This window comes from Streptomyces kunmingensis (assembly GCF_039533535.1).
GTDB lineage: Bacteria > Actinomycetota > Actinomycetes > Streptomycetales > Streptomycetaceae > Streptomyces > Streptomyces kunmingensis.
The window spans coordinates 1-57,671 of the sequence record NZ_BAAATS010000009.1 but is presented as its reverse complement, the minus strand read 5'-3'; the positions used below and the strand labels follow the sequence as shown (position 1 = coordinate 57,671).

46 protein-coding genes and 1 pseudogene (1 of these 47 running past the window's edge) are annotated in these 57,671 nt (G+C 70.7%); 23 read left to right on the top strand and 24 right to left on the bottom strand.

The window, feature by feature from the left end; translation table 11 throughout:
• Nucleotides 1-83: the 3' end of a winged helix DNA-binding domain-containing protein gene (locus tag ABD366_RS13550; protein WP_324774422.1), read on the top strand. Its footprint begins 1,081 nt before the window's first position; the window shows 83 of its 1,164 coding nt (coding positions 1,082-1,164); its start codon lies beyond the left edge, outside the window; it ends in the stop codon at nucleotides 81-83.
• Between the two features lie 125 nt (nucleotides 84-208).
• Here the strand turns inward: ABD366_RS13550 and ABD366_RS13545 are convergent, their stop codons facing one another.
• The 3 genes from ABD366_RS13545 to afsR all read right to left on the bottom strand — a co-directional run bounded on the left by ABD366_RS13545 (nucleotide 209) and on the right by afsR (nucleotide 4,668).
• Nucleotides 209-865 carry a DUF4232 domain-containing protein gene (locus ABD366_RS13545; protein WP_324774424.1) on the bottom strand — a complete coding sequence of 219 codons (657 nt, stop codon included), beginning with the start codon at nucleotides 863-865 and terminating at the stop codon, nucleotides 209-211.
• A 414-nt stretch (nucleotides 866-1,279) separates the two neighbouring features.
• Entirely contained in the window at nucleotides 1,280-1,456 is a 177-nt protein-coding gene (afsS, locus tag ABD366_RS13540) for a regulatory protein AfsS (protein WP_324774426.1), read from the bottom strand.
• 218 nt (nucleotides 1,457-1,674) lie between these two features.
• Nucleotides 1,675-4,668 carry an SARP-family global regulator AfsR gene (gene afsR / locus ABD366_RS13535; protein WP_324774429.1) on the bottom strand — a complete coding sequence of 998 codons (2,994 nt, stop codon included), beginning with the start codon at nucleotides 4,666-4,668 and terminating at the stop codon, nucleotides 1,675-1,677.
• Nucleotides 4,669-4,886: 218 nt separating this feature from the next.
• Between afsR and ABD366_RS13530 the strand changes: the two genes are divergently transcribed.
• The 6 genes from ABD366_RS13530 to ABD366_RS13505 all read left to right on the top strand — a co-directional run bounded on the left by ABD366_RS13530 (nucleotide 4,887) and on the right by ABD366_RS13505 (nucleotide 12,710).
• The gene (locus ABD366_RS13530; protein WP_324774431.1) at nucleotides 4,887-6,149 is read left to right on the top strand and encodes an amidohydrolase family protein; all 1,263 of its coding nucleotides are present in this window, start codon (nucleotides 4,887-4,889) and stop codon (nucleotides 6,147-6,149) included.
• Nucleotides 6,150-6,250: 101 nt separating this feature from the next.
• Nucleotides 6,251-7,177: an LLM class F420-dependent oxidoreductase gene (locus tag ABD366_RS13525; protein ID WP_324774433.1), complete on the top strand. Its 927-nt coding sequence runs from the start codon at nucleotides 6,251-6,253 to the stop codon at nucleotides 7,175-7,177.
• A gap of 52 nt (nucleotides 7,178-7,229) precedes the next feature.
• Complete coding sequence (locus ABD366_RS13520; RefSeq protein WP_324774435.1) at nucleotides 7,230-8,015, top strand: SDR family NAD(P)-dependent oxidoreductase; 786 nt, start codon at nucleotides 7,230-7,232, stop codon at nucleotides 8,013-8,015.
• 122 nt (nucleotides 8,016-8,137) lie between these two features.
• The gene (locus ABD366_RS13515) at nucleotides 8,138-9,259 is read left to right on the top strand and encodes an LLM class flavin-dependent oxidoreductase (RefSeq protein WP_324774437.1); all 1,122 of its coding nucleotides are present in this window, start codon (nucleotides 8,138-8,140) and stop codon (nucleotides 9,257-9,259) included.
• 254 nt (nucleotides 9,260-9,513) lie between these two features.
• Nucleotides 9,514-11,253, top strand: coding sequence for an N-acyl-D-amino-acid deacylase family protein (locus ABD366_RS13510; RefSeq protein WP_324774439.1), 1,740 nt, complete (start codon nucleotides 9,514-9,516; stop codon nucleotides 11,251-11,253).
• Nucleotides 11,250-12,710: an aldehyde dehydrogenase family protein gene (locus tag ABD366_RS13505; RefSeq protein ID WP_324774441.1), complete on the top strand. Its 1,461-nt coding sequence runs from the start codon at nucleotides 11,250-11,252 to the stop codon at nucleotides 12,708-12,710. The genes ABD366_RS13510 and ABD366_RS13505 overlap by 4 nt, the downstream gene beginning before the upstream one ends.
• 3 nt (nucleotides 12,711-12,713) lie before the next feature.
• Here ABD366_RS13505 and ABD366_RS13500 read toward each other — a convergent pair whose 3' ends face one another.
• Nucleotides 12,714-13,088 (bottom strand): DUF397 domain-containing protein, encoded by a 375-nt coding sequence (locus tag ABD366_RS13500; RefSeq protein WP_324774443.1) that lies wholly within the window; start codon nucleotides 13,086-13,088, stop codon nucleotides 12,714-12,716.
• Between the two features lie 10 nt (nucleotides 13,089-13,098).
• Complete coding sequence (locus tag ABD366_RS13495) at nucleotides 13,099-13,944, bottom strand: helix-turn-helix domain-containing protein (protein WP_324774445.1); 846 nt, start codon at nucleotides 13,942-13,944, stop codon at nucleotides 13,099-13,101.
• Between the two features lie 192 nt (nucleotides 13,945-14,136).
• Here ABD366_RS13495 and ABD366_RS13490 point away from each other — a divergent pair, with 192 nt between their 5' ends.
• On the top strand, nucleotides 14,137-14,583 hold the full coding sequence (locus ABD366_RS13490) for an ATP-binding protein (RefSeq protein WP_324774447.1): 447 nt from the start codon (nucleotides 14,137-14,139) through the stop codon (nucleotides 14,581-14,583).
• Nucleotides 14,584-14,618: 35 nt separating this feature from the next.
• Nucleotides 14,619-14,873: a hypothetical protein gene (locus tag ABD366_RS13485; RefSeq protein WP_324774449.1), complete on the top strand. Its 255-nt coding sequence runs from the start codon at nucleotides 14,619-14,621 to the stop codon at nucleotides 14,871-14,873.
• 93 nt (nucleotides 14,874-14,966) lie between these two features.
• Here the strand turns inward: ABD366_RS13485 and ABD366_RS13480 are convergent, their stop codons facing one another.
• On the bottom strand, nucleotides 14,967-16,541 hold the full coding sequence (locus ABD366_RS13480; protein WP_324774451.1) for a CehA/McbA family metallohydrolase: 1,575 nt from the start codon (nucleotides 16,539-16,541) through the stop codon (nucleotides 14,967-14,969).
• Between the two features lie 197 nt (nucleotides 16,542-16,738).
• Between ABD366_RS13480 and ABD366_RS13475 the strand changes: the two genes are divergently transcribed.
• The 4 genes from ABD366_RS13475 to ABD366_RS13460 all read left to right on the top strand — a co-directional run bounded on the left by ABD366_RS13475 (nucleotide 16,739) and on the right by ABD366_RS13460 (nucleotide 23,886).
• Nucleotides 16,739-17,608: an LLM class F420-dependent oxidoreductase gene (locus ABD366_RS13475; RefSeq protein ID WP_324774453.1), complete on the top strand. Its 870-nt coding sequence runs from the start codon at nucleotides 16,739-16,741 to the stop codon at nucleotides 17,606-17,608.
• A 119-nt stretch (nucleotides 17,609-17,727) separates the two neighbouring features.
• Nucleotides 17,728-20,337 (top strand): bifunctional FO biosynthesis protein CofGH, encoded by a 2,610-nt coding sequence (locus ABD366_RS13470; protein WP_324774455.1) that lies wholly within the window; start codon nucleotides 17,728-17,730, stop codon nucleotides 20,335-20,337.
• Nucleotides 20,338-20,453: 116 nt separating this feature from the next.
• Nucleotides 20,454-22,556 carry a LamG domain-containing protein gene (locus ABD366_RS13465; RefSeq protein WP_324774457.1) on the top strand — a complete coding sequence of 701 codons (2,103 nt, stop codon included), beginning with the start codon at nucleotides 20,454-20,456 and terminating at the stop codon, nucleotides 22,554-22,556.
• A gap of 208 nt (nucleotides 22,557-22,764) precedes the next feature.
• On the top strand, nucleotides 22,765-23,886 hold the full coding sequence (locus ABD366_RS13460) for an ADP-ribosylglycohydrolase family protein (protein ID WP_324774459.1): 1,122 nt from the start codon (nucleotides 22,765-22,767) through the stop codon (nucleotides 23,884-23,886).
• A gap of 537 nt (nucleotides 23,887-24,423) precedes the next feature.
• On the opposite strand, the gene ABD366_RS13455 is transcribed toward ABD366_RS13460, so the two are convergent.
• Nucleotides 24,424-25,995, bottom strand: coding sequence for a sodium:solute symporter family protein (locus tag ABD366_RS13455; RefSeq protein ID WP_324776952.1), 1,572 nt, complete (start codon nucleotides 25,993-25,995; stop codon nucleotides 24,424-24,426).
• Between the two features lie 410 nt (nucleotides 25,996-26,405).
• A complete protein-coding gene (locus tag ABD366_RS13450; RefSeq protein ID WP_324776950.1) occupies nucleotides 26,406-27,200 on the bottom strand; it encodes an SDR family oxidoreductase in 795 nt (264 codons plus the stop codon).
• Between the two features lie 93 nt (nucleotides 27,201-27,293).
• Here ABD366_RS13450 and ABD366_RS13445 point away from each other — a divergent pair, with 93 nt between their 5' ends.
• Nucleotides 27,294-28,145 (top strand): hypothetical protein, encoded by an 852-nt coding sequence (locus tag ABD366_RS13445; protein ID WP_324776948.1) that lies wholly within the window; start codon nucleotides 27,294-27,296, stop codon nucleotides 28,143-28,145.
• A 205-nt stretch (nucleotides 28,146-28,350) separates the two neighbouring features.
• Here ABD366_RS13445 and ABD366_RS13440 read toward each other — a convergent pair whose 3' ends face one another.
• From ABD366_RS13440 to ABD366_RS13430, 3 genes are all read right to left on the bottom strand, one after another.
• On the bottom strand, nucleotides 28,351-28,551 hold the full coding sequence (locus ABD366_RS13440) for a DUF397 domain-containing protein (protein WP_324776946.1): 201 nt from the start codon (nucleotides 28,549-28,551) through the stop codon (nucleotides 28,351-28,353).
• A gap of 308 nt (nucleotides 28,552-28,859) precedes the next feature.
• Nucleotides 28,860-29,717 carry a helix-turn-helix domain-containing protein gene (locus ABD366_RS13435; protein WP_324776943.1) on the bottom strand — a complete coding sequence of 286 codons (858 nt, stop codon included), beginning with the start codon at nucleotides 29,715-29,717 and terminating at the stop codon, nucleotides 28,860-28,862.
• 410 nt (nucleotides 29,718-30,127) lie between these two features.
• Nucleotides 30,128-30,865, bottom strand: coding sequence for a GOLPH3/VPS74 family protein (locus ABD366_RS13430; protein WP_324776941.1), 738 nt, complete (start codon nucleotides 30,863-30,865; stop codon nucleotides 30,128-30,130).
• Nucleotides 30,866-31,192: 327 nt separating this feature from the next.
• Between ABD366_RS13430 and ABD366_RS13425 the strand changes: the two genes are divergently transcribed.
• Both ABD366_RS13425 and ABD366_RS13420 read left to right on the top strand, forming a co-directional pair.
• Nucleotides 31,193-33,757: a D-alanyl-D-alanine carboxypeptidase gene (locus tag ABD366_RS13425; RefSeq protein WP_324776939.1), complete on the top strand. Its 2,565-nt coding sequence runs from the start codon at nucleotides 31,193-31,195 to the stop codon at nucleotides 33,755-33,757.
• Nucleotides 33,758-34,061: 304 nt separating this feature from the next.
• A complete protein-coding gene (locus tag ABD366_RS13420) occupies nucleotides 34,062-35,789 on the top strand; it encodes a glycosyltransferase family 87 protein (RefSeq protein WP_411293909.1) in 1,728 nt (575 codons plus the stop codon).
• A gap of 122 nt (nucleotides 35,790-35,911) precedes the next feature.
• Here ABD366_RS13420 and ABD366_RS13415 read toward each other — a convergent pair whose 3' ends face one another.
• The 7 genes from ABD366_RS13415 to ABD366_RS13385 form a co-directional block, all read right to left on the bottom strand.
• Nucleotides 35,912-37,261 (bottom strand): extracellular solute-binding protein, encoded by a 1,350-nt coding sequence (locus tag ABD366_RS13415; RefSeq protein WP_324776935.1) that lies wholly within the window; start codon nucleotides 37,259-37,261, stop codon nucleotides 35,912-35,914.
• Nucleotides 37,258-38,478 (bottom strand): hypothetical protein, encoded by a 1,221-nt coding sequence (locus ABD366_RS13410; RefSeq protein WP_324776933.1) that lies wholly within the window; start codon nucleotides 38,476-38,478, stop codon nucleotides 37,258-37,260. The genes ABD366_RS13415 and ABD366_RS13410 overlap by 4 nt, the downstream gene beginning before the upstream one ends.
• Complete coding sequence (locus tag ABD366_RS13405) at nucleotides 38,475-40,712, bottom strand: tetratricopeptide repeat protein (RefSeq protein ID WP_324776931.1); 2,238 nt, start codon at nucleotides 40,710-40,712, stop codon at nucleotides 38,475-38,477. Before ABD366_RS13405 ends, ABD366_RS13410 begins: the two co-directional genes overlap by 4 nt.
• A gap of 182 nt (nucleotides 40,713-40,894) precedes the next feature.
• A complete protein-coding gene (gene dgoD / locus ABD366_RS13400) occupies nucleotides 40,895-42,046 on the bottom strand; it encodes a galactonate dehydratase (protein ID WP_324776929.1) in 1,152 nt (383 codons plus the stop codon).
• Between the two features lie 86 nt (nucleotides 42,047-42,132).
• Entirely contained in the window at nucleotides 42,133-42,849 is a 717-nt protein-coding gene (locus ABD366_RS13395; protein ID WP_324776927.1) for a bifunctional 4-hydroxy-2-oxoglutarate aldolase/2-dehydro-3-deoxy-phosphogluconate aldolase, read from the bottom strand.
• Complete coding sequence (locus ABD366_RS13390; RefSeq protein ID WP_324776925.1) at nucleotides 42,837-43,583, bottom strand: IclR family transcriptional regulator; 747 nt, start codon at nucleotides 43,581-43,583, stop codon at nucleotides 42,837-42,839. Before ABD366_RS13390 ends, ABD366_RS13395 begins: the two co-directional genes overlap by 13 nt.
• A gap of 4 nt (nucleotides 43,584-43,587) precedes the next feature.
• The gene (locus ABD366_RS13385) at nucleotides 43,588-44,520 is read right to left on the bottom strand and encodes a sugar kinase (RefSeq protein ID WP_324776923.1); all 933 of its coding nucleotides are present in this window, start codon (nucleotides 44,518-44,520) and stop codon (nucleotides 43,588-43,590) included.
• Between the two features lie 308 nt (nucleotides 44,521-44,828).
• On the opposite strand from ABD366_RS13385, the gene ABD366_RS13380 reads away from it, so the two are divergent.
• The 4 genes from ABD366_RS13380 to ABD366_RS13365 all read left to right on the top strand — a co-directional run bounded on the left by ABD366_RS13380 (nucleotide 44,829) and on the right by ABD366_RS13365 (nucleotide 48,369).
• A complete protein-coding gene (locus ABD366_RS13380; protein WP_324776921.1) occupies nucleotides 44,829-45,515 on the top strand; it encodes a GNAT family N-acetyltransferase in 687 nt (228 codons plus the stop codon).
• A gap of 94 nt (nucleotides 45,516-45,609) precedes the next feature.
• Entirely contained in the window at nucleotides 45,610-46,698 is a 1,089-nt protein-coding gene (locus ABD366_RS13375) for a GNAT family N-acetyltransferase (protein WP_324776919.1), read from the top strand.
• Nucleotides 46,699-46,860: 162 nt separating this feature from the next.
• Complete coding sequence (locus tag ABD366_RS13370) at nucleotides 46,861-47,289, top strand: hypothetical protein (RefSeq protein ID WP_324776917.1); 429 nt, start codon at nucleotides 46,861-46,863, stop codon at nucleotides 47,287-47,289.
• A gap of 210 nt (nucleotides 47,290-47,499) precedes the next feature.
• The gene (locus ABD366_RS13365; protein ID WP_324776914.1) at nucleotides 47,500-48,369 is read left to right on the top strand and encodes an ATP-grasp domain-containing protein; all 870 of its coding nucleotides are present in this window, start codon (nucleotides 47,500-47,502) and stop codon (nucleotides 48,367-48,369) included.
• 74 nt (nucleotides 48,370-48,443) lie between these two features.
• Here ABD366_RS13365 and ABD366_RS13360 read toward each other — a convergent pair whose 3' ends face one another.
• The 4 genes from ABD366_RS13360 to ABD366_RS13345 form a co-directional block, all read right to left on the bottom strand.
• Entirely contained in the window at nucleotides 48,444-49,082 is a 639-nt protein-coding gene (locus tag ABD366_RS13360; protein ID WP_324776912.1) for a hypothetical protein, read from the bottom strand.
• A 72-nt stretch (nucleotides 49,083-49,154) separates the two neighbouring features.
• Nucleotides 49,155-49,583 carry a VOC family protein gene (locus ABD366_RS13355; RefSeq protein WP_324776910.1) on the bottom strand — a complete coding sequence of 143 codons (429 nt, stop codon included), beginning with the start codon at nucleotides 49,581-49,583 and terminating at the stop codon, nucleotides 49,155-49,157.
• Nucleotides 49,584-49,620: 37 nt separating this feature from the next.
• Nucleotides 49,621-54,303 carry a caspase, EACC1-associated type gene (locus ABD366_RS13350; RefSeq protein ID WP_324776908.1) on the bottom strand — a complete coding sequence of 1,561 codons (4,683 nt, stop codon included), beginning with the start codon at nucleotides 54,301-54,303 and terminating at the stop codon, nucleotides 49,621-49,623.
• Nucleotides 54,304-54,464: 161 nt separating this feature from the next.
• Nucleotides 54,465-54,920 (bottom strand): effector-associated constant component EACC1, encoded by a 456-nt coding sequence (locus ABD366_RS13345; RefSeq protein WP_324776906.1) that lies wholly within the window; start codon nucleotides 54,918-54,920, stop codon nucleotides 54,465-54,467.
• A 149-nt stretch (nucleotides 54,921-55,069) separates the two neighbouring features.
• Between ABD366_RS13345 and ABD366_RS13340 the strand changes: the two genes are divergently transcribed.
• Nucleotides 55,070-55,447 (top strand): DUF6193 family natural product biosynthesis protein, encoded by a 378-nt coding sequence (locus ABD366_RS13340; protein ID WP_324776904.1) that lies wholly within the window; start codon nucleotides 55,070-55,072, stop codon nucleotides 55,445-55,447.
• Between the two features lie 231 nt (nucleotides 55,448-55,678).
• The gene (locus ABD366_RS13335) at nucleotides 55,679-55,882 is read left to right on the top strand and encodes a hypothetical protein (RefSeq protein ID WP_324776903.1); all 204 of its coding nucleotides are present in this window, start codon (nucleotides 55,679-55,681) and stop codon (nucleotides 55,880-55,882) included.
• 831 nt (nucleotides 55,883-56,713) lie between these two features.
• On the opposite strand, the gene ABD366_RS13330 is transcribed toward ABD366_RS13335, so the two are convergent.
• Nucleotides 56,714-56,878: a hypothetical protein gene (locus ABD366_RS13330; RefSeq protein ID WP_324776901.1), complete on the bottom strand. Its 165-nt coding sequence runs from the start codon at nucleotides 56,876-56,878 to the stop codon at nucleotides 56,714-56,716.
• 191 nt (nucleotides 56,879-57,069) lie between these two features.
• On the opposite strand from ABD366_RS13330, the gene ABD366_RS13325 reads away from it, so the two are divergent.
• On the top strand, nucleotides 57,070-57,402 hold the full coding sequence (locus ABD366_RS13325) for a hypothetical protein (protein WP_324776899.1): 333 nt from the start codon (nucleotides 57,070-57,072) through the stop codon (nucleotides 57,400-57,402).
• Nucleotides 57,403-57,542: 140 nt separating this feature from the next.
• Here the strand turns inward: ABD366_RS13325 and ABD366_RS13320 are convergent.
• A pseudogene (locus ABD366_RS13320) lies at nucleotides 57,543-57,671 on the bottom strand (IS630 family transposase); the annotation flags it as partial.

Below are 57,671 nucleotides of genomic sequence, written 5' to 3'. Positions count from 1 at the left end.
GGCGGGATGCGGCGGCGTACCGGCGTTATGACCACTGGTGGGTGAAGGGGCTGCCGGTGGTGGAGACGCGGGTGTTCGGCTAGCGGTTGCTGGTGCTGTTGCTGTTGCTGTTGCTGGTGCTGGTGCTGGTGCTGGTGGGTATGAGTCTTGGGCTGCGGGGCCCGGCCGGCTGTGCGGCCGGGCGTGTCCGCGGCGTACCGGCTGTCGGTTACTGCTTGCCCGTGCCGACCGGGTCCACCGTGACGCCCGCGTCGGAGGGGCTGTCGGAGGCGGGGAGGTTGATCGCGACCGTCAGGGTCTTGGAGTGGGTCTCGTTGGGCGGGGTGACGACGAGCCGGGTGATGTCCACGCCGGAGCCGCCGGTGTCGTTGCGCGGGTAGTGCAGCGTGAAGCGGGTCTCCTCGCCGGACTTGAGGGCGACGGCCGGGGCGGCGAGCTTGCTGCGCCCGGCGTTGATGGCGCCCTTGCCGTCGTCGACCTTGAGGTCGACTCCGGGGAAGCCCTTGAGGGTGCAGGCGTCGCCGCCGGTGTTCTTGAAGGCGACGGTGAACGTGCCCTCGCCCATGCCGTGGGTGCCGCTGACGGCGAGGTTCGAGGTCTTGCAGTTGCCGGTGGTGATCTGGCCGCCGCCGCTGCCTTCGGCGGAGTCCGTGGTGGTCGCGGCGCCGCTGCCGGATGCGCTGCCGCCCGTGTTCCCGGAGCCGGAGTCCTGGGAGCCGGAGCCTTCGGAGGAGGACGAGGACCCGCTCGCCGTGGAACCGGAGTCGTTCCCGCTCGCGGCGGAGTCGTCGCCGCCCTGGCAGGCGGTGAGCGAGAGGCCGGCGACGAGGGCCAGGCCAGCGAGGGTGAGCTTGTGGGCGCGCATTGTTTCTTCCTTGCGGTCGGGTGCCGGGCGCCGGAGGCCGGGTGCCGGGTGCCGGGTGCTCGGCGGGAGCGGGCGTCACTGATCACTGGCGTACTGATCACTGGCGTTGCTGATCACTAGGACCCGCTCGGGGCGCCCGGCCGTTCCCTGCGACCGTTCCCTCATACATGGCTGTTACACGATTTCGTCCCGGGCGCGCGGGACGGGGCCTGTGGCCGGGGCCGCCGGGACAGTTCCGTGACGGGGGAGGCCTTGCGCCGGGCTGCCGTCACGACCTCTCCACGAGGCGGTCACCGGAACCGCGTACACGCGCGAAAAAGGGGGCCGAGCTTTCGCTCGGCCCCCTGCAGATGACTCGGCCGCGGCGGCTCCCCCTCCGCGCCGCCGCGGCCGATCCCCGTCGGGAAGGAAGTTCTAGTTGGCACCCACGGCCGGCGGGGCCGGTGAGTGCTGGTCCATGGTGGTGATCTCGGAGTCCGCCGGCGGGGCGGGCGAGTGCTGGTCCATGGTGGTGATCTCGGTGACGGCCGGCGGCGCGGGAGAGTGCTGGTCCTGCGTGGTGAATTCGGTGTCCTTCTCGATTTTGCTCATCGTGCGAACTCCCTGAGTTGATCGGCGCTCCAGAGGAAGCGCCCGTTCGGCGACTCCCCCGAGGGTCGCCGAACGGGCGTTCCGGGGGGCCTCACAGTAGCTGTGAGGCCCGAGAGATCCGTCTGCCCCCCGACGCGACGGATCGTCGTGGTCCGAGACTGGCAGGGAGCAATAAACAAACGATGAACGGCTCGGCCCTGCCCGGGGCCCGGCCTCGGCTAGAGCGCGGCGACCGGCCGGGTCAGCAGGCGGCGCACCTCGTCGGCCTCGGCCGCTCCGGCCGGTTCGTGGATCGCCAGCGCGTCGACCCAGCAGGCGCGGGCCCGGTCGGACTGGCCCAGCGAGGCGAGCGCCTTGCCCAGCAGGACCAGGGCGTTGGCGCGCATCCAGTCGCCGCCTATGCAGCCGGTGGCCAGTGCCTGTTCCGCGTGCTGTGCGGCCTGTGCGTGACGCAGGGCCTTGAGGTGGACCTCGGCGATACGGAAGTGCGTCGTGCCCTCCCACAGCCGCTGGCGGCTCTCCAGGAAGATACGCAGGGCCTCGTGCAGCTGCTCCAGCGCCGCGGGGAGCCGGTCCGCCTGGGTGAGGACGATGCCGGACGCGTAGCGGGCGTTGGCGAGACGCACGGTCAGCCCGAGGTCGTCGTAGATCTCTATGCCGCGCTGGACCAGTTCGACCGCCTCGTCGCTGCGGCCCATCGAGGCGAGTACCCGCGAGAGGTTGCAGACCGCGCTCGCCTCACCGGGCCGGTTGCCGTCGGCGCGGAAGGCCTCCACGGCCCTGAGCAGGTAGATCTCCGCGTCGGCGTAGCGGCCCGTGCAGTTGGCGATGATGCCGCGCTGGTTGGGCGCGCTGCTGCTGCTCCACGGGTCGTCCGTGAAGTCCTGGCAGAGCACGTCGGCCTGCCGGGCCTCGTGCTCGGCCTCCTCGAAGAGGCCCGCGTGGCTGAGTACCTGAGCCAGGGTGATGCGCGCCCGCCTCTCGGCATGCGCGTCGTTCACCCGTGCCGCGGCGTCCCGCGCGGCCATCGCGGCCGTCTCGTAGCGGCGGGACCCCGCGCCGGACTCCGACAGATCGATGGCGGCCAGGAGCAGGTCGACCGCGCGGCGCAGAGTGGCCGGCTTCAGGCACTGCAGTACGCAGGCGAGCAGGCACTCGGCCTCGGTGTGCAACCAGTCGAGGGCTTCGGAGGTGTTGACGAAGGACTGCCCCGGATACGTGGTCGGTTCGAGGTGGGTGACCGTCCGGTCCCCGGGCCGCTCGGCCGCGTAGGAGTGGGAGGCCGTCGCCAGATAGAAGTCAAGCAACCGCGACATCGCCGCCTCCCGCTCCACCGCCGGCAGCTCGTCCCGCTGGGCGCACGCACGCGCGTAGAGCCGGACCAGGTCGTGGTAGCGGTAGCGGCCGGGAGCCGCTGATTCCAGGAGGGAGGTGTCGACCAGGGACTCCAGGAGGTCCTCGGTCTCCTCGATGTCCAGGTCGAGGACGGCCGCGGCCGCGGCCAGGGAGATGTCGGGGCCGTCCGCCAGGCCGAGCAGGCAGAACGCGCGCGCCTGGCCGGGCTCCAGATGCCCGTAACCCAGCTCGAACGTGGCCTTCACCGCCAGGTCACCGGCCTGCAGTTCGTCCAGGCGGCGCCGCTCGTCGGCCAGCTTCGCCGCGAGGACCGCCACCGTCCACGTGCGGCGGGCCGCGAGGCGGGACGCCGCGATGCGGATGGCCAGGGGGAGGAAGCCGCAGGCCGCCACCACGTCGAGGGCCGCTTCCCGCTCCGCCGTCACCCGCTCCCGGCCGACGATGCGGGTGAAGAGCAGGAGGGCTTCCTCGGGGGACATCACGTCCAGGTCGACGAGGTGGGCGCCGACCAGGTCGACCATCCGGACCCGGCCCGTGATCAGCGCCGCGCAGCCCTCCGTGCCGGGGAGCAGGGGCCTGACCTGGGCCGCGTCCCGCGCGTTGTCCAGCAGGACCAGGACGCGGCGGCCGTCGAGGGCCGAGCGGTACAGCGCCGCCCGCTCCTCCAGGGAGTCCGGGATCGACGTGTCGGGTGTGCCGAGGGCGCGCAGGAACGAGCCGAGGACCGTCTCCGGCTCCGCCGCCCGTGCGCCGGCGCCCTGGAGGTCCACGTACAACTGGCCGTCGGGGAAGGCGGACCGGGAGGCGTGCGCGACGTGCACGGCCAGCGTCGTCTTGCCGACACCGCCGATGCCCGCCACGGCCGAGACGGCCATGACCGAGCCCGTGCCCGCCTCCGAGGACGCCGCGGACAGCACCTCGCTCAGCTCCGTGACGAAGGAGGCCCGGCCGGTGAAGTCCGGGACCGTCGCGGGCAGCTGGGCGGGGCGCAGTGGTGTCGAGGTGGGTTCGGCGGCGGGCGCCGAGGGTTCGGCCAGGGCCGGGTCGGCCCGGAGGATGCGCTGCTGGAGCTCGGAGAGGCCCGGGCGGGGGTCGACGCCGAGCTCGTCCGCGAGCAGCCGGCGCGTGTCCGCGTAGACCGCGAGCGCCTCGGCCTGGCGGCCGGACCGGTAGAGCGCCAGCATCAGCAGCTCGCGCAGCCGCTCCCGCAGGGGGTGGGCGGCGGTCAGGGCCGTCAGTTCGGAGACGGCCTCCGCGTGGCAGCCCTGCTCCAGGTCCATGTCGAGGCGGGACTCCAGGAGCTGGAGGCGCCATTCCTGCAGGCGGGCGCGGTGCGTCTCGGCGTACGGGCCGGGGACGTTGGCCAGGGGCTCGCCGTCCCACAGGCCCAGCGCCTTGTTCATCAGGCTGCGGGCCTGGCACAGGTCGTCGGCCTGGCGGGCCTTCTCGGCGTCCGACACGAGCGATTCGGCGGCGGTCAGGTCCAGGGCGTCCGGGCTCGAGGCACGGATCGCGTACCCGCCCGCCTCGCTGACCAGGACTCCCGCGTCCAGGGCCTTGCGCAGCCGCGAGGCGTACGTGCGGATCGCGGCGAGCGCCTGCTGCGGGGACTCGCCGCCCCAGACCGCGTCGATCAGCTCCCCCGCCGTCGCCGTCCTGCCGTCGCGCAGGAGGAGGGCCGCGAGGAGCGCCCGCTGCTGGGGCGAGCCGGTCGCCAGCGGTTCGCCGCCGCGCCAGGCCCGGACCGGGCCGAGCACGCTGAAGCGCAGGTCGGAGCCGGCGGCCGGTGGCACGTCCGGGAGCTCCCCGGCCGCGCCCGGACGCCGCTGCTCCGGTACCCGCGCTCCACCGTCCATCGCTGCCCCCTGCCGCACCAGCACCGGTCACTGCCGTTTTGAGGTCGTCCAGGCGGCGCGCCGCCAAATAGACGGGCCGTCAAAAGACAACCCCGCCAGTTTGCCTTGTTCCTGCCGGATACGTCAGCCGTGGGAGACAGCCATCACAGAGACCTCACGCGTACGAACCCGAACATCTGCTAGCTGACGGGTCGTCAGATCGGCGCTACCGTGAGCGCATGGAGACCACGGAGACCGGAAACACCCGCCATGCCCCGGAATCAGTCGACTTCCCCAGGATCATTTCCGTCGATGACCACACCGTCGAGCCTCCGACCGTCTGGTCCGACCGCCTCCCGAAGAAGTACCTCGACAGCGGACCCCGCATCGTGCGCGCGCCCCTGAAGGAAATGTCGTTCCTGGGAGGCAAGTTCGCGCCCGTCATGGGGGCGCCCGGCGACGACGGCCCGATCGGGGACTGGTGGATCTACGAGGACCTGCACCGGCCGCTCACCCGCCTCGACACCGCCGTCGGATACGACCGGGACGAGATCAAGCTCGAGGTCATCACGTACGAGCAGATGCGCAAGGGCTCCTACGACGTCCCGTCCCGCCTCGCCGACATGGACGTCAACCACGTCCAGTCCGCCCTCTGCTTCCCCACCTTCCCGCGCTTCTGCGGCCAGACCTTCACCGAGGCCCCGGATCGTGAACTCGGGCTGCTCAGCGTGCGCGCGTACAACGACTGGATGGTGGACGAGTGGTGCGGGCCCGAGGCGCACGGACGTCTCATACCGCTGACCCTCGTCCCGCTCTGGGACGCGGAGCTCGCCGCCGCCGAGGTGCGCAGGAACGCCGCCCGGGGGGTGCGCGCCGTAGCCTTCTCCGAGATCCCGCCGCACCTCGGGCTGCCCAGCATCCACGGCGACGACTGGGATCCGTTCCTCGCCGCCTGCGCCGAGACCGGCACCGTCATCGCCATGCACATCGGGTCGAGCAGCAAAATGCCGTCCACGTCCGCCGACGCGCCGCCCGCCGTCGGCTCCACCATCACCTTCGCCAACTGCTGTTTCTCGATGGTCGACTGGCTGATGAGCGGCAAGTTCGAGCGCTTCCCGGGGCTGAAGATCATGTACGCCGAGGGGCAGATCGGCTGGATCCCGTACATCCTGGAGCGCGCCGACGTGGTGTGGGAGGAGAACCGAGGCTGGGGCGGCGTCGCCGACAAGGTCAGGAAGCCGCCGAGCGAGTACTTCGCCGAGCATGTCTTCGGCTGCTTCTTCGACGACGCGTTCGGGCTGAAGAACCTCGACTCCATCGGTCTCGCCAACGTCCTCTACGAGACCGACTACCCGCACTCCGACTCCACCTGGCCGAAGTCCAGGGAGGTCGGCGAGGCGCAGATGGGGCATCTGGACGCCCGGACCGTCGAGCGGATCGTGCGGGGGAACGCGATCGAGCTGCTCGGGTTGACGGAGGCGGGGTTGTGGCGGCCGGCCTGAGTCCCCACGTGAAATGAGGCGATGACCCTTGTCTGATGGTACGTCAGGTATCAGGATGTCCGGCATCCATAATTGACGGTCCGTCAGGTAGGGGTCCGGGTATGACGCGGCTCGCGTACGGGATACAGCTCCCGATCCAGTCCCAGAGCACCATGTACGCCGAACCCTGGGAGGCGGATGCGGGCCCCGGCGACCTCGCCGAACTCGCCCGCGCCGCCGACCGGGGCGGCTTCGACTACATCGCCTGCTGCGATCACGTCGCCATCCCGCGCCGGCTCGCCGAGGCCATGTCGACGACCTGGTACGACCCCGTCGCCACCCTCGCCTTCCTCGCGGGCGTCACCGAACGCGTGCGGCTGCTCAGCCACGTCGCCGTCGTCGGGCTGCGCCATCCGCTGGTCTCCGCCAAGCAGTACGCCACCCTGGACCACCTGAGCGGCGGGCGGCTGATCCTCGGGGTCGGGGCCGGGCACGTACAGGAGGAGTTCGAGGCGCTCGGGGTGGACTTCGAGCGCCGCGGGGCCGTGCTCGACGAAAACGTGGACGCGCTGAAGGCCGCGCTCGGGCCCGACGAGTTCCCCACGTACAAGGGTGAGTTGTACGCCTTCGAGGGGCTCGGGCAGCGGCCACGGCCCGCCCAGGCGCGGGTCCCGGTGTGGGTCGGCGGATCGTCGGCCCCGGCCGTCCGGCGCGCCGCGCTCAAGGGCGACGGATGGCTGCCGCAGGGCGATCCGCGCGACCGGCTGCCGGCGAAGATCGCGACGCTGAAGCGGCTGCGTGCCGAGGCGGGCATCGAGGCGCCCCTCACCGTCGGCGCCATCACCGAACCGCTCTACGTGGGCGCGCCGTCCTGGGACGTCGGGCGGCGCACCGTCTCCGGCGACCCGGCGGCGATCGCCGAGTCGCTGCGCGCGTACGCCGCCATGGGGGTGCGGCAGATCCAGGTGCGGTTCCGCAGTCGCGGGCGGGCCGAACTCGTCGATCAGATGGCGGCGTTCGCGGGCGGTGTCGCGCCTCTACTGGGCTGAACCGTGCTGCCGCACCCCATATAGGGCTGAACCGAGCTGAGGAGTACGGACCATGGGAAAGCTCGACGGGCGTGTCGTCCTCATCACGGGGGCGGCGCGCGGGCAGGGCGAGCAGGAGGCGCGGCTGTTCGCGTCCGAGGGGGCGCGGGTCGTCGTCGCCGACGTGCTCGACGAGCCGGGCGAGAGCGTCGTCAAGGACATCGGGAGCGCCGCTGTGTATGTGCGTCTCGATGTGAGCAAGGAGGCGGACTGGGCCGCCGCCGTGGCCGCCACCAAGGACGCCTTCGGGAAGATCGACGGGCTCGTCAACAACGCGGGCATCCTGCGCTTCAACGAGCTGGTCTCGACCCCGCTGGAGGAGTTCCAGCAGATAGTGCAGGTCAACCAGGTGGGGGCGTTTCTCGGGATTAAGAACGTCGCGCCGGAGATCGCGGCGGCCGGGGGCGGTTCGATCGTCAACACCGCCTCGTACACGGGCGTGACGGGGATGGCGTACGTGGGCGCGTACGCCGCCACCAAGCACGCCATCGTCGGGCTGACGAAGGTCGCCGCCCTGGAGCTGGCCGCGAAGGGGATCCGCGTCAACGCCGTCTGTCCCGGCGCCATCGACACCGCCATGAGCAACCCGGCGCAGCTCGACCCGGCCGCGGACACCGAGGAGGCCGCCGCGGCGCTCGACGGGTTCTACCGCAAGCTCGTGCCGCTCGGCCGGGTCGGAAGGCCGGAGGAGGTCGCGCGGCTCGCGCTCTTCCTGACCGCCGAGGAGGACTCGGCGTACATCACCGGGCAGCCGTTCGTGATCGACGGGGGGTGGCTGGCGGGGGTTTCGGTTCTCTGACCCGAGAGACCCCGGGGGTCTCCTGACGGAGCGTCAGGTATTGACGCCTCACGGGTGCGGTGCGACAGTCGGCACAGCCAATCTGACGAACCGTCAGAAACTGACGAGGACGGTGAACCTCCTTGGAATTCGGACTTTTTGTTCAGGGATATGTGGGCAAGCAGGCGCTGACGGATCCGACCGCCGAGCACCGCGCGCTCATGAACGAGACCGAGTACGTCATCCAGGCGGACAAGTCCGGCTTCAAATACGCCTGGGCGTCCGAGCACCACTTCCTGGAGGAGTACTCGCACCTGTCGGCGAACGACGTCTTCCTCGGGTATCTCGCCCACGCCACCGAGCGGATCCATCTCGGGTCCGGAATCTTCAATCCGCTCGCCCAGGTCAACCATCCCGTCAAGGTCGCCGAGAAAGTCGCCATGCTCGACCATCTCAGCGAGGGGCGGTTCGAGTTCGGCAGCGGGCGCGGGGCCGGCTCGCACGAGATCCTCGGGTTCATACCGGGCGTGACCGATATGAACTACACCAAGGAGATCTGGGAAGAGACCATCGCCGAGTTCCCGAAGATGTGGCTCCAGGACGAGTACGTCGGGTTCCAGGGCAAGCACTGGTCGCTGCCGCCGCGAAAGATCTTCCCCAAGCCGTACGGGAAATCGCATCCCGCCATGTGGTACGCCGCCGGGTCCCCGCCCTCGTACGCCATGGCCGCCAGGAAAGGGCTCGGGGTGCTGGGCTTCAGCGTCCAGAAGGTCTCCGACATGGAGTGGGTCCTCGAGCAGTACAAGACCGCCATCCAGGACGCCGAGCCGATCGGTGACTTCGTCAACGACAACGTCATGGTCACGTCCACGGCCATCTGCGCCGAGACGCACGACAAGGCCGTCGAGGTCGCCGTGAACGGCGGGCTCAATTACCTCCAGTCGCTGGTGTTCCGGTATCACGACACGTTTCCCCGGCCCGAGGGGATTCCTGAGTGGCCGGAGATTCTGCCGGAGTACAGCGCCGAGATCATCGAGTTGCTCATCGCGGAGGAGCTGATGATCTGTGGGGATCCGGATGAGGTGCTCGGGCAGTGCGAGCGGTGGGATCGGGCGGGGGCCGATCAGTTGTCGTTCGGGCTGCCTATCGGGGTTTCGCACGAGGATACGTTGAATTCTATTCGGTTGATCGGGGAGCACGTGATTCCGAAGATCGATACGGATCCGGTCCACCGGACTTCCCGGTTTCGGGGGGCCCGGGGGTGATTCGCTGAGCTGCCCCGGCCTTTCTCCTCCCGGACAGGAAGGTCGGGGCGTTCTTGGTGCTGAGGTTGCGGGGCTCTGCCCCGGGCCCCGCTCCTCAATTGCCGGAGAGGCTGGAATTGGGGCTCTGCCCCATGCCCCGCTCCTCAATCGCCGGAGGGGCTGAATCTGGTTGCGGAGGGGCTGGAATGGGTTGCGGAGGGGCTTGAGTTTGCTGTGCTTGATTTTGCCGGGCTTTAGGTAAGGGGTTCACGATCGTGCTTGATCACCTCATCAAAAGTGCCACCGTCGTCGACGGGACCGGGGCGCCCGCGTTCGTCGCCGATGTCGGGATTCGGGACGGGCGGATCGCCGTCGTCGCCGAGGCCGGCGCTGTCACCGAAGAGGCCCGGGCAGTTGAGGACGCCTCGGGGCTCGTGCTCGCGCCCGGGTTTGTTGATCCGCATACGCACTATGACGCGCAGTTGTTCTGGGACCCATACGCGACGCCGTCGCTGAATCATGGGGTGACCACGGTCGCCGGCGGCAACTGCGGGTTCACGCTCGCGCCGCTGAATCCCGCGCGGCCCGAGGACGCCGACTACACGCGGCGCATGATGTCCAAGGTCGAGGGGATGTCGCTGGTCGCTCTGGAGGAGGGGGCGCCGTGGACGTGGAACTCGTTCGGGGAGTACCTCGACGCGCTGGACGGGCGGATCGCCGTCAACGCGGGGTTCATGGTGGGGCATTGCGCGCTGCGCCGGTACGTGATGGGCGCGGAGGCGGTCGGCGGGCAGCCTTCGCCGGAGCAGATGCGGGCCATGCTCGACCTCTTCCACGAAGCGATGGACGCGGGGGCCTGGGGGTTCTCCACCACCCAGTCGTCCACGCACTCCGACGGTGACGGCAAGCCCGTCGCGTCGCGGCACGCCCTGCCCGCCGAGCTGATCGCGCTGAGCCAGGCCGTCGGGGAGCACGAGGGGACGCAGATCGAGGCGATCGTCGCCGGGTGCCTGGACCAGTTCAGCGACGCCGAGATCGATCTGTTCGTCGAGATGAGCGCGGCGGCCGGGCGGCCGCTCAACTGGAACGTGCTGACCGTCGACGCCGCCGTCCCCGAGCGCGTGCCACGGCAGCTCGGGGCGAGCGAACGGGCACGGAAGGCGGGCGGCCGGATCATCGCCCTGACCATGCCGATCCTGACGCCGATGAACATGTCGCTCGGCACCTTCTGCGCGCTCAATCTCATCCCGGGCTGGGGAGAAGTGCTGGGGCTCCCCGTCGACGAGCGGATCGGCCGGCTGCGGGACCCGGACGTGCGCGCCGAGATGCTGCGGCGCGCCGACAGCAAGGAGGCCGGTGTCTTCCGGCGGCTCACCGACTTCGGCCGGTACGTCATCGGGGACACGTACTCGGGGCCGAACGAGGGACTGACCGGGCGTGTGGTGCGGGACATCGCCGCCGAGCGGGGGCAGGAACCCTTCGAGTGTCTGGTCGAGATCTGCGCCGAGGACCGGCTGCGGACCGTGCTGTGGCCGATGCCGACCGACAACGACCCCGACTCGTGGGCCCTGCGCGCCGAGACCTGGAGCCACGAGGACGTCATGCTCGGCGGCTCCGACGCGGGCGCGCACCTGGACCGGATGTGCGGGGCGCCGTACACGACACGGTTCATCGGGGACTGCCTGCGCGGACGCAGGCTGATGGGCCTCGAAGCGGCCGTGAAGATGCTGACCGATGATCCCGCCCAGCTGTTCGGGCTGCGGGAGCGCGGGCGGGTGCGGGAGGGCTGGCACGCCGACCTCGTGCTCTTCGACCCGGAGACGATCGACGCGGGCAAGGCCACGCTCGTGCACGACCTGCCCGGCGACAGCCCCCGCCTCGACTCCAAGGCCATCGGGATCACCGCCGTGTGGGTCAACGGCGTCGAGGCCATGCGCCACGACGTGGTCACCGGTGCCGTGCCCGGCAAGGTGCTCCGCTCCGGGCAGGACACGCGGACGGTCAGCACCCGGTGAGCGCCGCCCGGAAACTGCTGATCGGCGGTGAGTGGGTCGAGCCGGACGGCGGGCACTACGACGTCGTCGACCCGGCGAGCGAAGCCGTCGTCGGGCACGCGCCCGAGGCGTCCCGGCGGCAGGTGTACGACGCCGCTCGCGCCGCCCGTGATGCCTTCGAGGGGTGGTCGCGTACGGCACCCCGGGAGCGCGCCGCGATCCTCGACCGGGCCGCCGACCTCATCCAGCGGGACTTCTCCTCCCACGCCGAGCTGGCGCAGGCCGAGACCGGGGCCACCAGCGGGACCGCGCGAGGTATGCAGGTCGCGGTGGGTGCCGCCCGTTTCCGGCGGTACGCCCGGGGCGCCCTGGAACCCGTGGAGGAGGGGCTGCCGCCGCAGATCAACGAGGCCGGGCCGATGGGGAGGGCGGGGGTGATCGGCGCCCTGGCCGTCCGGCAGCCCGTCGGCGTCGTCACCTGCATCACCTCCTACAACAACCCGTGGGCCAACCCGGCCGGCAAGGTCGCACCGGCCCTCGCCATGGGCAACACCGTCGTCGTGAAGCCCGCGCCGCAGGACCCGCTGTCCGTGTACCGGATGGCGGACGCGCTGCAGGAGGCGGGCGCGCCGCCCGGCGTCGTGAACGTCGTCAGCGGCGCCGAGGTGGGGGTCGGAGAGGCCGCCGTCGACTCGCCCGACGTCGACATGGTCAGTTTCACCGGCTCGACGGCTGTCGGGCAGCGCATCGGCGAGGTGTGCGGGCGGACCATGAAACGGCAGCTGATGGAGCTGGGCGGGAAGGGCGCCGCGATCGTCTTCGGCGACGCCGACCTCGACTCGGCCGTCGCCGGGATCGGGACGACGTACGCCTTCTACAGCGGGCAGATCTGCACCGCGCCCACGCGGGCCCTCGTGCACCGCTCCGTGTACGACGAGTTCGTGGCGAAACTGACCGCGTACGTGGGCTTCATGAAGGTCGGCGATCCGCGGGCGCAGGGGACGGTCGTCGGTCCCGTCATCTCGGCCGCGCACCGTGAACGCGTGGAGGCGTACGTGGAGTTGGGGCGCAAGGAGGGCGCCACGGTCGTCGCGGGCGGGGAGCGGCCGGGGTTCGGGACGGGCTTCTATGTGGCGCCGACGCTGCTCGCCGACTGCACGAACGAGATGCGGGTGGTGCGGGAGGAGATCTTCGGGCCGGTGGTCGCTGTCGTGCCGTTCGGCGGGGACGAGGACGAGGCTGTCGGCCTCGCCAACGACTCCGAGTACGGGCTCATCGACTACGTCTGGTCCGGCGACGTCGCCCGCGCGTTTCGCGTCGCGCGGCGGTTGCGGGCCGGTGGTGTCGGCGTGAACACCGTCGGGCGCAACATGGAGGCGCCCTTCGGAGGCTTCAAGAAGAGCGGGGTGGGGCGGGACGTCGGCTCGTACGCGCTGCATGCGTACAGCGAGTTGCAGTCGATCGTGTGGCCGGGCTGAGCGTCAGCTTTCGGCTGCGTCGAGGAAGTGGTCGAACTCGCCTGCCTGGACGCCGCGTACGAAGGCGTCCCATTTCGTTCGCGTGGTCGTCACGACGGTGTCCGGGGAGGACGTCTCGCGCAGGTACACCGCGTCGGCGGCGCCGAAGGCGATGCCGATCCGGGGACCGGGGCCGTCCGTGCTTTCGGGGGCGGCGCGGGTCGGGACCTTCTTCAGCGTGTGGAGGAGGGAGGCGAAGGCGGCCGGGGTGGCGGTGAGTATCGCTTCGCGGGGGTCGGATGACTCGGTTATGCGGATGTGGGTGGCGGTGCCGGAGACGTGGACGCAGCTGTTGCCTTCGGGGCAGTAGGACGACTTCTGCCAGTTCGGAGTGCGCATCGTCGGCTCCTTACAGCTCTTGGCTGATGTTGTGGATGAAGTCTTTCGACTTGTCGGGTGGGAGGGATGCCGCCTCCAGGCGGTCGAGCAGTACGCGGTACCTGTGCAACTGCGCTTCGGCGTCGAGGAAGGCGGGGCCGTGCGACTGGTCCAGGTTCACGGTGTCGAGCTGGGGCACGGGGCCCTCGAAGTAGAAGAAGGAATGGCCCGACCCGGGGAGGGACTCGGCCGCGAACGGGAGCACTCGTACGGTGACGTGTTCGCGCTCGTTCAGGTCCAGCAGGTAGGTGAGTTGGGCGCTCATCACGCGCTCGCCGCCGAACCGCATACGCAGGGCGGCCTCGTGGATGATGACCTCTTGCGGGGTGGGCGGGTCCCGGTAGAGGACCGACTGACGCTTCACGCGGAACGAGACCCGGTGCTCGACGTCCGGCGGCGGCAGATCGGGAACGGACTGGCGGAATACCTCGCGGGCGTACTCCGCGGTTTGGAAGAGGCCGGGGATGTGCAGGGTGACGGCCGTGCGCAGGCGGGTGGTGTGGTGTTCGACCTCGGCGAGGTCCAGTAGCCCGGCGGGGAGCATGCCGCGGTACTCCTCCCACCAGCCGCGCGTCCGTTCTCCGGCCATGGCGGTGAGGGCCTGTACGAGAGCCTTGTCGCCGCAGTCGTAATGGCGGGCCAGGGTCCGTACCCGCTCGGGGCTCACACCCATCCGCCCGGACTCGGTGTTGCTGAGCTGATTCTGTTTGATGCCCAGCTGTTGACTCGCCCTGGTGGATGTCAGGCCGGCTCGTTCGCGGAGTTTGCGCAGTTCAGCGCCGAGGCGCTGCTGACGTCCCGTTGGGTTGGTCCGCACGGACTGCGCGCCTCCTTGGTCACTCAGATGAGTGGCTGATTAGGGTTTTCTGCCGGAAAGGATAAGGGCTTCTCCTGCCTGGGTATCTTCGTCTCAGGCGCCTCGTCCAGAAGCACCCCGCTCGACGGAGCGGCCGGGTCACTGGGCACCAAGTTCCGCATCGCCAACTCCTCTCGCTGAACGGAGACTTCGATGTCAACCGTATCGCCGCTGGGTGCCTCACCCGGCCCGGTTCCAGGCACGTACACCTTCCAGCTGCCCCACGACCCCCGGGCCCCGGGCATCGCCCGCGCGGCGCTCAGGTCGGTCCTCGTGGCGTACGGACGGGCCGAACTGGCCGACGATGTCGAGCTGTTGGCGTCGGAGCTGCTCACCAACGCCCACCGGCACACGACGGGCCCGTACGCGCTGCGGATCGGGCCGGGTGCCGTGGACGCGCACCGCGTGCGGGTGGCCGTGTGGGACGGGGAACCCAAGATCCCGCCAGGATTCGGCACCTGCGTGCCCAGCGCGGACCTGACCGCCGAGGAAGGCCGCGGGCTCTTTCTCGTAAGGGCGTACGCGGACGACTGGGGGGCCTACGCCCTCCCGGAGACGTCGGGAGGGAAGCTGCTGTGGGCGGAATGCGGGGTGCGGTAGTGCCTGCCTTGCCTGCGGATGGGGCGCGGTGTGCGATGCCTGTACCCGCGATCAGCACTGTCGGTGATCTGCGGGCGGCGCTTGACCGGTACGGGCTTCCTGGCGACCGTGAGAAGTTCGAGGCTGAACTCGCGGAGGCCACAAGCGTCTCGCCGATCAATGATCTGGAGGGCGTGGCCGCTGTCCTACGGGCATACCGGCATCGCGTCCTGATCCGGAACTCGACCGAGGTGATGTCGGCGTTGGAGGCCGCGCGCCCCGCCGGCCAGAGGGGAGCGGCGCATGACTGACGTGCCCCTTGAAGTGACGAGGGTGCTCCCTGATGAACGGCTCGGGACTCGTGGGTGCCGTTCACCAGGGACGCTTCAGCCGGGCTGGTTTCGTCACGCCCCCAAAAACACCGGGTTCGTGAACGCCGCCAGCGCTCCGGGGAGGCCCGGCACCGACGGGGCGTGGCGGATCTCCGCTCGGACGTATGACGCGTAGGACGGGGTTGTCTGCCAGGTCGCCGTGCCCGTGCCGGAGGCGGGCAGGGCGGGGGACGTGAAGAGGGTGCCCTGGTCCGTGACCAGGTGGAGGGTGCAGCCGGGGGTGCCCTTGACGTCCAGGCGGAGCGTGACCGGGGTGTCGGAGGAGACCGGGAGGCGTTCGCCGATGCCCGCCCGGGCCGCCTTGCCGCCGGTTGCCGTGAAGGTGAGCTCGACGTCCTTGGACTCGGCGACGTAGGAGCGGCCCGCCTTGATGCCCGCCTGGATGGCGTCCCGGGTCAGGGCGTCGGCCAGCACCACCGTCTGGGGGCCGCCGATACGGTCCGGGTCGCGGTGCGAGTCGCTGTTGCCCATCGCCGGGATCCAGCCCGAACGCCGACCCGAACGGGCGTAGGCGACGAGTGTGTTGTCCCAGTCGCCGAGAGAGATCTCGTCGTCCGGGGTGTAGGGGCCGTTCCACACCTCCACCGCGTCCGCCTCGCCGAAGCCGAACTTCCAGCCGCAGCCGATGCACGTCGCGTGCGGATGCGCCGGGACGACGAGGCCGCCCGCCCGGCGGATCTCCTGCGCGTACTTCGCCCAGCGGTTGTCCCGCGCCCGGTAACGCCAGTCGATGAAGGTTTCCGGCTCGGTGCCGAGGGCCAGGACGTGACCGTTGCGCGTCGTGACCTCCTCGCCGAGCATCACCAGCAGATCGTCGCCCGCCACGTCCGCCCAGTGCGCGTGCGAGGAGTGCGTGTTGTGGTCGGACGAGTTGATGAAGTCCAGGCCGGCCGCCCGGGCCAGCGCGCCGATCTCGGCCGGGGTACGGCGGCCGTCCGAGTACCAGGAATGGACATGGCAGTCACCCCGGTACCAGGCACGGCCCCGGCCGCGCGCCCGCTCCGGCGGATACGTGCGGGCCGGCGCCTTCCCGGGCTCCCCGTACGTGAGCGTCACCGTCACCTCGTACGGCAGGCCCTCCGGCGCCACCGTGTACGGGCCCAGCGCGATGTGCCACGTACCGGCGCGCACCGGACCCGGGATGTAGCCGGGCGTCGCGTCGTCGACCCGGATGAAGAACTCCGTGCGCGCGCCGCCCGACCACCCACGGAAACCCCTGCCGCCGAGCGCCGTGCCGCGCTCGTCGAAGATGCCGATGTCGAGCGCGTTGTTCTGCGTGCCGGCCGGGACCGTCGCCTTCGTGTACGTGTAGGAGACCTTGATCTCCCGTACCCCGCGCGGTACCTCCACCGGCAGATACACGAAATCGGGCGCGCCCGGCGGCAGCGTGCCCTTGAGCGACTTGGTGGACTGCGAACCGTCCGGCAAGCCCTCGGTCGAGCCCTCGGACGAGCCGTCGGGCGAGCCATCGGCGGCGCTGGCGAAGCTCATGGTGCCGAGCGTAAGCGCGCTCGCGGCGCCGGTCACGAGCAGCGCGCGTCTACCGAGGCCGGCTTCTTTTGTGCCGAGTTCGTCGTCGGTGCACATATCGCGGCTCCCCAGGGTGTCGGATGTGACAGGTGCGACCCTGGCATTGAGCCGTGAACTCCGGGGCAAGGGAAGGGGAGCGCGGGATTACGGCGGATTACGAGCCACCCGCTCCGAGCATCTGGGGGCCGGACGCTCCGAACATCCGGGGCCCGGCGCCCATGGACTCCTCGCGCCCCCACCGCTACGAATGCCGCATGCGGATCTCGACCACGATCTTCCTGACCGACGAGACCATCACCCCCGTACGCCTCGCCCGCGAACTCGAACAGCGCGGCTTCACCGGCCTCTACCTCCCCGAACACACCCACATCCCGGCCGAACGCACCACCCCGTATCCCAACGGCGGCGACCTGCCCCGCGAATACACCCGGACCCTCGACCCGTTCGTGGCGCTCGGGCAGGCCGCCGCCGTGACCCGGCGCCTCGGCCTCGGAACCGGCGTCACCCTCGTCGCCGAGCACGACCCGATCGCCCTCGCCAAACAGATCGCCACCCTCGACCACCTCTCCGGAGGCCGCTTCACCCTCGGCGTCGGCTTCGGCTGGAACAAGGAGGAAGCCGCCGACCACGGCGTCGACTGGGGCACGCGACGAGAGCTGACCCGGGAACGGATCGGGCTCATGCGCGCCCTGTGGGCCGACGAGCCGACCGCGTACGAGGGCGGTGGCCCCGGGCAGTCCGTACGTGCCAGCCACGCCTTTCCCAAGCCGGTGCGGGGCGGCGCACCCCGCATCCTCGTCGGCGGCGCCGCCGGACCGAAACTCTTCGAGCACATCTGCGCCTACGCCGACGGCTGGATGCCCATCGGAGGCGGCGGCCTCAGCCGGACCCTGCCCGGACTGCGCGCCGCCTGGGAGGCGGCGGGCCGCGACCCCGGGGCCCTGCGGATCGTCCCGTACGCGGTCGTGCCCACGCCCGGGAAGCTCGCGCACTACGCCGGGCAGGGCGTCGAGGAGGTCGTGCTGCAACTGCCGCCCGGCGACGAGACGACCGTCCTCAAGGCCCTCGACGGGTTTCAGCAGTATGTGAGCGGCTCCCACCAGTACGGGGGCGGCTCCCACTAGTACAGGGGCGGCGTCGCCCAGTGCGGGGACGGCTCCCACTAGTACGGGGACGGCGTCGCCCAGTGCGGGGAGGCCTTCCGCCAGTACGTATGAGACACATGCACTCGTATGCTCGCTTCATGAGTGATCCGGACGCCGTACCCACGGCCCAGACGCAGGCAGGCCCACCCACCGCCAACGCGATGCGCCGCGCGCTCAAACGGGCCGCCAACGGTGTCGCCCTCGACGTCACCGAGGCCGCCGTCCTCCTCCAGGCGCGCGGCGACGACCTGGCCGGGCTCACCGCCTCCGCCGCCCGGGTGCGCGACGCGGGCCTGGAGGCAGCGGGCCGGCCCGGCGTCATCACGTACTCCAAGAGCGTCTTCATCCCGCTGACCCGGCTCTGCCGTGACAAGTGCCACTACTGCACGTTCGTGACCGTCCCCGGCAAGCTGCGGCGCGCCGGGCACGGGATGTTCATGTCGCAGGACGAGGTCCTCGACATCGCCCGCAAGGGCGCCGAACTCGGCTGCAAGGAAGCCCTGATCACCCTCGGCGACAAGCCGGAGGACCGCTGGCCCGAGGCCCGCGAATGGCTCGACGCGCACGGGTACGACGACACGATCGCCTACGTGCGGGCCATATCGATCCGGATCCTGGAAGAGACGGGGCTGCTGCCGCACCTCAACCCGGGCGTCATGTCCTGGACGGACTTCCAGCGCCTCAAGCCCGTCGCCCCCTCCATGGGCATGATGCTGGAGACGACCGCCGAGCGGCTGTGGTCCGAGCCGGGGATGCCGCACTACGGTTCACCCGACAAGGAGCCCGCCGTACGGCTGCGGGTCCTGGAGGACGCCGGACGGTCGTCGGTGCCCTTCACCAGCGGGCTGCTCATCGGCATCGGCGAGACGTACGAGGAGCGCGCCGAGTCGCTGTTCGCGCTGCGCCGCGTCGCCCGCTCCTACCACGGCATCCAGGAACTGATCATCCAGAACTTCCGCGCCAAGCCGGACACGGCGATGCGCGGCATGCCCGACGCGGACCTCGACGACCTGGTCGCCACGGTCGCCGTCGCCCGGCACATCATGGGCCCGTCGGGGAACCTCCAGGCCCCGCCGAACCTCGTCGACGGCGAGTACGCCCGTCTCATCGGCGCCGGGATCGACGACTGGGGTGGCGTCTCCCCGGTGACCATCGACCACGTCAACCCCGAGAAGCCGTGGCCGCAGCTGGAAGAGCTGGCGCGGCAGTCGGCCGACACCGGGTTCGAACTGCGGGAACGGCTCTGCGTCTACCCGGAGTTCGTCACACGCGGCGAGCCGTGGCTGGACCCGCGGCTGCTCCCACACGTCCGCGCCCTGGCCGACCCCGAGACCGGCCTCGCCGTCGCGGACGCACCCGTCGTCGGCCGGCCCTGGCAGGAACCCGACGAGGGGTACGTCGCCGCGTCCGGCCGCACCGACCTGCACCACACCATCGACACCGAAGGCCGCACCAGCGACCGGCGCGACGACTTCGACGTCGTCTACGGCGACTGGGACGCCCTGCGCGAGCAAGCTGCGCCCGGCATGATCCCCTCGCGGATCGACGGCGACGTACGGGAAGCCCTGGCCGTGGCCGCCGACGACCCGACCCGGCTCACCGACGAGCAGGCCCTCGCGCTACTGCACGCCGACGGGCCCGCGCTCGACGCCCTGTGCCGGATCGCCGACGACATCCGCAAGACGGTCAACGGCGACGACGTCACCTACATCGTCACCCGCAACATCAACTTCACCAACGTCTGCTACACCGGCTGCCGCTTCTGCGCCTTCGCCCAGCGCCGCACCGACGCCGACGCGTACACCCTCTCCCTGGAGCAGGTCGCCGACCGGGCCGCCCAGGCGTGGGACGTCGGCGCCGTCGAGGTCTGCATGCAGGGCGGCATCCACCCCGACCTGCCCGGCACCGCCTACTTCGACATCGCGCGCGCCGTGAAGGAACGCGTCCCCGGCATGCACGTCCACGCCTTCTCCCCGATGGAGGTCGTGAACGGCGCGACGCGTACCGGCATGTCCATCCGCGAGTGGCTGACCGCGGCCAAGGAAGCCGGCCTCGACTCGATCCCCGGCACGGCCGCCGAGATCCTCGACGACGAGGTCCGCTGGATCCTGACGAAGGGCAAGCTGCCCACCGCGACGTGGATCGAGGTCATCAAGACCGCCCACGAGCTCGGCATCCGTTCGTCCTCGACGATGATGTACGGGCATGTGGACCAGCCCCGCCACTGGCTCGGCCACCTGCGCACCCTCGCCGGCATCCAGCAGGAGACCGGCGGTTTCACCGAGTTCGTGACCCTGCCGTTCATCCACACCAACGCGCCCGTGTACCTCGCGGGCATCGCCCGGCCCGGCCCGACGACCCGCGACAACCGGGCCGTCACGGCGATGGCCCGGATCCTCCTGCACCCGTACATCCCCAACATCCAGACCAGCTGGGTCAAGCTGGGGACCGAGGGCGCGGCCGAGATGCTCCGCTCCGGCGCCAACGACCTCGGCGGCACCCTCATGGAAGAGACCATCTCCCGGATGGCGGGCTCGTCCTACGGCTCGTACAAGTCGGTCAAGGACCTGGTGGCGGTAGCGGATGCGGCGGGCCGCCCGGCCAAGCCCCGGACGACGCTTTACGGGGCCGTCCCGGAGGAGCGGGTCCGGGCCGCTGCCGCCTCTGACGGGCATCTGCCGGAGCTGTTGCCGGTGTTGGGGGACTGAGCCCGCCGTTCTGTCAGTGCCTGTTGTTAGCCTCCTGCGGTTCGCTTGTGGAGCGGAACGACAGGGGAGGGCTCAACTTGATACGCAGTGACAGGACTTGGAGCAGACTCAGACGGGTGGCCGTGGTGGGGGTGGCGGCGGTGACGGTCGCCTCGGCGCCGTCCGCGGCCCTGGCGGTGGACAACCTGCCGCCGCTGCGGCCGCTCGTCCAGGATCTGGCCTCGGGGGGTGAGCGGTGTGCCGCGGGGGAGGACCGGCCGTATGTTTCGGAGTCGCCGCGGCTGACCGCCGTGCTCTACGACCCCGAAGAAGACAATCAGCCCTACGAGACCAACTTCGTACAGGGCGAGTTCGAAGCGTGGTGGACAGGCGCCGACGGTTCGGAGCAACGCCGGACATACACATCGCGCCTGACATCGTCGGGTACGACGCAGCGTTGGCAGCTGCCCGACGACCTGCCGCCGAACACCGTCGTGTCCTGGCGGGTACGGGCGAACGACGGAACCGTGGCCTCGGCGTGGAGCTCGGAGGACGGCGGTTCCGTCTGTGAGTTCGTCTACGACGATGTGAGCCCGGAGAAGCCTGTCGTCTCCTCGCCGGAGTACCCCGACGACGATCGGTGGGCCGACGGAGTCGGGAACTACGGCACCTTCACCATGGACTCGCCGAGCGAGGATGTCGTCTCGTACCGCTACTGGCTCGACGGTGGTTACAAGACCGCGCGGCCGGAGGAGCCCGGGGGGCCCGCGACCATCCGGTACCTGCCCACCCAGTCGGGTAGGGGAAGTCTGACCGTTCAGGCTGTCGACCGGGCCCACCGGGCCAGCAATGAGACGACGTACTCCTTCCTCGTCGACGACGGCCGCGCCCCCACCGCCCGCTGGAACCTCGCCGACCCCGCCGGCACGCAGTCGGCCACGGCCGTCGCAGGGCCCGCCGCCCGCGCCGGCACCGGAGTCGCCTTCGGCGCCACCGCACCGGACGGCACCCCGCTGACCACCACCGCGCGCCTGGACGGGACGGAGCAGGGATACCTGACTCCGGACAGGGCGGTCCTCGATACGCGGCACACCTTCGCCGTGGGCGGCTGGGTGCGCCCGGCCCGCACGGACGCCGCCCGGACCGTCGCCGGCCAGGACGCCGACGGGGCTCCCGGCTTCACCCTGGGGCTGCGGCCGGGCGGTGACTCCGCGCCGGTGTGGTCCTTCCGCGTCGGCGAAGCGCAGGTCTCCGGCGGTACTCCCGAAAGCGGCGAATGGGCCCACGTCCTGGGCGTCTACGACACCGAGACCGGACTCGCCACGCTGTACGTGAACGGTCACGCGGTCGGTACACCGCAGGAGGCGACACCGGTCGAGGCCCCGGGCGCCTTTCAGGTCGGACGGGCCCGCGATGCCACGGGATACCGCGATCACTGGGACGGTGACGTGGGCGACCTGCGGGTCTACGACCGGGTGGTCGTTCCGGACGAGGCCGCCCAACTGGGCAGTCGCAAGCCCCGGTTGCAAGGCCACTGGTCGCTGGAGAACGCCGAGGACGGCACGAGCCCGGAACTGCACGGAGGCACGCCGTTGATGCTGTCCGACGGTGCGACGATCCATCATTCCCCGGACTTCGAATGCTCGTTGGACCCGGACTGCCCGAACACCGAGTACGCGCTCGTGGGCGACGGGCATCTCGCCCTGGACGGGGCCGCCGGGCACGCCTCCACGTCTCAGCCCGTCGTGGACACAAATGACAGTTTCACCATCGGTGTCAAGGTCCGCCTCGCCGATCTTGACCCCGATCGCCCGATGACGGTCCTTTCGCAGGGCGGCCAGAACGTGGACGCGTTCAAAGTGCGCTACGTCCCCACGACCCACACCTGGGAGTTGGTGATGACCGGCGCCGATGCGACCGGGGCGGCGGAGACCGTCGTCAAGCAGCAGGCCGGCGGCGGCGGCGGTCAGGGTCCGGGCCAACGGCTGGCGGTCGTGTACGACGATGCGACGGACCAGATCAAGCTCTACGTGGACGGCTACACGAACCCGGCGGCGATCGCGTCCTTCCACGGCCCGTGGCACAGCGGCGGCGGGCTGCAGGTGGGACGCGGGCATGTCGACGGTGCCTGGGGCGAGTACCTGCGCGGTGCTGTCGACGAGGTGCACGCCTTCTCCGGCGCGCTGGACGATTCCGAGATCCGCGGTCTCGGCTTCGGCACCGAGCCCTGCCTCTGCTAGGTATGAGCTGAGGGGTGGGCGTACCCGTGGTGGTACGCCCGCCTCACGGCGCGGCCCAGCGCGTACGCCTTCGCGAAGTGGGCAAATTTAGGCTGAAGCGACTTCAAGGGCGTCTCCGCGCATACCAGGTGCTGTCGCATCAGTCGCGCAAGCGAACGTATCCGGTCGCGCTCGGTCGATTACAGTGCTGCCCGGAGGAGGGGATCCCATGGGCGCACCGGTCGCCGCCGCGGCCGTCTGGGGCCGCGTCGAGCAGCAGGACTTCCGCAGCCGGGTACGCGGCACGCTGCTCGGTGCCGCGCTGGGCGACACCTTCGGGGCCCCGCTCGCCGGACTCACCCTCGAGGGCATCCGGGACGCGCACGGTGCCGCCGGGCTCACCCAGTTCGTGGCCGTGTACGGCCGGGTGGGGGCGGTGACCGCTGCCACGCAGCTCGCCCTGTTCACCGTCGACGGGCTCATCCGCGCGCAGGTCCGCCGTGATACGGGGGCCTGGCACCCGCCCACCGATGTCCACCGGGCCTATCTGCGGTGGGCCGCCACCCAGCGCGACTGGGGGCCCGACGAGCGCCGCAAGGAAGACGGGTGGCTGGCGCGCGAGGAGTGGCTGTACTCGCGGCGCGGAGCCTCCCAGGCCTGTCTGCTCGGGCTGGGCAACGACGTCATGGGCACCCTCGACAAGCCCAAGAACCCTGATGCCGTGGGGCCCGAGGCCGTGACGCGGTCCGCGCCGTTCGGGCTTCTTGTGGGGTGGGAGCCGCAGCTCGTGCTCCAACTGGCCGTTGAGTGCGCCGTCCATACGCACGGGGCACCCGAGGCCTACCTTGCCGCTGGTGCGTACGCCGTGATCGTGCATGCCCTGGCCCGCGGGGACTCGCTCGACGCCGCCGTGCAGCGCACCCTCGTACTGCTCGCGGCCCGGCCCGGGCATCCGCCGGTCGTGGACGCGCTCAAGCATGCGGTGGGGGCTGTGCGGCGGGGGATGCCCAGTGCTGCGCGGGTCGGGGAGTTGGTGGGGGACGGGGGTGCGGTCGGGGCGCTTGCTGCCGCCGTGTACTGCTCGCTGGTCGGCGAGGACATACGGCACGGGCTGGGGCTCGCCGTGCACCATGACGGGCCCTCGGCCGATGTCGGGGCGTTGTGCGGGGGGTTGCTCGGGGCCCTGCACGGCGAGACGGCGTTGCCGCCGGCCTGGGTTGCGGAGCTTGAGGGGCGGGCGACGATTCTGGAGCTCGCGGATGATTTCGCCATGGAGATGACGCAGGGGGCTGCGCTGCATGGGCCGGGGGTTTCTTCGCCGGGGTGGCTGGCTCGGTATCCGCGGGCTTGAGCGGTCCGGGGGCGGGCGCCGGGACGTGGGTTGGGTGGGGCCGGGTTGGTGTACCTCCTCGGCCGGTTCGGTCTCCACCCCTGTTGTCCGCCATAGGCGAGTGGGCCGGGATTGCGTGCCTGCGGAGTCCTGCGGGGGCACACCAACCCGTCCCCACCCGTACGTCTCGTCGCCGACTGACCACCGGATTCGCCTTCCCGAAGCCGACCCCGCCTCGAGCAGTCTGCCGCCGACGCAATCCCACCCCGCCTTGGGCAATCAACCCCGCCTTGGGCATCCCACCCCCGCCTTGGGCAACCCACCCCGCCTTGGGCAACCCACCCCGCCTTGGGCAACCCACCCCGCCTTGGGCAATCCACCCCGCCTTGGGCATCCCACCCCGCCTTGGGCAATCTGCCGCCTGGGGCGGCAGGGTGGGCAAGGCGGCACCCAAGCGCCGGGCGCGACATGACAACAGGGCCGCGGGCGAAATGCCGCAGAGACGCCTCCGCCCCGGGCGCCCTTAAAGAGGGGGCCCGGGGCGGAAGACGGGTACACCTAGCGGAGCGGTACGTCGTCCTGGGCCGCCGCCGGGGACGGGATCGCCGCCGCGCCGGCCTCGCCGGGACCGTCGTCGTCCGTGTTCAGGCGCTCGATCAGCGCATCCCGCTCAGGCGTGTCCTCCGGCTTGACGAAGCCGATGACGATGTAGAGGACGAGCGAGACGGCCAGCGGGATCGAGACCTGGTACTGGAGCGGTACGCCGCCCTCTACGTTCCAGCTGATCGGGTAGTTGACCAGCCAGAAGGCCAGTAGACCCATCGCCCAGCTGGTGAGCGCCGCGGTCGGGCCGGACTTGCGGAAGGTGCGCAGCAGACCCAGCATCATCGGGATCGCGATCGGGCCCATGAGACCCGCCACCCACTTGATGACGACCGTGATGATGTCCTTGAACGTCGGCGAGTTGACCTGTGTGGCCACCGCCATCGAGAGGCCGAGGAAGATCACCGTTGTCAGGCGCGCTGCCAGCAGGCCCTTGTTGCCGGTCCACTGTTCCTTTGCCTTCTTCGAGATCGCGGGGGCCACGTCTCGCGTGAAGACCGCCGCGATCGCGTTCGCGTCGGAGGAGCACATGGCCATCGTGTGCGAGAAGAACCCGACGATGACCAGGCCGAGGAGGCCGTGCGGGAGGAGCTGTTCCGTCATCAGGCCGTACGAGTCCGAGCCGTCCGGCTTCTGTGCCTTCACCAGGAGCGGCGACACCCACATGGGGAAGAAGAGGACCACTGGCCACACCAGCCACAGGATGGCCGAGAGGCGGGCCGAGCGCGTGGCCTCGCGGGGGCTGCCCGTGGCCATGTAGCGCTGGGCCTGGTTGAGCATGCCGCCGTTGTACTCGAAGAGCTTGATGAAGAGGAAGGCCAGGAGGAAGACCGTGCCGTAGGGGCCGACCAGCGGTTTTCCGTGGCCTGCCAGTTCCGGTTCGTCCCAGACGCCGAAGATGCCGCCGAACGGGCCCAGCTTGGAGACCACGGCCACGAACATCGCCACACCCGCGATGAGCTGGATGACGAACTGGCCCAGTTCGGTCAGCGCGTCGGCCCACAGCCCGCCGATGGTGCAGTAGATCGCCGTGATGACGCCGGTGATCAGGATGCCCTGGTTGATGGAGACGCCGGTGAAGACGGAGAGAAGAGTGGCGATGGCGGCCCATTTGGCAGCCACGTCCACGATCTTCAGCAGCATGCCCGACCAGGCGAGCGCCTGCTGCGTACCCAGGTTGTAGCGGTTCTTGAGATATTCGAGCGGCGACGCCACGTGGAGTCGTGAGCGCAGCCGGTTGATCCGCGGTGCGAACAGCTTCGCGCCGATGGCGATGCCGAGCGCGATCGGGAACGACCAGGTGACGAAGGACGTCACGCCGTACGTGTACGCGATGCCGGCGTAGCCGGTGAACATCACCGCGCTGTAGCCCGACATGTGGTGCGAGATGCCGGACAGCCACCAGGGCATCTTTCCGCCGGCCGTGAAGAAGTCGGAGACGTTGTCCACGCGTTTGTGGGACCAGACGCCGATCGCGACCATGATGCCGAAGTAGCCGATGAGCACGGCCCAGTCGAGACTGTTCATGTGCCCCCTCCAGGGGTCCGCCTTGTGAACGTTGCGGCTCTTCGTCAGTACGTCCGTATCAGCGGGCGCCCCCGTGCGGGAGCGGGGACTTCCGGGATTGAACCGCCTGTTCGGTCGGTCGGTCAAGGGTTTCGGGGGTCATGGATGTGAACCGGGATCAGCAAGTAGAACGATTTTGCATTTTCGTTACCAGGCGGGGAGTTGTCGTGCACGTGACCCCGGCCACACCATGAGCGGGCACTTCGTCAGTAGCCGCAGTAGCCCCAGTAGCCGTACATACGCGAACGACCGCACGGGATGCGGGTCCCGTGCGGTCGCGTGAGGGGAGAGGGAGGGAGTGAGGAGGGGTGCCGTGCCGTTCACGGCCTCGGCCGGTACCGTTTACGGCCTCGGCCGGCATCGGGGATGCGTCAGCGCATCAACTCGCCTGCATTCACCAGTAGTTGTTGGCCTGTGATGGCTCGGGAGCGGGGCGATGCGAGGAAAATCGCCGCGTCTGCCACATCGCCGTCGGTGGCCAGCTCCGGCAGCGCCATCCGCTCGGTGAGCCGGCCCAGGACCTCGTCCTCCGGCACGCCCTCGGCGTGCGCCGTGAACTGGACGTACGCCTGCACCGGCGGGCCCCACATCCAGCCCGGCAGCACCGTGTTGACCCTGATCCGGTGCGGGCCGAGTTCGCGCGCCAGTGAGTACATCGCGCTCGTCAGCGCGCCCTTCGACGCCGCGTACGCCGCCTGCCGCACCTGTGACGGGGCGGCCACCGCCGACTGCGTCCCGATGATGACGACCGAGCCGCCGCGCTCCTTGAGGGCGGGCAGGCAGGCCCGCGTCATGCGCAGCGTACCGAGCAGATTGACGTCGATGACCTTGCTCCAGGTCGCGAAGTCGGCATCCTCCAGGCCCCCGAAGTAGCTGTCCCAGGCCGCGACATGGACCACCGCGTCCACCCCGCCGAACCGTTCCCGCGCCAGTGCCACCAGGGCCTCGCACTGACCCTCGTCGCCGATGTCGGTCGACCGGTACGCGGTGCGGGTGCCGGACGGATCCAGGTCCGCCGCCGACTTCGCCAGTTGCGACCGGGTGCGCGCCCCCAGTACCGCGTTGCCGCCGTCGCGCACCACGGCCGCCGCGGCCTGATGGCCGAGCCCGGCGCCGACCCCCGAGACGATCACGGTCCTTCCGGCGAGCAGCTCACCGTTCCCCATTGGGGGCCTCCCGAGTCTGGCCTTATTTCTGACGGAGCGTCAGAGTATGGGGCGCGCGAGGAGTTTGGAAGGTGGTTCGAGGAGGGAGTGGCAATGGACGATGCAGGTTCTGACACACGTAGCGAGACCTACGCGGAGCTGGCCGCCCTCGGGCCGTACGGGGTGCGGCCGGGGCACGCCCTGATCACCATGGTGGAACCGCACGCCGGGCACGAGTACGCGTACAACCGCTGGTACGAGGACGATCACTACTACGCCGGCGCGATGGCCATGCCCTGGATGTACGCGGGGCGGCGCTGGGTCGCGACCAGGGACCTTCAGCTTCTGCGCTACCCCGAGAAGTCGGCGGTCGCCGAACCGGTCACGGCGGGGTGCTACCTCTCCACGTACTGGATCACCGAAGGACGCTACGACGACCACATGAAGTGGACCGTCGGCATCAATAGGCGCCTGAACCGCGACGGTCGCGTCTACCAGGACCGCACCCACGTCTTCACGGCCTTCCAGGACCATGTGGCGACCGTCTACCGGGACGGCGCCGCCGGGCCGCGCGACCATCACGCCCTCGACCATCCCTACGCGGGTCTGGTCCTGGAGGTCATCGACGTGGAACGCGCCGAGCAGTCGGCCGCACTGGTGGAGTGGCTGCGGTCGCGGCATCTGCCGAAGGCGCTCGCCGGGTCGCCGGCCGCCATGGTCACGCTCTTCCGGCCCACACCGCTCCCGGGGGACCGGATGACCTACGTGAAGCAGGTGGAGGGCGTCGGCACCCGGCTGACCCTGCTGTGGTTCCTGGAGGCTGATCCGCGCGCGTGCTGGGAGGAACGGTTCGCGGGGCTCGGGGAGCAGGTGGCGGGGGCGGGGCTCGGGGCCCGGGTGGAGCTCGTGGCGCCGTTCGTTCCGACCGTGCCGGGGACCGATCGGTACGTCGATCGATTGCGGTGAGGGGAGGCGGTGACGCAAGCGTTGACGCAAAAATGCCGAGCCCCCTCGGCCGGGACGGCGGGCCAGTCGAGAGGGCTCCCACGGTGGTGCTGATGACGCTGGTTGTGCTGATTACGCTGGTGGTGCTGGTGGTTCTGATCTTGCCGGTGGTGATGTGGTGATGTGGTGCTTTTGTGCATATGTCGCTGTTGTGCCGTTCTTCGTTCTAGAACGAACCCGTGCTCACCTCGTGCACGAACGCATTCCACGTCTCGGGGCCGAAGCCGATCGAAGGGCCCTGAGTGACCTTCGAGTCGCGCACCGCGATCGCGTGCAGCTCGGGAGACTTGACCTCCACACACGCGCCGTTCCCCGTGGAATACGAGGACTTGATCCAGGATTCCGTGGCGCCCTGCTGAATTGCCATGTTTGCTCCGGTTTAGCCAGTGGTCGAATTGCATCCCCGCCTGGAGGTCCAGGGCGGTTCTCGCCAACGATGATGTCCTGATGGCGTGATCGACGCTACTCGCCAACTTGGGTGCGTGAAGCGGGCATTCACCCGACCGGATGGCATATTCCATGTGAGTCTTCCATTCCCCCGAGGCGAAGGTGTACCGTGCGTCGCCTTTGCCTCGGAGGCATGAAATCCGCGGGAAACGGAGTGGAATCAAGCCTTCCGGATATCGTCGCGGACCGCGCCGGCGCGCGGCGCCCGCTGACGTGGGGGCAGGCGGGTCAGCGCGCGTACTCCTTGGCGATCTCCGAGATGAACTGCCGTGATTGCTCCACATTCAGCGCCTGTGCCCGCAAGTGCTCGTACATGACGCTGTACTTCTGGACATCGTTGGCTTTCTCCAGGTACAGGTCACTGGTGACGCCCTCGATGTAGACCACGCTGGAATCCGCCGCGTCGGGGAACTCCAGAATCGCGTACTGGCCGTTGAGCCCGGGGTGCGCGCCCATCTCGAACGGGATCACCTGCACCGTCACGTGCGGCAGCTGCGACTGCTCGACCAGGTGCTCCAGCTGCTCCCGCATGATGTTCTTGCCGCCGACGCCCCGGCGCAGCGCCGCCTCGTCGAGCACGGTCCACAGACGCAGCGGATTGTCGGGCGCCTGGATGCGCTCCTGACGGCGCATGCGGACCTGTACGCGCTTCTCGATGTCCTGCGGGGTCGTCTCCGGCAGCGCGCCGTTGATGAGCGCCTCCGCGTAACCGCGGGTCTGCAGCAGGCCGGGCACGACCTGGGGGTCGTAGACGCGCAGGCTCGCGGCGTCGGTCTCCAGACCGATGTAGACGCTGTACGGGATGTCGCCGAAGGAGTGCCACCAGCCCTGCTGGCGCGAGTCCTTGGCCATTTGCATGAGCGAGTCCACGATCCGGTGGTCCTCGACCTCGTACACCCCGCACAGGTCGCGTACGTCGCGCTGGCTGATGCTTCGCCGCCCGTTCTCCAGGCGGCTGATCTTCGACTGCGAGACCAGCAGGCGCTCGGCGACCTCCTCGGCGGTCATGCCCTTGAGCTCGCGGAGCCTGCGCAGCTCCTGGCCCAACCGGCGTCGCCTGACGGTGGGATTGACGTTGGACGCCACGGGACGTGCACCTCCGGCTGCGTGCATCTTTTTGTACGTTGCGTATTTCTACGTTCCGTATCTGCTGCTCAGCAGATTGCCACTCGGGGGCTCCCGGCGCTGGGAAACACCGGGAAAGAGCGGATGTGTGTACGGGATGTCCAGCGCAAACGCGACCGCGCGGGGCGATGGCCGGACGCCCGATTCGTTCCGCGGACGTCCAACTCATCGCCCCGCGCGGTACAGCGGCTCCCGGACCGGGTCTTGGGGACTGCGGCGCGGCGCTATTGCGAGTGAAGCGAGGTGATGCGAGGTGGTGCGGGTCAAGCGAGGTGGTGCGTGTGATGCGAGGTGGTGCGTGTGATGCGAGGTGGTGCTTGGTCGTGCTTGGTCGTGATTGTGGTGCTGTGTGTGCCTGTCCTGCCGTTCGCCTAGTGGGCCACGGCGCGAGCCATCGGACCGTGACGCGGCTGCATCGGAACCCCCCTGGCGGGCTCCGGTGCTCCCCGGCCCGCCGGGGCGGCGGGCGAGCGGCGTGGCTGAGCGGCCACACCGTTCTGGACGTCCATCACGGCGTGCGCCACGAGGCCGCCCATCGGGTCGTGCCTGATCAGGTCCCGTAGCCGCGAGCGGGACGAGCGTCCCTCGTTGCCCGGGTACAGGTGCTTGCCGAGTCCGACCGCATGGGCCAGCGCGGCGAGCGCCGCGGTCCGTGGGTCCGGCGGGACGCCGGTACGGATCGCTGAATCCAGCCGGGACCTGATCTCCCGGCTGATCGCCGTGTCCGTCGCCTGATAGCGAGTCGTCGGCAGTACCCCGCACATCTGGCCGGCCACGGCATGCACCATGCCGCACCGCTCCAGGTGCGAGAGGTAGGTCTGGCGCAGCCCGAGACGCGGCCCGCCAATCCAGTGGACCGCCCGCACAGGAGCGCCGCGCCTTCGCAGCAACTCCAACGCGCAGTCCAGAGTCGGATCTCCGGTCGGCCGTGGTGCCACCACGGCGATACGATCCCCGTCTGGGGCTATCCGTCCGGCCAGCGCCAGCTCTACTAGCTGTGCTCCGGCCAGACCTAGGTCGAGCGACTGCGGCTGTGCGGTGGTACCCGTGGTCGGGTCCAGCGCCAGCAGCAGAAGCTCCTCCGGAAGTGTTCTGCGGCTCCTGCCCATCCATGCCTCCCCGCGTGGATGAATGACAGGGTGACCCCTCTCACATCTGTCTGTCGAGAGTGCGTGGTTGCTTTGTGCGGGAACCAGTAGGTATGTCGTTCTCGTCTACCACGGGGGTTAAGGCCCCACACAGGACACTGGTACATGGTTCGGACAGGGCCAGACAGGATCGGCCTGTCCGGCTTTTCGTGGTGAGCGGTCGAGGAGGCATCGGTGGCGGGGACCCCGGACAGGTCGGGCGAAGAGCACAAGGCGTCGGGTCGCCCGGCCCGGGACGAACAGGACCCGCGCCTTGCGGTGGCGCGGGAGACTCCGTCGGGGTCTGGCGTGGATCAGGCGACGGCCGTGTTCTCGGTCCGAGACGTCGCGGAGGCGAAGACCGGTTCCGAGACGGCGGACGAATCCGGTACGACGGATGCCGAAACCGGTACGGCGGGTGCTGAATCCGGGTCGGATGCTGAATCCGCGGCGGCGTCCGGGAACGGTTCCGGTTCCGGGGGCGCGGCTGCCAAGGACGACGGTGACGCGGAGCCCGCGCCTGCCGAGGAGGCCGGTGACGCGCGGCTGAGGGCCGCCGTGGCGGCCTGGGTGTCGAGCGGGCCCGACGATGACGCCGAGGGCGGAGACGGCGACAGCGGGCGCGGTGACGCCGAGCGTGGTGACGCCGCTGGAAGCGGTGACGGTGACGGTGACGGTGGCCGGGCCGGGGCGGATGTCGCCGGTGGTGCTGATGCCGACGCCGATTCCGGTGATGCCCCGGGTGCGGAGGGCGAGACTGAGGCTGCCCCGAGTGGCGGTGCCGCGTCGAAGCCGGCTGTTGCCGAGGATGGCGAGCCCGAGCCGACCGCCGGCGGTGACTCCGCCTCCAGCGATGACGCCGAGTCTGAGCCGAGCAGCGCCGATGACGCCGATGCCGAGCCGGTAGCGGCCGCTGCGGCCGGCTCCGAGGGGGTTGCCCCCGAGTCGGCCGTCGCCGGTCCCGCGAAGGGCGCTGAGGCTGCCGAGACGGCTCCCGGTGAACCGGAGGACGCCAAGCCGGTCGAGGCCGCCGAGCCTGCCGGGGACGCCAAGCCTGCCCAGGACGTCGAGGAGGCCGAGGACGCCGAGTCCGACGACGCCCCTGCGGACAGCACCCCTGAGGACAGCACCCCTGAGGACGGCGCCTCCGAGGCCAAGGCCGCCAAGCCTGATGCCGATGACAAGCCTGACGCCGCCAAGCCCGCAACCGCCGGGGACGAGCGTGGCGTGAAGGGTGGGTGGCCGAAGGTCGATCAGCCCACCGCCGTGTTCAAGGCCCCCGTGCCCCCGGTCGACCAGCCCACGACCATGCTGAAGTCGCCCGCGGCGAAGGACCCGGCGAAGGCCGGACCGGACGCCGGAGCGAAGGCCGGGTCGAAGGACGCCGCGCAGGACAGCGCCGCCAAGGACCGCCCCGCGAAGGGCGGCGCCGCCAAGGCCGATGAGACCGAGGCCGAGCGGACCAGCAGGTTCGTGCCGCTGAGGACGCTCGACAGCAGGACGGGGCCCGCGCCCGACACCGCCAGACCCGCGGAGCAGCCCGCCCCGGAGCGGACCACGCAGCAGCCGTTGCCGCCGAAGCCGCCGCTGGACCTGCTGGCCGAGCTGACCAACACGCCGCCGCCCCCGGAGACCCGGGTCCGCACCACCGTGCGCCGGTTCAAGATCTGGACGCCGCTGGTCCTGCTCCTGATCGTCGTCTTTGCAGTCGTACAGGTCGTGCGTCCGCTGCCGGACCCGACGCTCGAGCTCACCGCGCAGGAGTCCGTCTCCTTCGAGGGCGGCAAGCCGTCCGTGCCGTGGCCCGGCCAGGGCCAGGCGGCCATGGACGTGAACGGCATCGGTACGTTCGGCACGTCCGGTGACCAGAAGCCCGTACCGATCGCGAGCATCGCCAAGGTCATGACGGTCTACCTGGTCCTGCGCGACCACCCGATGAAGACGGGGGAGAAGGGCGAGAACATCCCCGTCGACGCGGCCGCGGAGAAGCACTACGAGACCGGCAAGGCCGGGAACGAGTCGGTGGTGCGGGTCTCCGAGGGCCAGAAGATCACCGAGTACGAGGCCCTTCAAGCCGTCATGCTGCCGTCCGCGAACAACGTTGCCAAGCTGCTGGCCCGCTGGGACACCGGCGAATCCTCCGAGTCCGCGTTCGTTGAGAAGATGAACAAGACCGCGAAGGAGCTGGGGATGAAGAACACCACCTACACCGACCCCAGCGGCCTCGACAAGACGACCGTCTCCACCGCCGAGGACCTCGTGAAGCTCGGCCGCGCCGCGATGGAGAACCCGGTCTTCAAGGAGATCTCCAGGCAGCCCAGCTACGTCGACCTCAACGGGGAGAAGCAGACCAACTTCTTCGGCCTTGTCCCCACCGTCGCCATCGGCATCAAGACCGGCACCACCACCGCGGCCGGCGGCAACATCCTGTTCGCCGCCGAGAAGCAGGTCGGCGGCAAGACCCAGACGATCATCGGCGCGGCCCTCGGCCAGTACGGGCGCAACGGCACCGCCAACATCGACGAGGTCACCGGCGTCGTCAGGAAACTGATCGAGTCGGGGCAGAGCGCGCTCACCGCCAAGACCATCGTGAAGAAGGGCGACGTCGTCGGCCGGGTCGACGACGGCCTCGGCGGCACCACCCCGGTCGTCGCCACGAAGGACGTCTCCGCCGTCGGCTGGTCCGGCCTGACCGTCCGGCTGCAGCTCGACGGGAAGAAGGGCGAGACGATTCCGCACACCGCGAAGGCCGGCACCGAGGTCGGCGTCCTGAGCGTCGGCGACGGCAAGAACGACGCCGTCGAGGTTCCCGTGGCGCTCCAGAAGGACCTCGCCGAGCCGGGCTTCGGGGCGAAGATCAAGCGCGTGGCATAGCGCTTCCGCGGGAGGCCGGCGACCCCGGCCTCCCGCGGCGCCCGTGCGCGATGCCCGTGCTAGCGTCGCGAGACCGGGGCAGGACCGGGACGTTCCCTCGGTCGCGAACGACGACGGTACGTACGTACGGGGAGTGTCAGCAGTGACCACAGCGGGGCCGACGCGCGCCGACGACGACGCCGAGCCGGGTGCCGGGCGCGTGCGAATACGGCTTGAGGACGAGCAGCCGAAGGAGCCCGAGCCCACGAGCGGGCCGGAGGAGACTTCCGGCGATGGCGGCGATAGCGGCGATGGTGCCCGTGGCGTGTCCCGATGGGTGGCGTGTGCCCGGCAGCGTCCCGTCCTCTTCGTCACCGCCGTCGCCGCGGTGCTGCACATCATCTGGTTCTTCACGTTCGCGAACAGTGGCGGTGACCTCGCGGCCCAGGACGCCTGGGCCGAGTTCGTGGGCAGGCACCCCGACTCCGCGTACAACCTCGCCTGGTACGGCGGCATGCACCCGGTCTCGTACAGCGTGGTGTCGCCGTATCTGATGTCCCTGCTGGGCGTCCGGACGACGATGATGATCGCCGGCACCCTGTCCGCCGCCCTGCTGACCCTGATCCTGATCCGTACGCGCGTCGTCGCGAAGCCGCTGTGGCCCGCGCTCGCCGGAGTCTTCGCCCTGCTGTGCAACGCCGCGTCGGGGCGCGTCACCTTCGGGCTCGGCATGATGTTCGGTCTCGCGGCGGCCGCGGCCGTGTTCTGCTGGCCCTACCGCTGGCGCTACAAGCGGTGGGCGAAGGCCGCCGTCGCCGCGCCGCTCGCCGGGATCGCGACAGCCTGCTCGCCCGTGGCGGGACTGTACGTCGGGCTCGTCGCCGTCGCGCTCTTCCTTCAGAAACGGTGGCCCGGAGCGTACGCGCTCGGGCTCGCGCCCGCCGCCGTCGTCGGGCTCTCGGCGTGGCTGTTCCCGTTCTCCGGCACGCAGCCGATGTCGTTCTGGTCGGCGCTGCTGCCGATGGCCTACGGCGTCCTCATCTGCGTCCTCGCCCCCAAGGAGTGGAAGACGGTCCGGATCACCTCCGCCGTCTACACCCTGTCGGTGCTGCTCGTGTGGCTGATCAGCTCGCAGATCGGCTCCAACATCACGCGTCTGCCGATGCTGTTCGCGGGCGTCGCGCTGCTCGCCATGCTGCCGTTCACCGTGCCGCGCTCGCGCAAGTGGTACGTCACCGTGATCGCCTTCGCCGGGCTGAACGGCTGGATCGGGTTCAAGTCGGTCGACGACGTCGTGCACACGACTCCGGCCGCCTCCTGGGCCCGTGAACTCGCCCCGCTCGTCAACGAACTCCAGCAGGTCAAGGCCGAGCGCGGCCGTGTCGAGGTCGTCCCCGCGCGCTCGCACCGGGAGGCGTCCGCCCTCGCCCCGTACGTGAACCTGGCCCGTGGCTGGACCCGCCAGGCCGACATGAAGCGCAACCCCCTCTTCTACGACGACACGCTGAACTCGGCGAACTATCACGACTGGCTGAAGCGCTGGGCCGTGCACTACGTCGTCCTGCCCAAGGGCGAACCGGACGGGGACGGCGGCGAGCGCGAGCGGGAGCTGGTGCAGCGCGGGCTTCCCTACCTCAAGCAGGTGTGGGGCGACGCCAACTGGCAGCTGTTCGCCGTGACCGACCCGACGCCGCTCGCCGAGCCGAACGCCGTCGTGGACGCCGCCGAGCAGGCCGAGCTGACCATCGAGGTGACCAGGCCGGGGCGGGTCCTCATCCGTGTCCCGTACTCGCCGTGGCTGGCGGTCGTCGACTCCGACGGGAAGGCGCTGGAGGCGCCCTCGGAGACCGAGGCGTCCAAGCGGGGGCGGGAGCTTGATGAGTCTGCGCCCAAGCGGTACTCGAACGTGCATGGGTGTTTGTTCGAGACCGAGGAGGATGCGGAGGGGGACAAGTGGACCCAGCTTGTTGCTCCGCGGGCCGGGACGTATCACTTGGCCGCGCCCTATAAGTGGTGGTCCCGGGGGACGCCCTGTCCGGAGGAGCTTCGGTAGGGGCTGCCCCCTTGGGCTGAGGGCACGGGGCTCCGCCCCGGACCCCGCTCCTCAATCGCCGGAGGGGCTGGATTTTTCCCGGAGCAGCTTGATTTGGCGCCGCCGGAGGGGCTTGATCTCTGCTAGCTGCAGATGTCTGTCGGGGGGCGGATCGTTGTGGGGGTGGTGGGGGAGGCTATTTGGGCGCGGACCGTTTCCAGTTGGGTCAGGAGTTTTTTCAGGGTCGGCTCCGTGGGGTGGCCGAAGTACTTCAGGACCGCACGGTAGAACGCGTCGCGCAGCACCGGCGGCATCACGTCCGAGGCGTCGAAGCACAGCCTGTTCGCGTCGTCGGTGAGGTAGGAGGCGATCTCCTGCGCCGCCGCGTTGTCCTCGGGCCGCGGGTCCGACCGGTCGGGGAAGAAGGGGCGCAGGTGCGGCCGCGCCGCGCTCGACCACTGTTCGCGGCCTTCCTCGCTGGTCAGGCGCTTCACCAGCTCCTGCGCGCCCGGGTTGTCGGTGAGTACGGCGGCCATGTCGCCCGACACCTCGAACGCGTTCCTGTGCGCGGCCGAACCCTTGAGGAACCGGGCTGCCGGCTCGACCCGGATGTCGCTGCGAGGCGCGTACACGAACCGTACGAACGAGGCCTGGTGCTCGTGCGTGCAGCCGGGCAGTGAACCGCCGAGCAGGCCCCGCGGGTCGCCGTCCGGGTTCCGGGGGTCGGTGGTGCCCCAGAAGGACATGGTCAGGGAGCGTTCCACCGCGGTGGGGGAACGGGAACCGCCCGTCTCGAGCAGGCCTGCCCAGGTCTTGAACGCCCGTCTCACCGCGGGGGACTTCGCCCAGTCGAGCTGTCCCGTGGCCCACTGCGTGTACGTGGTCGGGCCCGCCTGGTGCAGCAGGATGTCCTCGACCCAGTCGGTGCCGGGCCACCCCGAGGTCGCCTGGGCCGCCATGCCCACGCACCACCGGGGCTTGGCGCCGGAGGAGTTCGTCCTGCTCCACATGAGGCTCTTCAGGTCGACCTTGAGCGGCACCCAGTACGTGCGGCGCCTGCCGTCGACCATGAGCGTGGGGGACCAGGGAGCGTAGGCGCGTTCGGCGGTGGACGGGTCGAGGGGCTTCAGCTTGTCGCGGGCCGCGTACTCGGTGAGTTCGCCGATGCTGTTGAGGATGGCGACGTCGGGCGGCGCGTCGGCGGCGAGCTGCGCGACGAGGGTCTCGCGCAGGGAACGGGTGCCCTTGTAGACGTAGCGGTGCCCGGAACCGGGGGACAGGTCGCGCAGTACCTTCTCGAACGCCTCGCCCTCGGGGCCGGTCCACGGGCCGAGCACGACGACCTGGGTGTCGTCGCCACCGGACGAGCAGCCGCCGCCGAGCGCCGCGAGGCCCAGCAGGCAGGCGGCCAGGAGGGTGCGCAGGAGCCGTCTCCCGTATCGCCTTCGCAGGAGCCGTCTCCCATGACGCCTTTGCAGGGGTGTGTCCGTCATGACGTACCTCCGCCGCGGCCTACCACCAGGTACTCCCGCCGGTACGCGTGCAGCGCCCCCGCCATGACCCCGGCGGACAGCAGGCCCACCGGCATCACCCAGGCCGCTGCCGCTCCCACGTCTCCGAACCGGCCCTGCCCCACGGTGTGTTCCATCCGCGCCGTCGCCGGGCGGATCGCCGCGGGGTCGGGCGGGGCCAGCGGATCCTCGTCCAGGTGGACCTCGACCGCGGGCGACGCCCGGTCCGCCAGTACGTCCGCGTACGGCACGGCGTCGCGCTGCGCACTCCACGACCGCACCCCGTCGGCGACCGCCCACGGCACCAGGAGCAGCGGCAGCGCGGCGGCGAGCAGGGGCACGCTCACCCGGATCCGCATACGGCGGTGCAGGAAGACGAGGGTGCGCCACACGCCGACCGCAAGGAGGGTGAAGGAGACGAGGGAGACGGCGGCGGCCGCCAGGACGCGCGCGCCGAGTGCGGAGCGGTCGTCGAGGCGGTGGCGCAGCTCGCGTTCGAGGGCGGCGATGCGGTCGACGACGGTGGTGGCGTCGACACCCCGGGCGGCGCCGCACGGCGGATAGGGCGCGCTGCGGTCGGTGGTCGGTTCGGCGGTCTCCTCCGAGCACAGCATGCTCTGCGCGTACGCGAGTCCGGCCTTGCGCAGCGCGTCGTTTCCCACGTTCGTCCTGGCCCAGGCGATCCATTCCTCGTAGCCGTCGATGAGCCCCGAGACGACGTCGAGTTCCTGGCGCTGTGCCTCGCCGAACGCGCCGCCGCGCGAGAGCCGGGCGATGTCCTGGGCGGCGGCGCCGGTACGGGCGGCGTAGCGGGGGCCGAGGCCGGAGAGTTCCACCGCGTCGCCCGCGTCGAGGCTGACCTCTGCCTCCCGCTGGGCGATCAGCAGCGAGATCCTGGCGTCGGCCAGGTCGCCGAGGGCGGGGGCGAGTTCGGTGCGGATGTACGTCGAGTCGGCGCGCACGTCCGCGTAGGCCCAGCCGAGCGTGGTGAAGGCGACGACCGTGAGGAGGGGCAGCGCGATCAGCCGGTCGCGGAGGTAGGCGCGGTTACGGGACCGGCCCTCCGGCGGCCACAGCAGGCGGCGCAGGACCTGGACCCAGCGGGGTGCCGGGCGGCGCAGGACATCGGCACAGCGGGACACGGTGCGGCGCAGGGCATCGGGCAGACGGGGCGCCGGGCGGCGCGGCAGCGGCCTCACCCGTTCCGCCTCAGCCAGGGGCGGAGCAGGGCGGGCAGCGGGCGCCGCTCCCGGTAGTGGCGCAGGGCCAGCGGGCGGACCAAGTAGGCGCGGTCCAGCAGTCGTTCGGCGATGGCGTCGGAGCCCGGAAGGTCCGCCGAGCGGGCGGTCTGGCGGGCGAGGAAGAGGTAGAAGCCGGAGAGGTCCTTGGCGAGCGCCCTCTCCCGGGCGGGGAAGGCGAGCCGGGCCCCGGCGTCGCGCGCCTCGCCGTCGCGGGCCGCCGTCTCCCGGGCCAGCTGCTTCAGCCCGGCCGCGTCGATGATGCCGCCCGCCACGAGCTGCTGCGCCGCCTCCCACACCTCGGCCTTCATACGGACCCGGGCCGGTTCGTCGGTGAGGCCGTGCTCGGTGAAGAGGCGGGCGAGACGGACCAGGGCGGCGCCCAGGCCGTCGGTGGAGGCGGCGTACTCGACGGCGATCCTGACCGTCGCGGTGCGGGCGGCGGTCCGGTGCCGGGAATGCTGCGGCACCGCGTCGAGCGCCTCGAGGGCGGCGGCGCACGCGCGCGGGCCGGCAAGGGCGAGCCGGGCCCGCGCGGCCCCGAACGCGGCGCTGCCCAGCGACGGATTGCGCAGCCGTACGGCCTCGTAGAGGGTGAGCGCCTCGTGGTGGCGGCCGAGGCGCTCGGCGCAGTGGCCGAGGGCGAGCTTGGGCGCGTACTCGCCGGGGATCGCGCCGTAGACCCGGTCGAAGTGGTCGCGGGCCGCGGCGGCGTCGTCGCGGGCCAGGGCGAGGAGGCCGCGGTGCCAGTCGATGCGCCAGTCGCGCCGGGCGCGCTCCTGGCCCAGGACGTCGGCGGCGCCGGTCAGCTCCTGCTCGGCGAGGTCCGGGCCGGTCTCGTCGGGGTCGGTGTGCAGGGCGACCCGCAGTCGCAGGCGGCAGCGCAGCAGGCGCACTTCGACGGACTCGCGCCAGTCCGCGATGTTCTGCAGCAGCGCGGCGGGGTCGGCGTCGGCGAGGCGGCTCAGCTCGGCGTGGTGGTCGTCGTGCGGGTCGGGCCGGGGCACCGGAAGGCGGGCCGCGGCGTCGGCGGCGGCGGGCGGCGCGTGCAGCGGGCCCGGCGGGTCCTCGCCGGGCGGCACGGCCCAGCGGGGCAGGTCGGGCGCGGTGCCGAGGCCGCCGTCGAGGGCGTACGGCGACTGAAGGAACAGCGGCGACGGCTCGAACGTCTCGTCCCGGGTCCGCAGCGAACGCAACTCCCGCCACACACCCCGCAGTTGCACCTCCATCTCGTGGGCGTCGGCGAACCGGTCGGCCGGGGTGGAGCGGGTGGCGCGGCGCAGCACCCGGGCCAGGGAGAGCAGGCCGAGGCCGGTGGGGGCGGGCGTGGTGGTCATGAGGGCGGCGCGGGCCGTCAGCGTGTCGCCCTCCCGCAGCCGGTCGAGCGCGCCGAGCGGCCCGAGGTCGCGGGCGTGCTCGCCGAGCCCGCACAGGGTGCGCAGCGTCTCGCCGAGCCCGAACAGGTCGTCCTGGGGCCGGCTCGCGCCGGCCACCTCGTTCGGTCTGAGGAGCACGTTCGGGGCGCGGAACCCGTACGTCGTCAGGCCCGGCGCACCCGCCGGCCGGATCGATCCGACGTCCACGACCTTGATGGCGGCGCCGTCGTGCATCACGTTCTGCGGCTTCAGGTCCCCGTACACGCGGGCGGCGGAGGCGGGCCGGGAGTGCAGATGGTCCAGGGCCGAGAGGATGCGCACCCCGTAGGCGAGCACGAACTCGTGGAAGCGGGCGTCGCCGAACCGGGCGGGGGTGAGCCGTGCGAGGGCCCGTACCTCGTCCAGGTTCAGCCCGTCGACGTACGGCAGGACGAGGAAGTCGCCGACCTTGTCGTGGGTGCCGTAGTTGAAGACGGGGATGATGCCCTCGTGGTTGAGGTCGGCGAAGGCCTGCCGCTCCTCTTCCAACGCGTGCGCCGCGTACGCGACTTGACCGGGCCGCAGTGTCTTGACGGCGACCTCGCGGTCGTCGACCTTCTCGTCACGGGCGAGATACACGTCCCCCATCCCGCCGAGGCCGAGCCGCCGCACCACCCGGTACTGCCCGGCGAGCAGCTCGCCCGCGGCCAGACCGGGCCGTTGGTCCCGCGCGTCCCCGGCCACCGGAGCGCGGGGCCGGATCTCCGGCAGCGCGGTGACGTCGGGACCTTCCGCGGGCAGCTCGACATCGGCGTCACGCGGCGCAGCCTGCTGCGGCATGACGATCAGTGGCCCTGAGGAGTCCCCCTCCATGGCGATCCAGAATAGGTGCCGATGGCCGGTATCGGACCCCATACGGACCATGCGGGTTCGACCACAACTCGGTTACAGGAGTGCGGCGTTGTCCATCGCGCCCCGGAGTGCGGGGGTGCCGCGTGCGCTCCGGAGCGCGGGGCGGGGGCTCACCACTCCGCGAAGGAGCCGTCCGTGTGGCGCCAGACCGGGTTGTGCCAGCGGTGTCCGGTCGCCGCCGCCTTGATGACGGCCTGCTCGTCGACCTCGATGCCGAGGCCGGGCGCGGTCAGCCGGGCCATGTGACCGTCGGTGGTGTCGAAGTCGAAGACGGACGTGTCGACGAGGTAGTCGCCCAGGTCGGAGCCGACGTTGTAGTGGATGCCGAGGCTGGTCTCCTGGATGAACGCGTTCGGGCTCGCGAAGTCCACCTGGAGGCACGCGGCGAGCGCGATCGGGCCGAGCGGGCAGTGCGGGGCGAGGCCCACGCCGTGCACCTCGGCCTGCGCGGCGATCCGGCGCACCTCGGAGATGCCGCCCGCGTGTGAGAGGTCGGGCTGGGCGAGCGCGATGCCGGACCGCAGCACGGGCTCGAAGTCCCAGCGGGAGTAGAGCCGCTCTCCGGTGGCCACGGGAATGCTGGTCGCCGCCGCGAAATCACCGTACTGGGCGCTGAGTTCGGGTAGCAGCGGCTCCTCGATGAACATCGGGCGCAGCGGTTCCAGGGCGCGGGCGAGCTGCTTGGCGAGGGCCGGGGACGTACGGCCGTGGAAGTCGACGGCCACGTCGCCGTCCGGGCCCATGACCTCGCGCACGGAGGCGACGCGTTCGACGACGGCGTCGATCTCGCGCGCGGTCTCCAGGTGCTTGAGCCGTCCGCCGACGTTCATCTTCACGGCCCGGTAGCCCTGCTCCAGCCGCTCGCGCGCGTGCTCGGCGGCCTCGCTCGGGTCGTCGCCGCCGATCCACGAGTACATCCGCATCCGGTCCCGGACGGCGCCGCCCAGCAGGTCGTGCACCGGGACGCCGTGCACCTTGCCCTTGATGTCCCACAGGGCCTGGTCGATCCCGGACACGGCGGAGGACAGGACGGGCCCGCCGCGGTAGAAGCCGCCCTTGGTCATGACCTGCCAGTGGTCCTCGATCCGCAGCGGGTCCTTGCCGACGAGGTAGTCGGCCAGCTCGTCGACGGCGGCGGCAACGGTATGGGCCCGCCCCTCGACCACGGGTTCCCCCCACCCGGTCACCCCCTCCGACGTCTCTATCTTCAGGAAGAGCCAGCGGGGGGCTACGAGGTAGGTGGTGAGGGAGGTGATGTTCATGGGGGGTAACTCCTAGCTTGAGCAGACGGCCGTCAAATCCAGCCCCTCCGGCGTTTGAGGAGCGGGGTCCGGGGCGGAGCCCCGTGTCAGTGCGCCAACAACTCGGCGAGTCGGGAAAGCTGCTCCGGATCCTCCAGCGCCGATCCAACGGCGACGACCCTGGCTCCGGCAGCCAAATACTCCGCCGCGTTCCCCGAATCCATCCCCCCCGTGGCAACGAACGGCACCTCCGGAAACGGCCCCCGCATGGCCCGGAACCACCCAACCCCCAGCACACTCGCCGGAAACGCCTTGAGCCAGGTCAGCCCGAGCGCCCGCGCCGCCTGCACGTCACTGGCCGTCGCCACCCCGGGCAGATGCGGCAGCCCGGCCGCGACACTGGCCCGCGCCACCTCGGCGTCGAGCCCCGGGGCCACGGTGAACGCGGCCCCCGCCGCCACCGCCCGCTCCAGCCGCTCGGCCGAGGTCACGGTGCCCGCGCCGACCGCCTTGCCGCGCTCGGCCCCGGCGGCCACGACGGCGGCGAGGACCTGGCCGGCCGTCTCGTCCTGCACAGGTACCTCGACGCATTCGATGCCCAGGTCCCAGGCGCGTACGGCGAGTTCGACGGTCCTGTCGACGGGCAGGCCGCGCAGGATCGCCATGACCGGCGCCTTGGCGAACAGGTCATCGAAGGTCGGGGCCCCGGGCACTGCCGGGTTCACGGACATCGCGGGGTTCACGGACATCGCGGGGTTCACGGGCATCGCGGGGTTCACCGGCATAGCGGGGTTCACGGACCTCTCGGGGTTCACGGACGCCATCCCAGCTCCTTGGAGATCGTCTCGGCGGTGGCCACCAGATCCGGCAGCACATCGGTTTCGAGGGCGGACAGATCCGCTCTCGCCTTGAGGGCGGTCACGGACACGGCGGCGACGACCCCGCCGCCGCTGTCCCGGACGGGGACCGCGAGGCAGTTCACGTAGTCCTCGTACTCGCCGTCGTCGACGGCGAAGCCGCGCGCCCGCGTCTCGTCGAGGGCCTTGCGGTAGGCGGCGGGGTCGGTGAGCGTCGTGCCGGTGTGCGGCGCGAAGTCGCAGCCGGCCAGGAGTTCGGCGGCGCGCTCGCGCGGCAGGTGCGCGAGGATCGCCTTGGCGACGCCGGCGGTGTGCAGCGTCACCGGGCGGCCGATCTGCGAGTAGAGCCGCACGCCGTCGATCGGGTCGACCTTGTCGACGTACACGATCCGGTCGCCTTCGAGCGCGGCGAGGTGCACGGTGTGCCCGCACCGCCCGCCGAGCCCGCGCAGGTGCTCACCCGCGACGTCCTTCAGGCCGAACTGTTCCAGCGCGAGGTGGGCCAGGCCGGCGAGCCGGTGACCGACCGCGTACCGCCCGTCGGGGAGCCGGCGCGCGAGGCCGCCCTCGGTGAGCGACTCCAGGATCCGCAGCGCGGTGGAGCGGTGCACACCCAGGTGCTCGCCGACCTCGGTCTGGGTGCGGGGGCTGCGGGCGACGAACTCCAGGATGTCGATGGCCCGCCGTACGGTCTGTGACACGACGTCAGTTCTCCTCTGTGGCCGCTGTAAGCGCTGTGGTTGCCGGTACGGCGGGTACGTAGTCCTCGATGCTGCGCAGGGTGCGTCCCGCGAGCCGGTGCCCGAGGGCGAGCCGTTCGTGCGCCGGCGCCCCGTTCAGCAGGGCGCTGAGGTATCCGGCGGCGAAGGCGTCCCCGGCACCGACGGCCTCGACGACGTCCACGGCCGGCGCTGCCACGAACTCCCGTGCACCGGCGTCGAATTCGGTGGCGCCGACGGACCCGTCCTTGACGACCAAAGTGCCGCGCGGCGTCAGGTGGTCGCGTATGTCCTCCGCGGTCGGAGTGCCCCACAGGGCTTCGCCCTCGTCGCGGCCTACGAGAACGACGTCGGCGCGGCGGGCCAGCGCGGACAGCGTCACGGCGGCCTCGCTCCTCGAACCCCACAACGCGGGGCGGTAGTTGACGTCGAACGACACCGGCGTGCCGGTCTCGGCGGCGAGCTCCATCAGGGTCCGTACGAGCGCGGCGCACCCCTCGGACAGGGCGGGGGTGATGCCGGTCAGGTGCAGCAGCCGGGCGCCGGTCAGGTCGACGCGGCCGGCGTCGGCGGGGCCCATCCGGGAGGCCGCCGAACCGGCCCGGTAGTAGTGCACTCGGGTCCCGTCGGGCCCCGGGTCCTTGAAGTAAACGCCGGTCGGGGCGGTCGCGTCGGCCCGTACGCCGCTCACGTCGACGCCCCGCGACGCGACCGCCGCCACGATCCGCCGGCCGAACGGGTCGTCCCCGACGCGGCTGATCCAGGAGGCCCGGTGGCCGAGGTCGGCGAGGTACTGGGCGACGGTCGACTCGGCGCCCGCGACAGCGAGCCGCAGCTCACGGCTGCGTTCGAGCCCTTCCCCGTCGGCGGGCGTGACCTGCGCCATCGTCTCGCCGAGGCAGACAGCCGTACCCGTCATCGCCGTCCCTTCATTGACATCCCGCTGGGGCCATGCAGAACATTAGCAGCTCCTGCGCAACAGGCGTGCATATGTTGCAACAGCGGGGCGGCGATCGGCCCGGTCGGTACGCGCAGTCTCAGGTGCGTGGGTGGCCGGCTCCGGTATCTCAGGTGCGTGGGTGGCCGGCTCCGGTATCTCGGGTGCGTGGGTGGCCGGCTCCGGTATCTCGGGTGCGTGGGTGGCCGGCTCCGGTATCTCGGGTGCGTGGGTGGCCGGTCCCGGTATCTCGGGTGCGTGGGTGGCCGGTCCCGGCGATGATGCGGATCATGCCGATCGAGATCACGCACGCCATCGAGCCGGGCACCTTCGCTTCGGCCCCGCAGCCGACCCTGCGCACGCACGACGGTGAACTCACCCTCCGCAGCTGCGAGTTGCGGGATGCCCCGGCCGTCCACGAGGCGTTCCAGGACCCCGCCCTGCGCTACTGGCACGCCCGCAGCATGGAGTCCCTGGACGAGGCGCGCGCCTGGGTGGAGGAGGCGCACGAGAGCTGGCGGCGGGAGAAAGCGGCCCAGTGGTTCGTGACCCGGACCGCCGACGGCGCCCCGCTCGGCCGGATCGCCCTGCGCGACATGGACCTCATGGAAGGAGGCGCCGAGATCGGCTACTGGGTGCTGCCGCAGGCCCGTGGCCGGGGTGTGGCCCCCAGAGCCCTGGCCGCGCTGACGGACTGGGCCCTCGACGCGGGCTTCCACCGCCTCGACCTGGAGCACTCGACCCGCAACGAGGCGTCGTGCCGGGTCGCGCTCAAGGCCGGCTTCCCGCTGGAGGGCACGCGCCGCAGCTCGGCGCTGCACACGGACGGCTGGCACGACATGCACGTCCACGCCCGGATCCAGGACACCCCGGATCCAGGACACCCCGGATCCAATCCAGGACATCCCGGGTCCAATCCAGGACACCCCGGATTTAGGGCGCCCCGGCGCCGGGATGGGGGCCGCGTACGACGGTGACACGCGGAACTGATCCTGGCTGGTGCACTCTTGACAGCGTGCGTACTGTTTCGCGACCTTTGAGCCCCATGGGGGAACAGGGGGGCGTTCGCCGGTGAAAATCACGACCTATAGACCCGAGGACCTGAGTACCGTGCTCCGCGGTGCCTGGCACGAGACGATGGACGAGTCGCCGGACTACCAGAACCCGTTCCTGGCACCGGAGTTCGCGGACGGGGTCGGCAGACACCGGGGCCGGGCGCGGGTGGCCGTCCTGCGCGAGGGGGGCGAGCCGGTCGGCTTCTTCCCGTACGAGGCGGGCCCGCTGGGCGTGGGCCGTGCCATCGGCATCGGCCTCTCGGACTGCCAGGCACTGGTCCACAGGCCCGGGGTGAGCTGGGACGTACAGGAACTGCTGCGGGCCTGCGGTCTCTCGGTCTTCGAGTTCGACCACCTCGTGGAGGAGCAGAAGCCCTTCGGCCGCTACGTCACGGGTTCGTTCGCCTCACCGGTGCTCGACCTGAAGGACGGCGGCCACGACTCGTACGAGGAATGGCTGCGCGCGACCTACCCCGGCCAGGCCAGGACGACCTTGAAGAAGGAACGCCGCCTGAGCCGCAACGTGGGCGACATGCGTTTCGTCTACGACGAGCGCGACCCGCGGGTGCTGCGCCGGCTCATGGCGTGGAAATCGGCCCAGTACCGCAGGACCGGCCGCATGGACCGCTTCGCCCGCCCCTGGATAGTCGACCTCGTCGACCACCTCTTCGACGTCCGCGAAGATCACTTCACGGGCGTCCTCTCGGTCGTCTACGCGGGGGACCGGCCGGTCGCGGCCCACTTCGGCCCGGTGTCCCGTACGGTCTTCGCGGCCTGGTTCACGGCCTACGACCCCGAGTACGGCTACTACTCGCCCGGCCTGATGATGCACCTGCGCATGGTCGAGGCGGCAGGCCGCCAGGGCGTCCGCCTCCTGGACTGGGGCCGCGGCGAGAAGGAGTACAAGGACTGGCTCAAGACCCGTGAGCTGCGCGTCTGCGAGGGTTTCGCGGGCCGTACGCATCCGGTGGCGGCGGCGCACCGGCTGTGGCGGCGCCCGGTCCGGGGGCTGCGCAACACGGTGCTGGCCCATCCGGTGCTGCGGGAACGGGCGGACCGGCTGCTGAAGACGGTGGGGTCGCTGCGGGGCCCTGCCGGGCCCTGACGCGGCGCCGGGCCATATGCTGCGGCGGGCCTTACGCGTCGCCGGGCCTTACGTGGCGGTCGGCCGGGGCGGTACTCACTCCTGGCAGTACTCACTCCTACTCGGGTGGATCTGAGTACGTGCGCTCTGGGCCGGCGGAGGGCGTCCGGCGACGCTGGGCGTATGGAACAACGATCCCGGAACCACCTCAACCAGCTCGTCCCGGTCCTGGTCATGGCCGGGATCTCGGCCGCGGCATGGGCCGCCTGGCTCGGCTGGGACCAGCACCGTGACGTGCACGCCGACGGCTCGACGACCGGACCGTACGAGGCCTGGCAGGTGCTCGGCCTGGTGGTGACCCTGCTGGCCCCGGCGGTCTGGGCGGCCTCCCGCGGCCACCGGGCCGCCACGGTGTTCGGCACGACGGCGGGCCTGACCGTCGCCGCGTACGTCGACTGGTCGGACGACTCCAGCGGCCTCTTCGCGGTCGGCGTGGCGCTGCTCATGCTGGGCAGCCTCGCGGCGACGGCGACGGTCACGGCGGTGATCACGGCGATGCGGCGCGGGGGCCCGCGGCTCGGCGGGCCGGGGGGCCTGTCGGCACACCGGTGACCCCGGGCTTCCGTGTCGGCACACCGGTGACCCCGGGCTTCCGTGTCGGTGGAGCGGCTGTCACCTGGCTGCTCCGCCGCCTACCTGCTCGGCCACCCGGCTGGTCCTCTGCCTCGCTGCTTCGCCGCCCGTCTGCTCGGCCACCCGGCTGGTCCTCTGCCTCGCAGCTCCGCCGCCTCGCCGGGGCTTCCGCGTCGCTACTGTGGCCGGGTGCCCGCCTCTCTGCTGTTGTGCAACGACCCACTCGCTCCCCGGCGTTGTGACCCGCACTTCGCGCCGCAAGCCGACGCGGCCCGCCGGGCCGGCGCCGCGGTGGCTCTGATCGACCACGACGCACTGCTCGCGGGCCACACCGAGGAAGCCGTACGCCGGGTCCCCCAGGACCTGGGCGCCGCTTGGTACCGGGGCTGGATGATCCCCGCGCGGACCTACGCGGACCTGGACGCGGCGCTGGCCCGCCGGGGCACCCACCTGCGCACCACCGCCCCGATGTACCGGGCGGCACACGAACTCCCCGGCTGGTACGCCACCTTCACCGACGTCACCCCGCCCAGCGCCCACGCGGCCTGCGCTCCGCACCAGCCGCCCGCCCCCGCCACGCTCGCCGAACTCACCGCGGCGCTGCCCGCGGGCCCCGGGATCGTCAAGGACTACGTCAAGTCCCGCAAGCACGACTGGGACGAGGCCTGCTACCTCCCCGACCTGGCCGACACGGCGGCGGTCCGCGAAGTGGTGGGCCGCTTCACCGAACTCCAGGGGGACGACCTCGCGGGCGGCGTCGTACTGCGCGCCTTCGAACCGTTCGACGCGGCGGTGGGGGAGGCCCGGGTCTGGTGGCTGGACGGGGTCCCGCTCCTGATCAAGGCCCACCCCGACACCCCTGACCTGCACCCCGGCCCGGACGTCGACCACCTGCGAGGGCTGGTCCGCGCTCTCGGCTGCCGCTTCGTGACCACCGACCTCGCCCGCCGCCGTACGGACGGCACCTGGCGGGTGATCGAGGTCGGCGACGGCCAGGTCAGCGACCTCCCCGCCAACACGGACCCGGCCGGACTGCTCACCCCGCTCCTTGCGACCTGAGCGATTGCATCGAGCACTACCGGGCACTACCGGGCACTACCGGGCACTACCGGGCACTACCGGGCACTGAAGAGTCACCACCAGCAGTCGACATCCGCCGATCCGCCGCTGACGACGGGGTCGGTGGTCCGGCCGTCGACCCGCAGGGATCCGCCGTCGGGCCCCCACACCAACGCGTACGTCCCACCCTCGACGGGCCGGTAACCATCATCGACCGTCCAGGCCCCGGCCGCGCCCACGGCCAGCCCGGTACGCCCCACCGCGTACACCTCGCCGTTGCCGATCACGAGGAAGGACGTCTCCCGCACCACGGCCGTGCAGCCGTCCGGCCCCGCGGGCCGCAGTACGTGGTACTCCGCACCCGAGATCACGTCGTCCACGGCGCCCCACGCCGTGCCGAGTACCGCTACGGCGACCAGCAGCCGCTGACCCCGCCGTACCCGGACGGCGCGCGGCCCGGACAGCCCCGCCGGGCCGCCCGCCGCCCGGGAGACCCACCGGCGAAGGCCGAGCACCACGACGAGGAGACCCGCGCTCACCGCCCAGCCGGGAACCACCCGCCCCTGGACGACCAGCAGAAGGCTGCTCCAACTCGCTAGCGCGGCAAGGGCCGGCCCTCCGATGCCGGCCGCCACGGAGACGGCGGGCGCCACCTTCACGGCCGTCGGCTTTGTGCGCGTACGGGAACGGGCCCGCGCGCGTGCTTCGGTCATGGCGATCACGTCTCAGTCACAGCAGAGTCAGTCGATGCAGAGTCAGTCCGTGCAGAGTCAGTCCGTGCAGATTCAGTCGATACAGAACTCGTTGTCCTCGATGTCCAGCATCGGGATACACGCGTCGTTCCCGTCGTACAGCGTGCGCACGTGCTTCGCCCCGAGCGGCTCCAGCCGTGCGCGCTCGGCCTCGAGCGCGGCGAGACGCTCCTCACCGACGAGCCCGGTCCCGACCCGCACATCGAGATGCACCCGGTTCTTGACGGCCTTTCCCTCGGGGACGCGCTGGAAGTACAGCCGAGGCCCCACACCCGAGGGATCGACGCAGGCGAACCACGCGTCCTGCTCCTCGGGCGGCTGCGCGCGCTTGAACTCGTCCCACGTACCGAACCCCTCGGGCGGCGGTGGCACGACGTACCCCAGCACCTCGCACCAGAACCGGGCGAGGCGCTCGGGTTCCGCGCAGTCGAAGGTGACCTGGAACTTCTTGATCGACGTCATCGGCCCACGATAAGGACGCCCCACGCCGAACGAAAGGTCAGCCGCAGGACGTGCGGTAGGCCAGGTGCGGAAACAACTGTTTCCACCGGTCTTCGGGGATGCTCATGGAATACGACGCGCAGAGTGCCTTGTAGAGGCGGTCTGTGTCGAAGTCGAGCACGTAGGTCTTCTCGTCTGTCAGTCCGGAGTTGCCGTCGTCCGCGACAGCCAGCCAACGGGGGCCCTGCGGGGAGCTCGCCGGGGGCACATGTATCGCAGCCGCGTTCTCCAGTGTGACGACCTGCGGGGTGTTCCACCGCCCGTCCTTCCCGACGGACCAGATGCGGTAGGGCTCGCTCGTCACCGCGTTGCGGCCGTCGGGGGTCATACCGACCGACGTGACCTGGCGGTCGAGCACGAGGTCGTTGTGCTTCTTCCGGGGGTGAGCGGGGTCGGTGACGTCCCAGAACTCGACGGTTCCATCGCGGAGCGCCGCCGCCAACTCGTCGTTGTGCGTGGGGAAGTAGCCCCCTGGTGCGGCCGGAAGCAGGCCGCCCTTGACGGGGTGCGCGGGCCGGGAGAGGTCCCAGAGCTGGAGGTTGTCCGCCGTCGCCTCGGTGATGAGCAGTTGGGACGAGTCGTCGTACATCGCGCCGTACATCGTCGCCGCTTCGTCGATACGGCCGCCCTTGCGGGGCCGGGCGGGGTCGGTGAGGTCCCAGAACCTGATGTGCCGCCCGTCCTCGACCGTCGCCAGGGACCGCTCCCCGGCGAACCACAGGTTTCCGGTGCTCATGAGGTTGCCGCTCGCCTTCACTCCGACCGTGCCCCGGTGTACGGGCTTCGCCGGATCCCGGATGTCCCACAGCGCGATGTCGGGCTCCTCCAGCGAACCCAGCGCGAGAAGACGACCGTCGAGACTCACGGCGATGCTCGGTGCGTCGGCGGTGAGCCGGATGCCGGGGCTCTTCTTCAAGGCTCCGTCGGAGTCGAACTGCCAGAGCTGGAACATGTGATCCAGTCCCTTGATCCAGTGATGCGCCAGGAACACGGGTGTCCTGCTTCGCGTGAGGAAGTACTTCGCCTCCCACTCCTTCGGCAGGGCGTACCGGACCTTCGGCGCGTCCGGGTCGCTGATGTCCCACACCTTGCTCGTGCGGGTGCTGTCCGCGTTCGTCTGCGTGGCGATGACCAGCTCACCGTCGGGGCTGAACGGGCTGGTCCCCGCCTGGGGCGTGACGTAGATGCCGCCGTCGAACGCGGGCGCCCAGGGCCGGTCGGGCCACAGCCGCACCTCTCCGCCCACCTCACCGGCCGCCAGATAGCGGCTGTCCGGGCTGTAGGCGACCGACTGGGACGGCTCACCCGTCGGCAGAGTGATCCCGGGCCCGCCGTCCACCAGATCCGCCAACTTGCGGTCCGTTTCAGCGCGCTTGGCGCCGTCGGCGCGGTCCGCTCCCGCCAGATATCTGCCGTCCTTGCTGAACGCGAGCGACGGTGTGCCATCCGTTGAACCCCAGCGGTCCATGTACTGCCTCGTCTTCACACGCCGCAGTTCCCGCCCGTCCGCCACCTCCCACCAGGCGATTCTCCCCGCACCGGTCGCGACCACCAGGTCGCGCCGGGGGTGGGCCGCGACCGCCATGACCGTTTCGGTCCGCTCCGTGTCCCGCAGCACGGGCCGGTCCGGATCGCGCACGTCCCACAGCCGCACCTGTGCGGTCCCGCTCTCCGCCTCGGTGTTGCCGTTGCCCGTGATCAGGTGGTGCCCGTCGCGGGTGAACGCCAAGGAGATCACTTCCACCGTGGTGATCGTCCGATGCGTCCGCAGTGTGGGGCGGGCCGGGTCGCTCACGTTCCACAGCCGCAGCAGTCCCTTCTGACTGCCCGCCGCGAGGGTCCGGCCGTCCGCGCTGAACGCCAGCGTGTACGTCACACTGTGGGCGAGCCGGACCAGGGAGATCCGCCGCGGCTTCTGCGGGTCCGCGGTGTCCCACAGCGTCAGTTCGTCCGCCGACTGCGCGGCCAGAATCCGTGAGCGCGGATGGTAGGCGATGACCGCTCCGCTCCTCAGCGTGAACCGGCCCGCCTCCACCGGGTCGGTCGGCTCGGACAGGTCCCACAACTGGACCCGGCCGCCCCGGTGACTCGCGGCCAGGACCTTGCCGTCCGGGCTGAACGCGACGTTGAGAACCGGCTTGCGGTGCCGCTTCTTCGGGACGAGACGGGCCGGTGTGACGGTCGTCGCCGCCGTGTACAGGCTGGAGCGGGACTCCGGGGTCTTCGCGGTACGGTACGCCGCCAGGCTGAGCCGGAGCGCGGTCTGCGGGTCGCGTTCGCGCAGGGTGTCGGCCTGGGTGGCCAGCTCCCTGGCGATCAGGCTCTTCTCCCGGCTCGCCGCCTCCCGGTTCTCGTGGAACGCCCACCCGAAGAGCGACGCGGCCACCAGGACCAGGCCCGAAAGACCGGCGATCCAGGCCCGCGTGACGAAGCGTCGACGCCGACGCGCGTGGTCGCTCGCGGCGACGAAATCCCGTACTACTTGGCGGACGGGGACGGGGACGGGGACGGGGACGGGGACGCGGATCGGTGACGGCGGTGCGGAGGCGGCTGAGCCGGTGGTGACCGCCGGTTGCCCTGCCTGGGTTGTCCGGGCTGCCTGGGTTATCTGGGTTGTCCGGGCTGCCTGGGTTGTCTGGGCCGCCCGGGCGTCGTCCGTCGTGAGTTTCTTCGCCTCCTCCAGGGTGTCGCCCTCGTAGAGGCCGCTCGGCTTCCGTCCCGCCTCGTCCCAGCCCTCCGCCGCCGCGGTCAGCCGCCGCAGTCTCAGCAGGTCGTCCCGCACCTCGTCGATCCAGCCGCTCAGCCGCCCCCACGCGTGCAGCAGCGAGTCGTGGCCGAGCTGGGCGCCGCCCTCCTCGTCGACGACGACCAGGCGGGCGTCCGCGAGCCGGCGCAACAGGTCCTCGCTCCCGGCCAGTTCCTCCGGCGGCACCCGGCGGCGTACCAACCGCCCCTCGCCGTCGGCCACATGGACCATGGCCAGCAGGAGGCTCCGCAGGGCCGTGCGGCCGGTCTCGTCGAGAGCGTCGTAGATCTTGTCGGCGGCCCCGGCCACCGCGCCCCGTATGCCTCCGGCACCGGCGTACCCGGCGTAGGTGAGCGTCGTCCCCTGCCGCCGCAGCCAGATCTCCGGCAGGGCGTAGGCCAGGAAGGGCAGAGCCGCGGCGTCGCCCGCGGTGCGCCGCTCCTCGTTCACATCGCGTCGCAGGAGCTGCGGTACGCCCTCCTCCCACCGCAGGCCCGCGTACTCCGCCGGGCCCACGATCGCCGCCTCGACCTCCTCGTCGCCCAGTGCGGGCACGGCGAAGTGACCCGTCCGCACGACAGGCGCCAGACGGGGGTCGCTCAGGGCGTCGCCGTAGTAGTCGGCGCGCAGCGCCAGGACGAGACGCGGGCCGTCCCCTTCCTCCGAGGCTCCCGCGGTGAGGGCGGCGGCGAAGCGCTCACGTTCGGCCGCGTCCGAGCAGAGTGTGAAGTACTCCTCGAGCTGGTCGATGACGAGGACCCGCGGTGCCCGCCCGGCCGAAAGCCCCGTAGCCCCTGCAGCTCCCGTAGCTCCCGTAGCCCCCGTAGCTGCGGGCGGGCTGAAGCGCCCCCGTTCCAGATCCCGTACGACGTCGGAGGGCGCCCTGCCCACGGCCGCCGCCCACGCCTCGGCGAGCGTACGGAACGGCCACCCGCCCGGCGCGGACACCAGCCGTACAGGGCCGAGCTCCGCCTGCTCCGCGGCCACGCTCAGTCCGGCCCGCAGCAGTGAGGACTTGCCGACACCCGACGGCCCCACCAGGACCACCGGCTCACCGGGCCGCGCCCGTTCGACGCGTCGCAGCAGGTCCCGGGTCAGCTTTTCCCGGCCGAAGAAGAGACGGTGGTGCTCGGGGAGGAAGGGGAGGATGCCGGGGTAGGGGCAGACGGCATCCGGATCCGGGGCATCGGCCACGGGCTGCCCGGTGTCCGGGCCCGGCCGTGCCTCGTACCGGCGGTTGCCGGCGAGGGTCAGTTCGCCCATGCGCGCGGTGCCACCGCCGTACGGGCGGGCCGCGCTGCCCTGGAGCCGCTGGTCGAGCAGCCGGTAGACGCCGCCCAGCGTCAGCCACTTCGGGCCGCCCGCGTCGCCCTCCCGCAGCAGGCTGAGCAACTGGCCGCTGAAGAGGGTGTGTTGCGCGTCCGGTGGGGCGTACGCCAATGCGTTGGGCATCGCGGACGCGAGCAGGTAACTGCCGGCGGGCCGCGCACCGGCGAACGGGTCCGCTGCGGCCTGCCGGCCCGGCTCCCGGGCCTTCCCCGCGAAACAGCAGTCGAGGATCACGACGGGGTCGGCGGCGGCGTCGCTCAGGTAGCGCTCGATCTCCGTGTAGGGGACGGAGTGCGCCATGTCGGCCTGGGACTTGGTCGTCGCCGTCGCCAGGTACAGCTGCTGACCGGGCCCGCGCAGCCCGTGCCCGACGAAGTAGAGCAGAACGGTTCCGCGCTCGTACCGCTCCTCCGTGGGCTCGGCCCGGCCGATGGCCGCCGCCAGTGCCTCCAGGACGTCGCTCGGCGACGCCGGGTCGGTGAGCAGCGTGACCCGGTCGCCCATACCGCACACTGTGCTCAGCGCCTCGGCGACGTCCCGCGCCGACCGCAGAGCGGACGGCAGAGCGGGCAACTGCTGCCCCGGGTGGGTGCCTGCCCCGACCACCAGCGCGTGGCAACCGGCCCCCGTGAGATCAGCCCTCCTGGATGGAGCCCCGCTCCCTGATAGATCCGCTCTCCCTGATAGATCCGCTCTCCCAGGTGGATCCGCTCTCCCAGGTGGATCCGATTTCCCCGGTAAATCAGACGTCCCCCGTGACGACACCGTCAGCCCACCTCTCGCGACGGCCCGACCCGGCCGTCATCCTCCGCCGTATCCCGTGCCGTTCCCCCTGCCCCCGCTTCCGTTCGCTCCTGCCGAAGCGCCGCGGTGACCCGCTCGGCCAGCTCGCTGGTGCCCTGGGCGGTCAGGCCGCGCACCTTCTCCGAGGCGACCACGACCTGCGTACCGTCCGGCAGGGTGATGGTGACGGTCTGGTTCCCCCGGCGACTCTGGAGCCACACCACGACGGCCGCTCCCAGAGCCGCCGTCGGACCACCGGGAGCCAGCAGCAGCGTGATCAGCTCCCCCAACGCGCCCATGGCCCCGTCCGGCGGCGCGACGGCCGCCTCGCGGCGGATGAACCCGCGCAGATCAGGGTCCTGCCGCAGCCACTGATACAGATCATCCGAGACTCCGACCGCGTCCCCGCCCCCGGCGTCGACGGCCACGGTGACTCTCATCTCTGCCCCCCGTCAGGTACAACACATACCTATCTGTCTCAACTGTCCCTGTAGTAATGGGAGTTGGCAATGTCGCATACTGTGAACCCTGCTGAGGGCACCCCACGGTTGCTCTTCCCATCCGCAGTCGAACACGGGATCATGAGCCCATGCCCGAGGCCCCTGACGTCGAGACCGCGTGGACGTGGCTGCTGGAGCGCAGGCCGCATACCCGAGGGTGGTTCGACGACACGCTGCCGCCCGTCGCAGCGGCCGCTCACGCCCAGCCAGTACTGCGCAACTTCTACCCTTTTCACACGCATGGCACGCTCAAGTTCCTCCGCCAGGCACCACCATGGCCTCAGCCGCAACCCAGCGACGACCTGCCCTTCGTCGTACTGGGCGAGCCGCCGTACTCCGTCCATGCGGCCGGCTACGGGAGCCGCCTCGGCGAGGCGCCGACGGCTGAAGACGCGATCGCCTTGGTGGTTGCCAATCTCCCGGCGGACCTGATCGGCGACGGCGACGCGACTGAGCACCGGGGGTGACCATGGAACGGCATGCGCTGGAACAGCTGTTGGCCGGTGACGACGAGGTGTCCGTGGCTGCTCTGGCCGCCCTTCGCATCAGAGAGAGCATGGACAGCCGATGCGAGGAGGGATGATCGATTCTGCCGATCAGAAATGGACCTTCCTGTTCTACTTCACCGAAGACGGCAGGGCGCTGGTGGCCTGCGCCCGCCTGCAACGGTGCGTCCGGTGCAGCACTTCGGAGGGTCCGTGACCGCACTGCCGACGAGCGTCGACCGTGACATCCTCGATCACCGAATCATGTTCGCGCTCAGGACGATCCGCGAAACGTCGGGCTGCACGATTCATGAGGCCATCGACGCGTTCGCGGTCAGATACGACGAGCTTCGCCGTGATCGTCCGGACGACTTCACTGTCGGGCCCGAGGAGTACGGCCGAGGCTTCTACTCCTGACCGGCGAGAGATCCCGAAAACCGTCGTGGCGCGAGTCACCGTGAGTTCCCAATCCATCGGGCACGGGAAGGGTCCGCAGTTTCGCCGACCCGGCGCCTGACTTCAGCGCGGATACCCAGCACCAGGGACGCGAAGAGCAGAACGAAGCCCAGCACATCGAAGATCACGCATACCGCGAAGGGCGCCGAGAGCAAGCGTGGCAGTCCACGTGAGATGGCCAGAAGCCCGACACCAATGAGTAGCCAGATGCCGCATCGGCGTTCCATGTGGCCCCCCTTCGGCACACCGGAAGATGTCGGCGCGAGTGTACGCACAAGCTAGGCGGACTGCCCTGAGTCTCGACCATGGACAGAAGCAGCACGCTCACCCGAACCCCACCCACCTTAGCCACCATCCCGTCCGCCGTTGACCCACACACCGTGGAGCGAGCGTCGTTCGGACACCCGGCGCGGGGCAACGAGCCACACGGACCGACTGCTCAGGGGGCGTCGCGGTCGTCCGTGACTTCCGTCGTTGATGTCAGGCCTGGATGCAGAAGGGGGGCCACCTCCGAAAATTCTGAGGTGGCCCCCCTTCTGAACTGGTGCCCCCGGCAGGATTCGAACCTGCGACACCCGCTTTAGGAGCGAGGTTGGGCGACTTGGCGGCTGACCTGCGGAAGGAACTCTCTGGCGGATGTAGGGTGCACACCCTGCTGGCGCCTGCCGTTCCCTGTGGCTCCCCGCTCGTTCCGGCACGGTTGTGGCACGAGGAAGAGGCCTTGTGCCAACAGCTTCACTTCTGAGTGCTGTGCGGGCGCGAGCGGACCGTGCCGACGGGTGGGGCTAGCGGTTACGCCACGACTATGCCCATGACGACCAGAGCCGCCACGAACAGCGCGATGCAGCCGCATGCGGCACTGGACGCCTCGTCAATGATGCCCTTGGGCTTTGGCCGTGACTTCTCGTAGTCCCTGATCCCCCGAGCCACTGCACGCTGGATTTCGTCTTCGTTCACGCGAACTTCCCCCTGGTCTCTGTGCGTTGCTCGGTTCATGCCAACCTATCGTCAGGGCCGGTATGGGACCGGAGCTGCTATGGGCCGAACGCGGACCACTGAGGACCGACCCAGGGACGGCCCGAAACTCTCGACTCCCCCCATGCTCTGACCAGCTAGCATCGCGACCGGTGCAGGGATGGGGGCTCACCATGGCGATCGGCCGCAAGGGTTCACGACGCATCGTCGTCGACGGCACGACTTACCGCTGGCGCCTGCGCCGCCGGCCCACGTATGACCAAGCTCTCTGTGACAAGCCGTGTACGTACGCAGTGCAGCACGCAGATGACCCCGGCACGACCCTCGTCGTCACCACGAACCAGCCGCATGCCAGCAACTGGTTCGGAGCGCCGAGCGCCGCGGTGCTGCCCAGCGATGTCAGCACCGCCATCACATCGGCCCTCGCCCAGGGCTGGCACCCGACACGTCCCGGCGCACCGTTTCACCTGGACCGGTCCGACGGATTTGCCCGCTTCCGACCCTGACGCGGCTTTTCTCTGCGCCCGCTTCGTCCCGAAGCAACTTGAGGCGGCCGTTGTGCTTGGGCCGCGGTGTCTGTCACCTGCGCCGTTGGTCCGCTGACGTCCACGGTTGTTCGCGGTTGTGCGTCGCGGTTGTCACGCAGTTACTGACCTTGTCGGGGTGTTGTCGGATGATGCGTCAGCTCGAGCCCGGTTTCGGTCAGGCAACCGTCGAGCAGGTTGGGACGGAGCTGGATGTGCCGCAGGCCGCGGCGGAGGGTGCGTTCGAGGTG

Coding starts and splice junctions, on each gene's coding strand:
- ABD366_RS13545 (WP_324774424.1), bottom strand. CDS start 865: ATGCGCGCCCACAAGCTCACCCTCGCTGGCCTGGCCCTCGTCGCCGGC.
- afsS (WP_324774426.1), bottom strand. CDS start 1,456: ATGAGCAAAATCGAGAAGGACACCGAATTCACCACGCAGGACCAGCAC.
- afsR (WP_324774429.1), bottom strand. CDS start 4,668: ATGGACGGTGGAGCGCGGGTACCGGAGCAGCGGCGTCCGGGCGCGGCC.
- ABD366_RS13530 (WP_324774431.1), top strand. CDS start 4,887: ATGGAGACCACGGAGACCGGAAACACCCGCCATGCCCCGGAATCAGTC.
- ABD366_RS13525 (WP_324774433.1), top strand. CDS start 6,251: ATGACGCGGCTCGCGTACGGGATACAGCTCCCGATCCAGTCCCAGAGC.
- ABD366_RS13520 (WP_324774435.1), top strand. CDS start 7,230: ATGGGAAAGCTCGACGGGCGTGTCGTCCTCATCACGGGGGCGGCGCGC.
- ABD366_RS13500 (WP_324774443.1), bottom strand. CDS start 13,088: ATGCGCACTCCGAACTGGCAGAAGTCGTCCTACTGCCCCGAAGGCAAC.
- ABD366_RS13490 (WP_324774447.1), top strand. CDS start 14,137: ATGTCAACCGTATCGCCGCTGGGTGCCTCACCCGGCCCGGTTCCAGGC.
- ABD366_RS13485 (WP_324774449.1), top strand. CDS start 14,619: ATGCCTGTACCCGCGATCAGCACTGTCGGTGATCTGCGGGCGGCGCTT.
- ABD366_RS13480 (WP_324774451.1), bottom strand. CDS start 16,541: ATGTGCACCGACGACGAACTCGGCACAAAAGAAGCCGGCCTCGGTAGA.
- ABD366_RS13475 (WP_324774453.1), top strand. CDS start 16,739: ATGCGGATCTCGACCACGATCTTCCTGACCGACGAGACCATCACCCCC.
- ABD366_RS13470 (WP_324774455.1), top strand. CDS start 17,728: ATGAGTGATCCGGACGCCGTACCCACGGCCCAGACGCAGGCAGGCCCA.
- ABD366_RS13460 (WP_324774459.1), top strand. CDS start 22,765: ATGGGCGCACCGGTCGCCGCCGCGGCCGTCTGGGGCCGCGTCGAGCAG.
- ABD366_RS13455 (WP_324776952.1), bottom strand. CDS start 25,995: ATGAACAGTCTCGACTGGGCCGTGCTCATCGGCTACTTCGGCATCATG.
- ABD366_RS13450 (WP_324776950.1), bottom strand. CDS start 27,200: ATGGGGAACGGTGAGCTGCTCGCCGGAAGGACCGTGATCGTCTCGGGG.
- ABD366_RS13445 (WP_324776948.1), top strand. CDS start 27,294: ATGGACGATGCAGGTTCTGACACACGTAGCGAGACCTACGCGGAGCTG.
- ABD366_RS13440 (WP_324776946.1), bottom strand. CDS start 28,551: ATGGCAATTCAGCAGGGCGCCACGGAATCCTGGATCAAGTCCTCGTAT.
- ABD366_RS13430 (WP_324776941.1), bottom strand. CDS start 30,865: ATGGGCAGGAGCCGCAGAACACTTCCGGAGGAGCTTCTGCTGCTGGCG.
- ABD366_RS13415 (WP_324776935.1), bottom strand. CDS start 37,261: ATGACGGACACACCCCTGCAAAGGCGTCATGGGAGACGGCTCCTGCGA.
- ABD366_RS13405 (WP_324776931.1), bottom strand. CDS start 40,712: ATGCCGCAGCAGGCTGCGCCGCGTGACGCCGATGTCGAGCTGCCCGCG.
- dgoD (WP_324776929.1), bottom strand. CDS start 42,046: ATGAACATCACCTCCCTCACCACCTACCTCGTAGCCCCCCGCTGGCTC.
- ABD366_RS13395 (WP_324776927.1), bottom strand. CDS start 42,849: ATGGCGTCCGTGAACCCCGAGAGGTCCGTGAACCCCGCTATGCCGGTG.
- ABD366_RS13385 (WP_324776923.1), bottom strand. CDS start 44,520: ATGACGGGTACGGCTGTCTGCCTCGGCGAGACGATGGCGCAGGTCACG.
- ABD366_RS13380 (WP_324776921.1), top strand. CDS start 44,829: ATGCCGATCGAGATCACGCACGCCATCGAGCCGGGCACCTTCGCTTCG.
- ABD366_RS13370 (WP_324776917.1), top strand. CDS start 46,861: ATGGAACAACGATCCCGGAACCACCTCAACCAGCTCGTCCCGGTCCTG.
- ABD366_RS13360 (WP_324776912.1), bottom strand. CDS start 49,082: ATGACCGAAGCACGCGCGCGGGCCCGTTCCCGTACGCGCACAAAGCCG.
- ABD366_RS13355 (WP_324776910.1), bottom strand. CDS start 49,583: ATGACGTCGATCAAGAAGTTCCAGGTCACCTTCGACTGCGCGGAACCC.
- ABD366_RS13345 (WP_324776906.1), bottom strand. CDS start 54,920: ATGAGAGTCACCGTGGCCGTCGACGCCGGGGGCGGGGACGCGGTCGGA.
- ABD366_RS13340 (WP_324776904.1), top strand. CDS start 55,070: ATGCCCGAGGCCCCTGACGTCGAGACCGCGTGGACGTGGCTGCTGGAG.
- ABD366_RS13325 (WP_324776899.1), top strand. CDS start 57,070: ATGGCGATCGGCCGCAAGGGTTCACGACGCATCGTCGTCGACGGCACG.